The organism is Ignatzschineria sp. 22MB058224 (assembly GCF_058188435.1).
In genome coordinates, this window is sequence record NZ_CP187366.1 from 1,360,001 (window position 1) to 1,417,671 (window position 57,671).

Annotated in this window: 53 protein-coding genes, 1 pseudogene and 1 riboswitch (1 of these 55 cut by a window edge); of the genes and pseudogenes, 22 read left to right on the forward strand and 32 right to left on the reverse strand. The window is 38.1% G+C overall.

Annotation, left to right across the window (positions count from 1 at the left end; translation table 11 throughout):
• Positions 1-213: 213 nt before the first annotated feature.
• From thiD to hemW, 3 genes are all read right to left on the reverse strand, one after another.
• On the reverse strand, positions 214-1,026 hold the full coding sequence (thiD, locus tag ACPF7B_RS05920) for a bifunctional hydroxymethylpyrimidine kinase/phosphomethylpyrimidine kinase (RefSeq protein ID WP_490504908.1): 813 nt from the start codon (positions 1,024-1,026) through the stop codon (positions 214-216).
• A gap of 164 nt (positions 1,027-1,190) precedes the next feature.
• Positions 1,191-2,597, reverse strand: coding sequence for a Do family serine endopeptidase (locus ACPF7B_RS05925; RefSeq protein ID WP_490504909.1), 1,407 nt, complete (start codon positions 2,595-2,597; stop codon positions 1,191-1,193).
• Positions 2,598-2,698: 101 nt separating this feature from the next.
• Positions 2,699-3,826, reverse strand: a complete 1,128-nt coding sequence (gene hemW / locus ACPF7B_RS05930) for a radical SAM family heme chaperone HemW (protein WP_490504910.1) — start codon at positions 3,824-3,826, stop codon at positions 2,699-2,701.
• Positions 3,827-4,049: 223 nt separating this feature from the next.
• Here hemW and ACPF7B_RS05935 point away from each other — a divergent pair, with 223 nt between their 5' ends.
• Positions 4,050-5,102, forward strand: coding sequence for a YeiH family protein (locus ACPF7B_RS05935; RefSeq protein ID WP_490504911.1), 1,053 nt, complete (start codon positions 4,050-4,052; stop codon positions 5,100-5,102).
• Here the strand turns inward: ACPF7B_RS05935 and ACPF7B_RS05940 are convergent.
• From ACPF7B_RS05940 to ACPF7B_RS05955, 4 genes are read right to left on the reverse strand one after another with little or no spacing between them, the layout of a single operon-like run.
• The gene (locus tag ACPF7B_RS05940; RefSeq protein ID WP_490504912.1) at positions 5,094-5,675 is read right to left on the reverse strand and encodes a methylated-DNA--[protein]-cysteine S-methyltransferase; all 582 of its coding nucleotides are present in this window, start codon (positions 5,673-5,675) and stop codon (positions 5,094-5,096) included. The genes ACPF7B_RS05935 and ACPF7B_RS05940 overlap by 9 nt on opposite strands.
• Before the next feature lie 40 nt (positions 5,676-5,715).
• Positions 5,716-6,693 carry an alpha-L-glutamate ligase-like protein gene (locus ACPF7B_RS05945; protein ID WP_490504913.1) on the reverse strand — a complete coding sequence of 326 codons (978 nt, stop codon included), beginning with the start codon at positions 6,691-6,693 and terminating at the stop codon, positions 5,716-5,718.
• Positions 6,694-8,271 carry a UUP1 family membrane protein gene (locus ACPF7B_RS05950; protein ID WP_490504914.1) on the reverse strand — a complete coding sequence of 526 codons (1,578 nt, stop codon included), beginning with the start codon at positions 8,269-8,271 and terminating at the stop codon, positions 6,694-6,696. It abuts the gene before it with no gap.
• Positions 8,272-8,309: 38 nt separating this feature from the next.
• The gene (locus tag ACPF7B_RS05955; protein ID WP_490506505.1) at positions 8,310-8,768 is read right to left on the reverse strand and encodes an ATP-dependent zinc protease family protein; all 459 of its coding nucleotides are present in this window, start codon (positions 8,766-8,768) and stop codon (positions 8,310-8,312) included.
• A 377-nt stretch (positions 8,769-9,145) separates the two neighbouring features.
• Here ACPF7B_RS05955 and ACPF7B_RS05960 point away from each other — a divergent pair, with 377 nt between their 5' ends.
• Together ACPF7B_RS05960 and ACPF7B_RS05965 are read left to right on the forward strand one after the other, a co-directional pair.
• Positions 9,146-11,446 (forward strand): Tex family protein, encoded by a 2,301-nt coding sequence (locus ACPF7B_RS05960; RefSeq protein WP_490504915.1) that lies wholly within the window; start codon positions 9,146-9,148, stop codon positions 11,444-11,446.
• A 136-nt stretch (positions 11,447-11,582) separates the two neighbouring features.
• Positions 11,583-11,987, forward strand: coding sequence for a hypothetical protein (locus tag ACPF7B_RS05965; RefSeq protein WP_490504916.1), 405 nt, complete (start codon positions 11,583-11,585; stop codon positions 11,985-11,987).
• A gap of 87 nt (positions 11,988-12,074) precedes the next feature.
• Here the strand turns inward: ACPF7B_RS05965 and der are convergent, their stop codons facing one another.
• From der to ACPF7B_RS06045, 16 genes are all read right to left on the reverse strand, one after another.
• Positions 12,075-13,481 carry a ribosome biogenesis GTPase Der gene (gene der, locus ACPF7B_RS05970; RefSeq protein ID WP_490504917.1) on the reverse strand — a complete coding sequence of 469 codons (1,407 nt, stop codon included), beginning with the start codon at positions 13,479-13,481 and terminating at the stop codon, positions 12,075-12,077.
• Positions 13,482-13,489: 8 nt separating this feature from the next.
• Positions 13,490-14,632, reverse strand: a complete 1,143-nt coding sequence (locus ACPF7B_RS05975; RefSeq protein ID WP_490504918.1) for an outer membrane protein assembly factor BamB family protein — start codon at positions 14,630-14,632, stop codon at positions 13,490-13,492.
• 24 nt (positions 14,633-14,656) lie between these two features.
• Positions 14,657-15,274 carry a YfgM family protein gene (locus tag ACPF7B_RS05980; protein ID WP_490504919.1) on the reverse strand — a complete coding sequence of 206 codons (618 nt, stop codon included), beginning with the start codon at positions 15,272-15,274 and terminating at the stop codon, positions 14,657-14,659.
• Positions 15,275-15,293: 19 nt separating this feature from the next.
• A complete protein-coding gene (gene hisS / locus ACPF7B_RS05985) occupies positions 15,294-16,577 on the reverse strand; it encodes a histidine--tRNA ligase (RefSeq protein ID WP_490504920.1) in 1,284 nt (427 codons plus the stop codon).
• Between the two features lie 12 nt (positions 16,578-16,589).
• The gene (locus ACPF7B_RS05990) at positions 16,590-18,095 is read right to left on the reverse strand and encodes a helix-turn-helix domain-containing protein (protein ID WP_490504921.1); all 1,506 of its coding nucleotides are present in this window, start codon (positions 18,093-18,095) and stop codon (positions 16,590-16,592) included.
• Positions 18,085-18,843 (reverse strand): tetratricopeptide repeat protein, encoded by a 759-nt coding sequence (locus ACPF7B_RS05995; RefSeq protein ID WP_490504922.1) that lies wholly within the window; start codon positions 18,841-18,843, stop codon positions 18,085-18,087. The genes ACPF7B_RS05990 and ACPF7B_RS05995 overlap by 11 nt, the downstream gene beginning before the upstream one ends.
• Before the next feature lie 159 nt (positions 18,844-19,002).
• Entirely contained in the window at positions 19,003-20,115 is a 1,113-nt protein-coding gene (rlmN, locus tag ACPF7B_RS06000; protein WP_490504923.1) for a dual-specificity RNA methyltransferase RlmN, read from the reverse strand.
• A gap of 39 nt (positions 20,116-20,154) precedes the next feature.
• On the reverse strand, positions 20,155-20,592 hold the full coding sequence (ndk, locus tag ACPF7B_RS06005; protein WP_490504924.1) for a nucleoside-diphosphate kinase: 438 nt from the start codon (positions 20,590-20,592) through the stop codon (positions 20,155-20,157).
• A gap of 100 nt (positions 20,593-20,692) precedes the next feature.
• The gene (locus ACPF7B_RS06010) at positions 20,693-21,610 is read right to left on the reverse strand and encodes an ABC transporter substrate-binding protein (RefSeq protein WP_490504925.1); all 918 of its coding nucleotides are present in this window, start codon (positions 21,608-21,610) and stop codon (positions 20,693-20,695) included.
• Between the two features lie 136 nt (positions 21,611-21,746).
• Positions 21,747-23,669: a TonB-dependent receptor plug domain-containing protein gene (locus tag ACPF7B_RS06015; protein ID WP_490504926.1), complete on the reverse strand. Its 1,923-nt coding sequence runs from the start codon at positions 23,667-23,669 to the stop codon at positions 21,747-21,749.
• Positions 23,670-23,684: 15 nt separating this feature from the next.
• A riboswitch (cobalamin riboswitch) is annotated at positions 23,685-23,822 on the reverse strand.
• A 79-nt stretch (positions 23,823-23,901) separates the two neighbouring features.
• A complete protein-coding gene (locus tag ACPF7B_RS06020; RefSeq protein ID WP_490504927.1) occupies positions 23,902-24,903 on the reverse strand; it encodes a FecCD family ABC transporter permease in 1,002 nt (333 codons plus the stop codon).
• A gap of 81 nt (positions 24,904-24,984) precedes the next feature.
• Entirely contained in the window at positions 24,985-25,716 is a 732-nt protein-coding gene (locus ACPF7B_RS06025) for an ABC transporter ATP-binding protein (RefSeq protein WP_490504928.1), read from the reverse strand.
• 12 nt (positions 25,717-25,728) lie between these two features.
• Entirely contained in the window at positions 25,729-26,571 is an 843-nt protein-coding gene (locus tag ACPF7B_RS06030) for an energy transducer TonB (protein ID WP_490504929.1), read from the reverse strand.
• 3 nt (positions 26,572-26,574) lie between these two features.
• On the reverse strand, positions 26,575-27,303 hold the full coding sequence (locus tag ACPF7B_RS06035) for a hypothetical protein (RefSeq protein WP_490504930.1): 729 nt from the start codon (positions 27,301-27,303) through the stop codon (positions 26,575-26,577).
• A 34-nt stretch (positions 27,304-27,337) separates the two neighbouring features.
• Positions 27,338-29,314, reverse strand: coding sequence for a UvrD-helicase domain-containing protein (locus ACPF7B_RS06040; protein ID WP_490504931.1), 1,977 nt, complete (start codon positions 29,312-29,314; stop codon positions 27,338-27,340).
• 10 nt (positions 29,315-29,324) lie between these two features.
• A complete protein-coding gene (locus ACPF7B_RS06045; RefSeq protein WP_490504932.1) occupies positions 29,325-30,299 on the reverse strand; it encodes a KpsF/GutQ family sugar-phosphate isomerase in 975 nt (324 codons plus the stop codon).
• 212 nt (positions 30,300-30,511) lie between these two features.
• Between ACPF7B_RS06045 and ACPF7B_RS06050 the strand changes: the two genes are divergently transcribed.
• The 3 genes from ACPF7B_RS06050 (at position 30,512) to recN (ending at position 33,503) form a co-directional block, all read left to right on the forward strand.
• Entirely contained in the window at positions 30,512-31,456 is a 945-nt protein-coding gene (locus ACPF7B_RS06050; protein WP_490504933.1) for an arsenic resistance protein, read from the forward strand.
• A gap of 94 nt (positions 31,457-31,550) precedes the next feature.
• Complete coding sequence (locus ACPF7B_RS06055) at positions 31,551-31,790, forward strand: glutaredoxin family protein (RefSeq protein WP_490504934.1); 240 nt, start codon at positions 31,551-31,553, stop codon at positions 31,788-31,790.
• Between the two features lie 42 nt (positions 31,791-31,832).
• The gene (gene recN, locus ACPF7B_RS06060) at positions 31,833-33,503 is read left to right on the forward strand and encodes a DNA repair protein RecN (protein ID WP_490504935.1); all 1,671 of its coding nucleotides are present in this window, start codon (positions 31,833-31,835) and stop codon (positions 33,501-33,503) included.
• A gap of 6 nt (positions 33,504-33,509) precedes the next feature.
• On the opposite strand, the gene ACPF7B_RS06065 is transcribed toward recN, so the two are convergent.
• Positions 33,510-33,947: a DNA polymerase III subunit chi gene (locus ACPF7B_RS06065; protein WP_490504936.1), complete on the reverse strand. Its 438-nt coding sequence runs from the start codon at positions 33,945-33,947 to the stop codon at positions 33,510-33,512.
• A gap of 138 nt (positions 33,948-34,085) precedes the next feature.
• Between ACPF7B_RS06065 and tgt the strand changes: the two genes are divergently transcribed.
• Genes tgt through lptG form a run of 3 tightly spaced genes read left to right on the forward strand, consistent with a single transcriptional unit; the run spans position 34,086 to position 37,343 of the window.
• On the forward strand, positions 34,086-35,207 hold the full coding sequence (gene tgt / locus ACPF7B_RS06070; protein ID WP_490504937.1) for a tRNA guanosine(34) transglycosylase Tgt: 1,122 nt from the start codon (positions 34,086-34,088) through the stop codon (positions 35,205-35,207).
• Between the two features lie 17 nt (positions 35,208-35,224).
• Positions 35,225-36,283: an LPS export ABC transporter permease LptF gene (lptF, locus tag ACPF7B_RS06075; RefSeq protein ID WP_490504938.1), complete on the forward strand. Its 1,059-nt coding sequence runs from the start codon at positions 35,225-35,227 to the stop codon at positions 36,281-36,283.
• A 22-nt stretch (positions 36,284-36,305) separates the two neighbouring features.
• The gene (gene lptG, locus ACPF7B_RS06080) at positions 36,306-37,343 is read left to right on the forward strand and encodes an LPS export ABC transporter permease LptG (protein ID WP_490504939.1); all 1,038 of its coding nucleotides are present in this window, start codon (positions 36,306-36,308) and stop codon (positions 37,341-37,343) included.
• A gap of 80 nt (positions 37,344-37,423) precedes the next feature.
• Here lptG and ACPF7B_RS06085 read toward each other — a convergent pair whose 3' ends face one another.
• The 6 genes from ACPF7B_RS06085 to hfq all read right to left on the reverse strand — a co-directional run bounded on the left by ACPF7B_RS06085 (position 37,424) and on the right by hfq (position 44,197).
• The gene (locus ACPF7B_RS06085; RefSeq protein WP_490504940.1) at positions 37,424-38,815 is read right to left on the reverse strand and encodes a phosphomannomutase/phosphoglucomutase; all 1,392 of its coding nucleotides are present in this window, start codon (positions 38,813-38,815) and stop codon (positions 37,424-37,426) included.
• A 9-nt stretch (positions 38,816-38,824) separates the two neighbouring features.
• Positions 38,825-40,120 (reverse strand): adenylosuccinate synthase, encoded by a 1,296-nt coding sequence (locus tag ACPF7B_RS06090; RefSeq protein WP_490504941.1) that lies wholly within the window; start codon positions 40,118-40,120, stop codon positions 38,825-38,827.
• A 66-nt stretch (positions 40,121-40,186) separates the two neighbouring features.
• On the reverse strand, positions 40,187-41,245 hold the full coding sequence (gene hflC, locus ACPF7B_RS06095) for a protease modulator HflC (protein ID WP_490504942.1): 1,059 nt from the start codon (positions 41,243-41,245) through the stop codon (positions 40,187-40,189).
• A gap of 21 nt (positions 41,246-41,266) precedes the next feature.
• Positions 41,267-42,496, reverse strand: a complete 1,230-nt coding sequence (gene hflK, locus ACPF7B_RS06100; protein WP_490504943.1) for an FtsH protease activity modulator HflK — start codon at positions 42,494-42,496, stop codon at positions 41,267-41,269.
• Positions 42,497-42,576: 80 nt separating this feature from the next.
• Positions 42,577-43,878 carry a ribosome rescue GTPase HflX gene (gene hflX, locus ACPF7B_RS06105; RefSeq protein WP_490504944.1) on the reverse strand — a complete coding sequence of 434 codons (1,302 nt, stop codon included), beginning with the start codon at positions 43,876-43,878 and terminating at the stop codon, positions 42,577-42,579.
• 67 nt (positions 43,879-43,945) lie between these two features.
• The gene (gene hfq / locus ACPF7B_RS06110) at positions 43,946-44,197 is read right to left on the reverse strand and encodes an RNA chaperone Hfq (RefSeq protein ID WP_490504945.1); all 252 of its coding nucleotides are present in this window, start codon (positions 44,195-44,197) and stop codon (positions 43,946-43,948) included.
• Between the two features lie 316 nt (positions 44,198-44,513).
• On the opposite strand from hfq, the gene ACPF7B_RS06115 reads away from it, so the two are divergent.
• The 4 genes and pseudogenes from ACPF7B_RS06115 to ACPF7B_RS06130 all read left to right on the forward strand — a co-directional run bounded on the left by ACPF7B_RS06115 (position 44,514) and on the right by ACPF7B_RS06130 (position 48,170).
• Positions 44,514-45,314 (forward strand): Cof-type HAD-IIB family hydrolase, encoded by an 801-nt coding sequence (locus tag ACPF7B_RS06115; RefSeq protein WP_490504946.1) that lies wholly within the window; start codon positions 44,514-44,516, stop codon positions 45,312-45,314.
• A 128-nt stretch (positions 45,315-45,442) separates the two neighbouring features.
• Positions 45,443-46,225: a phosphatase PAP2 family protein gene (locus ACPF7B_RS06120; protein WP_490504947.1), complete on the forward strand. Its 783-nt coding sequence runs from the start codon at positions 45,443-45,445 to the stop codon at positions 46,223-46,225.
• A gap of 157 nt (positions 46,226-46,382) precedes the next feature.
• Positions 46,383-47,147: a peroxide stress protein YaaA gene (gene yaaA / locus ACPF7B_RS06125; RefSeq protein WP_490504948.1), complete on the forward strand. Its 765-nt coding sequence runs from the start codon at positions 46,383-46,385 to the stop codon at positions 47,145-47,147.
• A gap of 303 nt (positions 47,148-47,450) precedes the next feature.
• A pseudogene (locus ACPF7B_RS06130) lies at positions 47,451-48,170 on the forward strand (MetQ/NlpA family ABC transporter substrate-binding protein).
• 100 nt (positions 48,171-48,270) lie between these two features.
• Here the strand turns inward: ACPF7B_RS06130 and ACPF7B_RS06135 are convergent.
• Entirely contained in the window at positions 48,271-49,197 is a 927-nt protein-coding gene (locus ACPF7B_RS06135) for a hypothetical protein (protein ID WP_490504949.1), read from the reverse strand.
• Positions 49,198-49,385: 188 nt separating this feature from the next.
• Between ACPF7B_RS06135 and orn the strand changes: the two genes are divergently transcribed.
• The 8 genes from orn (at position 49,386) to ACPF7B_RS06175 (ending at position 55,532) form a co-directional block, all read left to right on the forward strand.
• Positions 49,386-49,925 (forward strand): oligoribonuclease, encoded by a 540-nt coding sequence (gene orn / locus ACPF7B_RS06140; protein WP_490504950.1) that lies wholly within the window; start codon positions 49,386-49,388, stop codon positions 49,923-49,925.
• A gap of 45 nt (positions 49,926-49,970) precedes the next feature.
• Entirely contained in the window at positions 49,971-50,459 is a 489-nt protein-coding gene (locus ACPF7B_RS06145) for a phosphatidylglycerophosphatase A family protein (protein WP_490504951.1), read from the forward strand.
• Positions 50,460-50,468: 9 nt separating this feature from the next.
• Positions 50,469-51,098 carry a thermonuclease family protein gene (locus tag ACPF7B_RS06150; protein WP_490504952.1) on the forward strand — a complete coding sequence of 210 codons (630 nt, stop codon included), beginning with the start codon at positions 50,469-50,471 and terminating at the stop codon, positions 51,096-51,098.
• Between the two features lie 76 nt (positions 51,099-51,174).
• A complete protein-coding gene (locus ACPF7B_RS06155; protein WP_490504953.1) occupies positions 51,175-52,254 on the forward strand; it encodes an MlaE family ABC transporter permease in 1,080 nt (359 codons plus the stop codon).
• Between the two features lie 13 nt (positions 52,255-52,267).
• Positions 52,268-53,089 (forward strand): ABC transporter ATP-binding protein, encoded by an 822-nt coding sequence (locus tag ACPF7B_RS06160; protein ID WP_490504954.1) that lies wholly within the window; start codon positions 52,268-52,270, stop codon positions 53,087-53,089.
• A complete protein-coding gene (locus ACPF7B_RS06165) occupies positions 53,073-53,996 on the forward strand; it encodes an MlaD family protein (protein ID WP_490504955.1) in 924 nt (307 codons plus the stop codon). Before ACPF7B_RS06160 ends, ACPF7B_RS06165 begins: the two co-directional genes overlap by 17 nt.
• A gap of 52 nt (positions 53,997-54,048) precedes the next feature.
• Positions 54,049-54,654, forward strand: a complete 606-nt coding sequence (locus ACPF7B_RS06170; protein WP_490504956.1) for an ABC-type transport auxiliary lipoprotein family protein — start codon at positions 54,049-54,051, stop codon at positions 54,652-54,654.
• A gap of 5 nt (positions 54,655-54,659) precedes the next feature.
• Positions 54,660-55,532: an NUDIX hydrolase gene (locus ACPF7B_RS06175; RefSeq protein ID WP_490504957.1), complete on the forward strand. Its 873-nt coding sequence runs from the start codon at positions 54,660-54,662 to the stop codon at positions 55,530-55,532.
• A 99-nt stretch (positions 55,533-55,631) separates the two neighbouring features.
• Here ACPF7B_RS06175 and cls read toward each other — a convergent pair whose 3' ends face one another.
• Positions 55,632-57,116 carry a cardiolipin synthase gene (gene cls, locus ACPF7B_RS06180; RefSeq protein ID WP_490504958.1) on the reverse strand — a complete coding sequence of 495 codons (1,485 nt, stop codon included), beginning with the start codon at positions 57,114-57,116 and terminating at the stop codon, positions 55,632-55,634.
• A gap of 123 nt (positions 57,117-57,239) precedes the next feature.
• Here cls and ACPF7B_RS06185 point away from each other — a divergent pair, with 123 nt between their 5' ends.
• Positions 57,240-57,671, forward strand: partial view of an adenylyltransferase/cytidyltransferase family protein gene (locus tag ACPF7B_RS06185; RefSeq protein ID WP_490504959.1) — the 5' portion only. It continues 420 nt past the right edge of the window; 432 of the gene's 852 nt are visible here — the first part of the coding sequence; it begins with the start codon at positions 57,240-57,242; the stop codon falls past the right edge of the window.

The following is a 57,671-nucleotide window of genomic DNA, read 5'->3' on the forward strand; positions in this document are numbered from 1 at the left end:
ATCTTAAAACGATTAAAAACAACTCTCAAATTTTGGCTTAATGAAAGGTAATATAAGTACCCTTCTTAATCTGTTTGACTCAGTATTTCGACTTGCTGTCTGAACAGGTGAGCTATCTTACCTATTTTTTTAAAGATTGCAACCCCCTAAAAATACAAAAAGGTGCTTTTTGTCCAATGCACCCTTTATACTAATTTGAATTAATTATGAAATTTATTTCTCAATTACTTTAAAACTTTCTGAAAAGTTAAGCGTTCCAACATATTGGTTTAGTTGAAAGTGATGCTTCATACCCATTTTGATAGCTTCTTTTGCTAAAACAACAGATTCACGTTTTGAGAAACCTTTGCAAAGATTCGCAGCTACATGTGCAGCAAATGTGCATCCTAAGCCATGAGTATGATTTGTTTCAATGTGAGCACCTTCAATCAGTAGCAGTTCTTCACCGTCATAATAAAGATCCGCCGATGTTTTAGGAGACATTACGCTTCCAACATTCGTAATTGCAACAGCACCACACCCTAACTTCATAATTTTCTGAGCTGCCTCTTGCGCATCTTCATAACTCTCAATTTTATCCATTCCAGCTAATTGGGCTGCTTCAAATAAATTCGGTGTTGTTACTGTTGCATATTTGACTAAGTTGGTACGAATCGCTTCAGCGTGTTCTGGAAATAATGGCTTATCACCCTTACAAACCATAACAGGGTCAACTACAACAGGCTTCTCTCTTTCCAACTTTTCTAAACGCTCCGCAACATGCGCAATAATTTCCGGCGTTGGGAGCATCCCAAGTTTTACCGCATCAACACCTACGCCATCAAGGGCAGTATTCATCTGTGCGTCAATAGTTGTGATATCAATCGGATATACACCATGAGCCCAATTATTATTAGGGTCCATTGTCACAATCACCGTTAAAGCGCTAAAACCATATAAATTATGTTTTGCAAAAGTGCGAAGATCCGCTTGTATTCCTGCACCACCACTTGAATCTGACCCTGCAATAGTTAGAATTTTTTTCATATTTTATACCTTTTATTAATCTTCTTTTTATTGAGTAATTAAGCTCATTCGTTAATCTTGCACCTAAGTTTACTAGATGACAACTTATTTTTTATGACCCCCAAATAAAAAGGTTAAGTCAATTCTCTGACTTAACCTCTGATTTTATCAATCGTATTTTGATCTTATTTCTTTTTATTCGCTTCTTTACGCACTGCAATAAAATAAGGATTACCATTGCGATGCAACAAGATTCGAAGAACATTACTATCTTTGGTATCTTTCAACGCTTTATTAAAGGAAGAAAGATCTGTCACATCAACACCATCAATCTGGGTAATGACATCACCGACAAGCACACCTGCTTTTTTAGCGATTCCATCCTCAACAGCCGTCACCAAAACACCTTTAATTGCCGCAGAAGATTTTGTCTCTTCTACCGCAATCCCTAATGTATTTTTTGCCGCAGCACCTTTACCAGCGGCCTTGACACCATCGTCATCAAGTGCTTCAATCGTCACCTTTACGCTTTCAATATTGCCATTACGAAGCACTTCAAGATCAACAACTTCCCCGCCTTTTACACGACTAACTAACACAGGAAGTTGGCTCGATGACATAACTTCTTGGCCATTAAATTTAAGAATAATATCTCCAACCTTCAGATCAGATTTGCCTGCAGGACTCTCTTCTACAATACTTGCAATCAAGGCTCCTTTTGGCTTATCTAGATCAAATGTTTCCGCCAATGTTGATGTCACTTCTTGAATTTGTACACCTAGCCAGCCACGAGATACTTTACCTTCTGTACGGAGTTGCTCAACGATATGCATTGCCAAATCAATAGGAATTGCAAAACTAACTCCCGCATAGCTTCCCGTACTAGTATAGATCTGCGAGTTAATACCAATCACTTCTCCATCTGTGTTGAAAAGTGGCCCACCTGAGTTGCCAGGGTTTACCGCGGCATCAGTTTGGATAAATGGTGTTAGCGTATCATTCGGTAAATTTCGACCCAATGAACTGATAATTCCTTGCGTTGCCGTGTAATCTAATCCAAATGGAGAGCCAACAGCCATTACCCATTGCCCTACTTTTAACTTAGAGACATCTGCAATTTTTACCACAGGTAATTTTTCTGCATCAATTTTCAGAACCGCTACATCTGTTTTCTTATCAAGTCCTACAAGCTCTGCTGAAAGTTCACGACGATCTGCAAGATGAACTGTAATTTTGTCCGCTTCATTCACAACATGCGCATTAGTAATTACATATCCTTCATCATCAATAATAAAACCCGAACCAGCTCCACGAACGATTCTTTCCTGCTCCTCTGGCGCTCCACCATTACCAAAGAAAAAACTAAAAGGATCATTGCCACCAAAAGGAGATTCACCAAAAGGAAAGCCCTGAAAAGGTGAAAAAGCTTGAATCGTTTCAGTCGCCTCGGTAGTAATACTTACGACCGCGGATTTATTTTTCTCAAAGAGCTCACTCCAATCAGGTAACTGTGCGAAAACTTGCTGCATCAGCAAAATCGCGGCAGAAATCATAAGCCCAATTTGAGCAAAATAACGTTTTTTGAGTTGCATCAGAGTTTCTCCTTATATATTTGACTCATGTATTCAATATAAGGATTCAAATTTTGATATTCAAGAAAGAAAATAGAATAAATACAGATAAATTTTCAATTTTAAAGTAATTTTTCTAACATACTATTAACAAATAATAGTCCTGCATCAGTCGGCTTTATCTGTTCTGTCGACAATTCTAACAACCCTTGTTCTCGCCACTCACATAATAATTTTTCTATCTGCCTATTTTCTAAAAAAGTACGCTCTCCCCAATATATGGCAGGAACACCTTCCTTTAAACGTAAAACGTTCAAGAAAAACTCAAAGGGTAAATCTTTTTTCTCGATTTTATTAATCGTTAAACGCTCTTTTGCTAACGATTCAACATATGTTCTGGGATGCTTTTCGATTTGCGTTCGAAAAATTTTTCGATCATTCATCATCGTAATTTTCCCATGAGCCCCAGCACCGATACCAATATAATCGCCAAATTCCCAATAATTTCGATTATGCCGGCTTTTGTATCCCAATTTTGCAAAAGCAGATACTTCATAATGCTCATAGCCGCTTTCTTCGAGCAGTCGATAACTTTCCAACTGCATGGATTCGATTACCTCATCTTTGGGCAATTCTGGCTCATAGCGATGAAAATAAGTATTCGGCTCTATTGTTAATTGATAATGGGATATATGCTCAGGACTCAAATTTATAATTCCCTTTAAATCAGTGAGCGCCGCATCTAGGGTCTGTCCCGGCAAACCAAACATCAAATCACAATTGATATTATCAAATCCCGCCTCGCGTGCAATTTTAAAGGCTGTACGTGCTTCATCACTTGAATGAATACGACCTATTTTTTGTAGTTGTTCATTATTCAAACTCTGAACGCCGATCGAAAGTCGGTTAATACCTATTTTACGATATTCCTTAAAGTAGGATGCATCTACTGTTCCAGGATTTGCTTCCATGGTAATCTCAATCGTGGGAGAAAAATTAAGCAGTTTGCGTAATTCTGAAAATAATTCATCAAGTAAATTAGGTGGTATAAGACTTGGCGTGCCACCGCCAATAAAAATTGACTCTATCTTCCGGCCCCAAATATAAGGTAATATTTCGACCAGGTCCTCTATCAATGTTTTCATGTAAGGCTCATAGAGTTCTTCATTATTTTTATGTGAATTAAAGTCACAATAAGGACATTTTTGGATACACCATGGAAAATGAATATAGAGAGAGAGTGGAATCATGTATTTAAGCTCGTTTCCTAATTTAATTGGATAAAAGTATAAAGAATTTCTGAATACATGTCAGAGAAATCGGATTAAAAGTCGTTTGTTTACAAATTATAGTAACTTTTCTTTCGCGATTAATAGAAAAGGAGTACGATAAAATCATTTTCGATAGTAATAATATTATCTATTTTTAAACAATGATTTAGTGATTATGAATTTTCTGAGATATCCCAAATTTATGCCTACACTGTCCGAAGTACCGACTCTTTTACCCGGCATAATATTGTCCATTGCAACGGCGTTGATTGCCTTTTTAAGCATTCGTCTAATTCCTGCAATTACCGTCATAGGTGCGTCACCGATTGCTATTTTTTTAGGAATTATTTTAGGAAATCTCTATTTCAAACAACCAATATTTCAAAAAGGCACAAAATTTTCGGAAAGCAGATTACTCGAATACGCGATTGTTCTACTTGGCTTTTCAGTAACATTTGAAACTCTTTCGTATCTTGGCCTCACGTCTACTCTATTTATCGCTCTACAAATCACTGGCACAATTACTATCGCCATCTTAATAGGTAAATTGTTAAAATTCTCTCAAAGCTATTATCTATTAATGGCGGCAGGTAATGCTGTCTGCGGCTCCTCAGCAATCGCTGCTGTTGCACCCGTTATCAATGCAAAAGAGGATGAACGTGGATTAATTATTACCATCGTCAATTTAATGGGCACCATTATGATGTTCCTTTTACCATTAATTGCAATTTTCCTCTACAACTCTAAATTACATCAAGGTGCCTTCATCGGAGGGATACTTCAGTCTGTCGGACAAGTTATCGCGAGTGCAAGTATGTTAGGAACCGATGTTATCCGAAATGCAACCGTCTTTAAAATCATGCGAATCGCTTCTTTGGTAATTATTGTTTTACTATTTAACCACCTAGCACAAAAAAAACAGTATGCCGAACAATCTAAAAATCAAAAAACAAACGATAACCAAGATTTGATAAAATCAAAAAAAACAAAATTATTTACGCTCATACCTTGGTATCTTTTTGGATTTATAATTGCATGTACGCTCAATTCCCTGTCTGTATTCTCAGAAAATCTCACTCTTTATTTATTATCCATCAGCCATGCGTTTGAAACGATTGCACTTGCAGCGATTGGACTGCGTTTAAATTTCGCACTACTCAAACAACAAGGTGGAAAACTCGCCCTATATGCTTTATACGTAGGGACAGGCCAGCTGATGTTAGCGCTCCTATTGATCGCACTTTTTCTAAATTAAAACTTTTTCTGCAGAACAAGTAACACCCTCAAGATCTAAAAGCGCTCGTTTAACATGCAAGCCACCACTATATCCTCCAAGCATACCATTTGCTTGAATCACTCGATGACAGGGAATAATAATCGGTAATGGATTCTTGCCATTTGCACTACCAACAGCGCGAACCGCTCGAGGATTACCGATCTTCTCGGCAAGTATTTTGTAACTAATCACTTCGCCATAAGGAATTGTTTGCAATGATTGCCAAACCACCCTTTGAAATGTTGTACCACCCTCAAAATCTATTGGAAGCATGAAAGTTCTTAACTTCCCCGCAAAATATGCTGTCAACTCAGCAATTGTATTAACAATAAGATTTTTCAAAGAGAGATCCTCGACCTGTTCGCAATCTAAGATTTCATTAGCAATGGCTTTCCAACGCTTTTTAAAAGGCTCCTCATTACTTTTTTGCGTCGATAAATCTTGGAATATTTGTGAAATATCAAATTCAATTAATCCTCGTTTAGAAAATCGGATTCCAATATCTCCAACATCAAAAGGATGATAATAAAAATAGTTTCTAATAAATCCCATTTATGACCATCCTTTTCCAATATCGTTCGATTAGACGAATCTAATGTCGCCCAAAATGTTCTTGAGAAAAAGCCATTCGTTCCTGAATACTCTCTACCGGCTTACCTGATTTTTTCAACTCCACTAGATGAGACTCTACTTGTCTTGCCCTAGCAGCTAAACCAGCATTATTAGCAATTTGAATATTCAAGCCAGGACGAGCATTGATTTCAAGCACCAAAGGCCCCTTCACCTCATCGAGCACCATATCCACACCGATATACCCTAACTGGCTAAGCTCATAACAACTGGTTGCAAGTTCTAAAAAGCCATTCCAATCAGGCAAAGTCACATTACTCACGTGATTATTAGTATCAGGATGCCGCTGAATAATTTCATTAAACCATGTACCTTCAAGTGTCTGCCCGGTCGCAAGATCAACACCAACACCAATTGCACCTTGATGAAGATTTGCTTTACCATTTGATTGACGGGTTGGAAGACGAAGCATCGCCATTACGGGATAACCCATTAAGACGATCACACGAATATCCGGCACCCCTTCATAGCTGATACTACTGAAAATTGGGTCAGAATTGACTTTATACTCAATCAAGGCTCGATCTCTAGATCCACCTAAAGAGTATAGACCGGTAAGTGTACTCGAAATTTGATATTCAATTTCATCAAGTGTGATCAGACGGCCCGAAACAGTTTTATAGCGAGTATCGTCGAACTTATCACCGATGACCATTATTCCATCACCACCTGCACCTTGTGCTGGCTTAATAACAAACTCCGTTTTATCTTTTAGGATCTTACGCAAATTTTTGATATCACGCTCTGTTTCAATCACTCCATACATCTCTGGAACATTGATTCCTGCAGCAATAGCACGCTCTTTCGTAATAATTTTATCATCTACATAAGGATAGAATTTGCGATTATTGTACTTTAGAACAAAATCACCATTTCGTTCGTTAATACCCATAACGCCTCGCTTACGAAGTGCGCGCCAACGCTTAATCATCGTAAACATTTACTTCTCCTCTTTGAGCATTGCTCTAAAACGTTTAAGTTCTGTTAAACGATAACCACGATAACGCCCCATCATTAACATAAAGCCAGCAAGTACTAAGAGGATACCTGGGAATGTAAAGACGAAATAAACAAATTCTGGAATATCCATTAAAAGATATGCAAGCGATGATGCAATTAATGTTCCAATACTAATCTTAAGTACATTCCCTGCACCACGCTCTTCCCAAGTTATCGATAAGCGTTCAATGGTCATTGTTAAAATAACCATTGGGAATAAGCCTATCGCTAAGCCGCGCGCAAAACCCATCTTATAACTAATAATACTAAGTATTGCGATCATCAAAATAACAAATGTAAGAACAACTGATAATCGTGAGAGCATCTGTAACTTCAAATGTTCTAAGTAAGAACGAACTAATAATCCTATCGCGATAATAACCGAGAAAAAGGCAACCCCGAACCCTAGCCCTGTTTCTCTAAATGCAAGGGCAATCAAAACCGGCGTAAAAGTTCCTAAGGTTTGAATACCAACCACATTTCGAACCAGAAGAATAACTAAAACACCAAATGGGATCATCAACATCAATTCATACCCAAACTGCACCGAAATTGGCAATGAGTAAAGCGAATAAGAGAGGAATTCTGCACTGTCTGTATTAGTCGCCTGCGCTAAACTAATCGCTGTTAACTGTTTGTCTGTAACACTAAATGAAACTCGCGGTTTTTGCGCATTAACAGTTAATAGCGGCTCATCCCCTACTGACCAAACAATCGTATTTTTCGGCAACCCTACAACACCATTATTAATGTTAAAATAATACCATTTCCCCGTAGTAACATTTTTATTAGTCTCTTTATCTTTACTCGATGTTTCAATATAACTTCTTAACCATACTTCTGGCTGTTGATCCGTGCTAGGCTTTAACTCCAAAGTATTCACGCGTTGTACGGGAATATGGGCTTGTGACAGAATCATTTCTGCAACTGCATATCGATTTTTTGCAGAAGTATCACCTTTTAGTAGAAGTGCAACATTAGAATTACTAAAGTCATTAACTCGAGTGATTGTTTCACTGATAAAACTCATGGTATTTGACGATGTTGAGCGGATATCGCTCACTAATGCATCTACTGCTAATTGTTCTGCACCATCCAATGGAATCGCTTCACGATAAATCGAGCCCTTTTCCTGAGTTTTATTCACCCCACCAAAATTAGGCGATAAAGCTAAACGGTAATAGATCGTTTCAGCACCTTGAGTCCGACGAATTGAATAATGTGCAATTTTATTACCAAGATCATCTACCTCAAAACTTTGACCATACTGCTTATCTGCAACTAATGTTTCGCTAAATTGCGTATAGTCTTGGTAATCAGTAGGGACATAAAACTTTACAGAAACAGCACTTGATTTAGGCACATCGTAGGTAATTTTGGCATCAATCGTCCAAAGATTTTCCACATCTTGATCGGTAAAAGGAATCTGCAATACATAACGCTCATAAATGATTGACCCTAAGCCAATCGCAACGAGCAAGAAAATTAAAACTTTAAGGTGTAGATTAACGGAACGCACAGGATACTTTCCTTATAAATAAGTGGGATTAGGCTGCTCTACTGACATTCAGGAACAGTGGTATATTTACGATTAGCATCAACTAATGCTTTATATTGTCTTAATGCTTTTGCCCCAATTAATAATGGATAGCTAAAATGTCCTCGATTAGTTAAGTTGACTTCAATCGTCTCCTTAAGGCCACCTAAACAGACAGTCATTTCAACCACTGGGCGTTTAGAAGAGGCTATATCATCAGTATCCTCTCCTTCTTCCACTCGTTGCTTAATTCGAGAAATTTTCACTAGTGGCATCTCTTGCTGAGCAAGTGGCTGATCATCAATAACTGGGGTAAAACGAACCCAGTCATCTCCCTTTTTTTTGAAATATTCAATATCGACAGCATTTAAAGATGCCGTATAAGCCCCTGTATCTAACTTGGCTTTAATCTCTGTATCACCTAACTCATCAATTGTAATCAATTCATATCGACCAAAAATCGGTTGTGAGCCTTTCATATCTTGATCCTTTTTTGCAAAACCAACACCTAAAGATAGGAGTAATATTGCTGATAGTGCTACAGTTTTTCTCATATTTTTAAACCTACTTTTAAAATAGTTTTGATTCACCATTTGTCCCGGATTTTTATTATCAAGTTGATTATTTTAACACAGGTTATCGCCTGAAAAAATATTCCATAAAGACAAACAAACATCTACACATATCATCGATTTTACTCTAATTCAGATACTCTTCTGTTGTAGCATCCTAAAATACTCTTTATTATTTCCAGTATCTTAAATTGTAAAGTACAGCTTTTATACGTCTACTACTGCGTAGCAGATAAAAATGTATAATGATCAATTCGTTAAAAGATAAAAAGGAGCCTTTCTAAATGGCTATTGAAGCAGATATAAAAGCGCACTTAGAAGCGTTACCACAGATTATTGCTCAAGATATTAATGCGAAAAAAGAACAAGTCGCGGCAGCAATGCGTTTACTCGACGAAGGTGCGACCGTTCCTTTTATTGCTCGCTACCGAAAAGAAGTTACCGGCGGACTTGATGATACACAATTACGTCTTTTAGAAGAACGCTTAACTTATCTTCGAGAACTTAATGATCGCCGAGCAACAATTCTTCAATCCATTTTAGAACAAGAGAAACTTACTCCTGAATTACGGGCTCAGATTAATAGCACAACCACCAAAACAGAATTGGAAGATTTATACCTTCCTTTCCGTCCTAAGCGCCGTACTCGTGCTCAAATTGCAATCGAAGCTGGTATCGAACCTCTCGCTGACCTGCTCTTCACCAATCAACTTGAAGAAGAGATCGAAACGTTAGCTACCAGATATCTCAACCCCGAACATCAATTTAACGAAGTGAAAGACGTGCTTGATGGCGCTCGCTTTATTATCATTGAACGCATCGCCGAAAATGCAGAACTCCTCGGGAAATTACGTCAATATCTTTGGAGCTTTGGCGTTATTTATTCTACCGTCCAAACAGATAAAGAAGAGATAGGAAATAATTATAGTGATTACTTCGACTTTCAAGAAAAAATCAAGGATATTCCTTCCCATAGGGCTCTAGCATTGCTACGTGGTCGCAATGAAGATATTCTCTCACTAGAACTTAAGTTACCTGAAGAGCTTGTGGAAGCACCCCAAACATTTATTATGGATCGTTTTTCTCTCACCAATCCCCACCCTTGGCTGAAAGATACCATTCGATTAAGTTGGAAAGCAAAGTTGCATCTATCGCTCTCCTTAGAACTCATCAACCAACTTCGAGAAAATGCAGAGACAGAAGCGATTAAAGTTTTTGCACGAAATCTTAAAGATCTTCTTTTAGCATCCCCCGCCGGAGAAAAAGGTATTTTAGGAATTGATCCAGGCTTGCGAACAGGCTGTAAAGTTGCGGTCGTCGATCGTACTGGAAAACTACTCGATACAGCAACAATTTATCCACACGCTCCGGCAAATCGTTGGGATGAAGCATTACATCTGCTTGGACAGTTTGTTGAAAAATATCAACCTGAATTAATTTCTATCGGAAATGGTACTGCATCACGAGAAACTGACAAACTTGCCAGTGAACTCTGTAAAAAATACTCATACCTCAACAAAGTTGTCACAAGTGAAGCCGGTGCTTCTGTCTACTCTGCATCTGCCTTAGCCGCAAAAGAATTTCCAAATTTGGACGTCTCACTCCGAGGGGCAGTTTCAATAGCAAGGCGCTTACAAGATCCTCTCGCTGAACTTGTGAAGATTGAACCCAAAGCCATCGGAGTTGGTCAGTATCAACATGATGTCAACCAAACTCAACTCTCAAAAATGTTAGAAGCAGTTGTGGAAGATTGTGTTAACGCAGTAGGTGTCGATGCCAATACTGCCTCAAGCGCTTTATTAGCACAAGTCTCTGGTTTAAATAGTACAACTGCACAAAATATTGTCGACTTTCGTGATAAAAATGGACCTTTCCCAAATCGTGATGCGCTTCGCAAAGTACCGCGACTAGGTCCAAAAACATTTGAACTTGCGGCTGGATTCTTACGGATCCGTGGCGACAATCCACTTGATATATCCGCGGTTCACCCAGAAGCATATCCCGCAGTAGAAAGAATTTTAATCAAAACAGGAAAGCCACTCACAGAGATATTAGGGAACAGTAACTTTATCCGTCAATTAGATCCGAAAGATTTTATTTGTGAACAATTCGGCATACCTACCATTAAAGATATTTTTGAAGAACTAGAAAAGCCGGGTCGTGATCCCCGCCCTAAATTTGTTACCGCGACTTTCCGTGATGATATTACCGACCTGAAAGACCTTAAACCAGGTATGAAACTCGAAGGCGTTGTGACAAACGTAGCCAACTTTGGAGCCTTTGTTGATATCGGCGTTCATCAAGATGGTCTTGTTCATATCAGTGCACTTGCTGATAAATTCGTGAAAGATCCGCATGAAATCGTAAAAGTGGGGGATGTCATTAAAGTTAAAGTAATAGATGTTGATATTCCTCGCAAACGTATTGGCTTAACTATGCGGATGAATGATCCCATTGAAACAACTAATACTACCGAAAATAAAGCGACACCAACGAATAGTAAAAAAATCAAACAATCGGATCAACGTTCAACATCGACAATTAACAATCCATTTGTTGAAGCCCTAGGTAAATTAAAACGTTAAAATACTGGCTGTTTAAATTTAAACGAAAATTTTATCCATTTAGACAGCCACGCTTATTTGATATAATCCACTCAAAAATCAAATCTATCAATAACATTGCATAGATACTTTTAACTCATATTTTATTGAGAATGTGATGACTTTTAAAATACGCACACTTATCTTAGGTTTTATGCTTCTACTTGCGGGATGTAGCGATCCCCACTCCCCAGAGGAGAGTATTCAACTCTTTTATGAAAAGCTCGGTACACAGAACTATCCTGAACTCATTGCACTCTTCAACTTAGAAGCAAACCTTGCCGAACGTGAATCAGAAGCAGAACTATATGAAATTTTAACAATTATTTTTCAAGATTTAGCCGAAAATATCAATGTTCAAGGTGGCATACAAAAAATTGAATACCACTCAATTGAATTTAATGCTAACAAAGATCAAGCAATTGTACGTTACACAATCTACTTCAATAATGGATCCAATGCTTTTGATACCCTCCACTTACAAAAAGATCATACAGAGTTTTGGTTACTAAATATTGAGTAGATATTGACTTTACAGCGGCATTAAAAGCTTAAAGGCTCTAAAAATATCAGAGCCTTTTATTAATCCCAATATATTAATAAGCGCTAATTACTTCTCTTTTTGACGCTCTATTTTACGTTTACGCTTTGCACTTCCCCGTATTTCTGCCGTTTTTCCAGGACGATTAGCGTAAGGATTTTCGTTGGTGCGGTAATAGATTCTAACAGGTGAACCTTCGATGCCTAATTCTTCACGATAAATATTACTTAAATAGCGTGTATAACTATCTTTCACATATTGTGTACGATTACCATGAATAATTACCTTTAATGGATTTTTTCCACCTTGATGAGCATAGCGTAGCTTTGGTGCATACCCTTTTTCCATTGGCGGTTGATGATTATGGATTGCATATTCCAAAATATTAGAGAGTTCATTTGTCGAAAACTCACGCATCGACTGATCAAAAACATCTATTGCCTGACGAATAACTTGTCTGACACCTTGACCATTCAATGCTGAAATAAACATTGGCTCGGTAAAATCAATAAAAGCAAAACGGCGAGAAAAATCTTGTTGCACCCAACGCTTCTCATCGTCATCGAGGGAATCCCACTTATTAACCGCTAAAATTAAACCTTTACCCGCCTCTAAAACAGCACCTAAAAGCGTTGCATCTTGATCTGACAGTCCCTCTTTAGCATCAAAAACAAATACCACAACATTCGCTTTTTCAAGGGCATCCAAGCTCTTAAGCACACTAAATTTTTCAATCATATCCGTCACACGACTTCTACGACGAACACCAGCAGTGTCTATAAGAATAAATTCCCGATCATATGCAGAAAATGGGATCTCAATACTATCACGCGTCGTCCCAGCGATATCAGAAGCTAAAACACGTTCCTCGCCCACAATTTGGTTAATCAGTGTAGATTTCCCTGCATTAGGGCGACCAAAAACCGCAAGACGAATAATGTTATCGTGTTTTTCTTCTTCTACCGAGTCTTTCTCTGGAAAATCAATTTCGGAGTAGGCTCGTTGAAGCAACTCATAAAGTCCCTGATTATGCGAAGCTGAAATTGCGACAGGTGTACCTAAACCTAGCGTATAAAAATCTCCTACAATGACTTCCGGCGAAATACCCTCGGCCTTGTTCACAACCACAATTACAGGCTTCCCCATACGACGTAGTCGATCGGCGATCTCTTCATCGTAGGCAGTAACCCCTGAGCGTCCATCTACAATGAAAAAGATGAGATCAGCTTCTTCCGCAGCAATCCACGCTTGCTCAGCAATCAGATGATCCATCTTATTATCATCATCTGAAAGTCCACCAGTATCGAGCACTTGATAAGGTCGATCGCCAACTTTTCCTTCACCGTATTGGCGATCTCTTGTTAACCCGGGTTGATCTGCTACTAACGCATCTCGGGTTCTAGTTAGTGAGTTAAAAATTGTTGATTTCCCGACATTAGGACGCCCAACAAGCGCTATAAGTGGTGCTACTGACATTCTTTCCCTTAAATTGAAACTCGATAGAGCGTACCGGAATAGTCTAAGAGATAGACTCGTCCATTTATCTCTTTAATATCTAATAAAAACCCTGTAGAAGCAATTTTAGTGGAGCCCTGTAAAATACCTGTTGTTGCATCAATTACATGAACATACCCTTCAAAATCACCCACAACAATACGGTTACCTACCAAAACTGGACGTGTTAAATTACGTCCCTTTAAATCTTGATTACTCCATTGTGTCATACCATTTTGCGCATCAAGTGCCTCAATAGTACTATCACGCTCAACGGTAATAACGGCATCACCAGCATATACTAGACCAGCATAAACACCTTTACCAGCTTGCCATACTTTCCGTCCTTGGTGCGTAAGGGCTGTCACTCCAGCATGGTATTGGCCAACATAAATTCGATCAGGAGTCACAACAATCGCAGCATCAACATCTCTTAACCCGCCCATATAGCTAGCATTAAGGCGCTTACTTAATACAGTACGCCACATTTCTTCACCAGTCTCTGAGTTAATTAAGGATAATGATCCTTCATCGCTTGCAAGAAGGACATTTCCATTTAAGAATGTTGGAGGCGCCGCACCTCTTACTGCGAACTCTGCGTTATTGAAGATATACGCCCAATCCTCTTGCCCTGACTGCAAGTTAAAGCTTTCAACGGCTCCAAAGAGCGTACGAATTACCGCGATATCACCATTTGCTACCGGCGATACTGCAGGGACGCCCAACAATCTTTTCACCCAAATTGATGAACCATTCGATGCGGATAATGCCTCAATATTTGCATCTTGACGGCCAACGAGTAAAACTCCTTGGCTGTAACTAATACCCGTATTCAAAGGGGCAGTTTTATTCTCCCAAATTTTCTGCCCACTATTCATATCTACCGCATTAATATTCCCTTTTTCTCCGGCAACGTATAAGGTATTCACGCCATCATCCGCAATTAAAAAGCGTAACGCACTCTCTTTTGAGGTTGAACTATTAGTTTTTACCACCCAATCTTTCGAAACAAGATTACTCGGAACAGATTTATCTAAATCTGTTGGTGGCGCTAAATTACTCTTCCCTCTTAAGCCACCGGCACAGCCAGCAACCAACAGAGTTGCGATGATCATCGTAGTGATTTTCTTCATTTTGATAAGCCCTATCTGCAATATTTATTGTGCATTTAGACGATTAAATTTATTTAATGTATTTTCAGGTACAACATCACTTTTCAGTGCTTCTTCATAAGAGATTTTTGCATCCTGCTCTTTCCCTAATGAAAGATAAATATCACCTTCTAACGCTTTACGTAACCCTAAAAATTCTGGCGCCTGAATTTCTTTTAATGATGCTAAGGCATCTTCATTTTTATTTTGATCATACTGAACAATAGCTAAACGATATTGAAGAAGTGACTTCACACCTTCTTCATCAGCATCTGCAAGAGCCTGTTTTAGGTAACTTTCAGCCACATCGTATTCTTTTGCTCCATGTGCTTCTTTTGCTAGCAGCATTGCGGAAAATACTTTATAAATACCTTCATTTTCAGCGATAACTTTCTCACCTTGAGCTGTATCTAAAGGCGACTTTGCAATCTCTGCTAAAGAGGATTCATACACATCATAAAGCTGATTTAATTTTGATGATGAGTGATTTCGATAATACTCAACCCCCACAATTGAACCAACAACTACTACAATTAGTAAAAGAATAAATCCCACATTACGTTTTAACCAATCGACGAGTACTTCCGCGCGCTGTTCATCTGTTTCGTATTGATTTAAAGCCATATACATCAACCTTATCTATCTATTGATCTGTTAAATTATTAAATAAAAATTCTTTGAGCCCACTGCGATCGATTTCTATTTGATTCCCATCAGTACGGAGATCCTTAAGAATCACTTTATTATCCGCTAACTCATTGTCCCCCATAATTAAAGCATATTTAGCGCCGGAACGATCAGCTTTTTTCATTTGAGACTTCATACTTCCTCCACCTAAATTAGCAATAACACTCACTTTAGGTAAAGAATCACGGATTTCCTCAATTAATCCTAGTCCTTCTAAAGTTGCTTTTTCTCCTAAAAAAATAGTTGTAAGGAGGGCTGTTTTTTCGTTAGCAGCAACATTACAAGCCTGACAAAGTAAAATCAAACGCTCCATACCCATACCAAAACCTATGGCGGGTGTTGAACGTCCACCTAGTTCTTCCACCATCTTGTCGTAGCGGCCACCGCCACAAACTGTACCTTGAGAACCAAGCTTATCAGTCGTCCACTCAAATACTGTGCGGGTATAATAATCCATTCCTCGAACGATACGTGAATTTACTTTATAAGTGACCCCTAAAATATCGAGCTGTTTGCATAATGTTTCAAAATGATCTTTCGATTCTTGATCCAAATGATCAAGAAGTTTCGGTGCCTTTGCAATAATCTCATTTAAATCCGGATTCTTAGAATCTAAAATACGCAATGGATTTGTATATAAACGGCGCTTACAATCTTCATCAAGTTGAGTTTGATATCCCTCAAAATACTGAATCAACTTCTCGCGATAAATCTTACGACTTTCGGCAGTCCCCATTGAATTAATTTCCAGCGTTACCTCATTCTCAATACCTAAACGTTTCCAAAAACGTGCAAGCATTGCGAGCATCTCTGCATCAGCATCCGGTGTCTCAACTCCAAAAACCTCTACATCTGCTTGATGAAACTGACGATAACGCCCTTTTTGAGGTCTTTCATAACGGAATGCAGGGCCAATTTGCCAAAGTTTCTGTACTTGATTATAAAATAAGCCATGCTGAATTCCCGCACGTACAATACTTGCTGTCATCTCTGGACGTAACGAAAGACTTAAATTGTCATTTTGATCAGGAAATGTATACATCTCTTTTTCAACAATATCAGTCACTTCACCAATAGAACGAGTAAAAAGACGGGTCTCTTCCATAATCGGTGTACGAATCTCTGAATACCCATATTCTGAAAAGAGCGAGCGCAAATGACCTTCAATCATCTGCCAATATCCAATTTCATCAGGAAGGCAATCATGCATTCCTCTTATAGCGTTTATTTTTTGACTCATTATTTTTATTTCCTACCGATACAGCTCAGAATTTAGTGAAAAGCGTATAGATACGGCCTCTTCTGTTAAAGGCTTATAATAATACTCCGGAATTGCTTTTCCGTTAACTGTTATTTTCTCGATGACTGCGGGGTTACCAAGATAGATATCATATCCTCCCTTCGCATCAAGCTGATACTCATCGCCATTTCTCATCACGCGACTAGTTAATGTTCGGCCTTGAGCATCCTCAATATCTAATGTTGTGATATCAGCAGTTCGAATCTTGACGACATCTTTTTGTGCCAACTCACTTTGTAAAGAGGAAATAAGGCTTTGCAATGCTTGATAATTCTCCTCAAGTGCCGTTATCTCATCTTGTAACACTGATATTTTACGTTGATCTTGCCAAGCGAGATTTTTATCCTCTTGCAAAGAGAGGACATCTTCATTCTTTTGTGCCAATTTTTTTTGAAGTGCTTCTAATTTTTGCTGTTTACTTTTTAAGATTGCGTTATTCACAATTCCCTCGATAAAAGGATAAAATCCACTTTCACGATCGTAAATTGATACATATTGTTTAAAACGATAATTTTGTTTATCTAAGAGCACCTTAGGAGAACTCACCCCTAATCTCACTTTCCCGGGAACTCCATAAAAATATTGAATGTGAGATTGTGGAGCAATAAACGAACCACTGATTACCTTAGTTCCAAGGTCAATCAAAGGTAATGATGAAGCGGAAAGAAGAGGGCTATAATTCCGTAACGCGGCTCCTAAGACATCAAACCGCCCAGAATACTTTTTTTTTTCATATTCCCCGACAGCAAGATGATCAAAGCCTTCTCCTAAAATCTCGCTCTCTTTATTGAGCATTACAAAATGAGATTCGCCCTCCTCATAATTATTTGGATCGCTTTGCCCGCCAGAAAAGACGTCTCCTTCATGGTACTCATTTACAAGAGCCGCTTGTTGCTCACGAAGAGATTCGCTCAATAGCTCTTCAAAGGTGATATCTTCATTCATTGCTGAACCATCCTGCAGACTATACTCTAGCTCTAGAGGAGGTAACCGTTCATTAGGAAGATTTACGACCTCTTTAGCAGAAATTCCACTATTTTTAAAAGGGGAAGGAATAACTCCTGCCTGATAAAAGTATGCAAAAATCGCAATTAACACCAAAACAAAAATCAAATAATACTTAAAATTATTTGAGCGCTTCTTCTCTTCAGCTTCATGTTTGACTTTAGACGTTTCATAAAACCCCTGACTACGAGGATCCGCTGCTTCTTGTAATTCTTCCAGACTCTGCTCAAAAGATTCTTGAGGAAGATTAAGTAATTTAGCATATTTACGTAAATAATTTTTCGCATAGAGTAAAGCACCAATTTCTCGATAGTTTCCCTGCTCAAGTGCGGTAACAAGTGAAGGTCGAATAGAAAGCACACGAGAAACTTGCTCGACAGACATCTCTTTTGCTATCCGAGCATCACGCAATTGTGCGCCTAATATCTCTGCAGTCATTCTATTATTCTTCACTACTTTCCTCATTAAATTGTGTGCTAAGTATGTAACGATACTTATTAATTTCTACTTTATTATTTACTTTTAAGCTCAACAATAATCCTAACTGAACACTCTCTTTATTATAACCATTGAGATCATTAAATCGATCCAGAGCCGATATAGCCTTATCATACAATTGATTATGATAATGTACTTGTGCTAGATAAAGATAATTTAATGCAAATTCATTATCAAGCATTATTGCTTTTTCAATGCTTTCTTGAGCCAAATTAAAATTATTGCGAGTAATATAACATTTTGAAGCCGCGCTATATAGTCGAGAAATAAGCTTTTTACGATTCTTTAATCTTTCATCATCGATAATTGGAAGATCACTATTTCGATAACAAAAGAGAACAGCATAGTTCTCAAGCGCAACTTTATGATTTAAATTTAATGCAATTGCTTTTAAAAAACTTTCATTGGCCTTCGTGATTCGCCCTTTTCTTTCCCAAAGAACCCCATAGCTATTATAAAGATCCGCAAAAAGTGGGTAACGAGTGATCAACTTATCAAGTTTTTTCTCTGCGGCCTCATAATAGTGAGAATCAATATAATGTTGAATAAGCATATAATGTTTTTGATCCGCATCATCTAAATCATCTAGCGTCAACACATTATTATGATTAAATCGCGTTATAGTCGATGAGCAACCCGTTATTAGAAGAAAAAACATCAAAATAACCAATCTAGCAAGATTATTTTTTACGATACGTCGCATTCTCTGCTCCAATACTTTTATTTACACATCCCTTAAACCTAGTAGGCATAATTGAGTAAGTATTAAGATTCACAGAAAAATGAGTACAAAAAAACGTAGTACATATTAATGGACTACGTCTTTTGTTATGTTTATGCTATTTTGCAAATTCAAACAAGGCTAACGCGCCTCGGTTCTTTTAGTTTTATCTTTAACACGTCCTGCTAATTGACCACATGCAGCATCAACATCATCACCACGTGTTTTTCGAGTCACGGCCACTAAACCATAACCCATTAGAATTGATCTAAAATGATCGATTTGCTTCTTATAAGAGGTCTCATAATCGACTCCGTCAAAAGGATTAAATGGGATAAGATTCACCTTTCCCGGAATATTTCGTATAAGCCGTGCTAGCGCGTGCGCATCTTCATCGCGATCATTCACATTGCGAAGCAAAACATATTCCCAAGTAATCTTTTTATTAGTCCCATCGATGTAATTTCGACAAGCCGCTAACAGTTCTTCAATCGGATATTTTTGATTGATAGGCACTAACTCATCACGAAGCGTATTGTAAGGTGCATGAAGTGAAATAGCTAAAGCAACATCGATATCATCTTTAAGACGATAAAGCGCCGGCACGACACCAGAAGTACTCAACGTCACACGACGCTTTGATAATCCAAAACCATAATCATCAAGCATGATCGAGATTGCAGCGATCACATTTCGGTAATTTAAAAGCGGCTCACCCATCCCCATAAAGACCACATTGGTAACTTTACGTGGTGTGAAGTTATCAATCTCTTCAAAATCATTGAGAAGTAACTTCGCGATCATTAATTGGCCGACTATCTCTTCAACAGAGAGATTTCGGTTGAATCCTTGCTTGCCTGTCGCACAAAATGAGCAATCTAAAGCACAACCAACCTGCGATGAAACACAAAGCGTTCCACGATCATCTTCGGGAATATAGACCATTTCAATGGAGTTTCCTGAATCTAATCGAATCAACCATTTACGCGTTCCATCTTCCGAAAGATTATCTAAAATCACTTCGGGAAGCTCTAAGGTGGTTAGCTCTTTCAGCTTTTCACGAGTCTTCTTTGAGACATCTGTCATCTCATCGATGCTACGCACACCTTTATGATAGAGCCATTTCATGATTTGTGTGGCGCGATAAGGCTTCTCCCCTATCGAGGCACAGAATTCTTTTAAATCATTAAGCGTCAGGCTATATAAATTTACCTGACGCTTACTGTTTTCTACTTTAATTTCAATATCTAACATCGATATTTAAAGTCCTTTTTTTGAATTTACGCTATTAAATTATGCGCAAACTTTTGGTGCTGCAACAGCATTTGGACCGAAGAAGTATTCGATTTCAACTTTAGCTGTTTCTGGCGCATCTGAACCATGAACTGCATTTGCATCAATTGATTCAGCGTAATCATGACGAAGTGTACCTGCTAAAGCATCCTTAGGATTTGTTGCCCCCATTAAATCACGATGCTTAGCAATCACATCATCACCTTCTAACACAGAGATTACAACAGGACCTGAGATCATGAACTCCACTAAATCATTAAAGAAAGGACGCTCTTTATGTACCGCGTAGAAACCTTCAGCTTCTGCACGAGTTAAGTGAGTCATTTTTGCCGCAACAATTTTAAAACCTGCTGCTTCAAAACGTGAATAGATTGCGCCAACGACATTTTTTGCAACTGCATCGGGCTTGATAATTGATAAAGTTTGTTGTTTGCTCATTGTGAACTCCTACTTTCAACGAATATAATCATAAGGCGGCTTAGTCTAGCATATTCTTAATTTTTCTACTTAAAAATATACGCGGCACAACCGACCATTTCTATTGATTTATCTCTTCTGTATACCCGCTGTTATAGACTAATCCTGTGAAAATTCTTGCCAACTGTTTCATCGCCGATATCGAAGGGATTTGCGTGTGATATCCCTTTATCTCATAAACCTGTCCATTTTGAATAGCTTTAACCGATGATAAAAACTCCCACTTAGGCGAGACTTTAGTCACATCTAAATAGTCGCGATCAGCATCATGATCCTCGATAATACTATTGAGAATAAAAATCCATTCAGGATTTAATAAAGAAATAGCCTCTCGACTCAACTCAGGGGCATTCAAGGAACCTAAATAAACATTCTCCATCCCAATGGTTGACAATAATTCTCCATGAAAACTTCTACCAGCAGCAAGTCTTGGCAAGATCGTTTCTACATTATCGCCATAATTATAGAGAATCAACACCTTAGGCTTATTGGTACTACGCGGGAGCGGAATTAAATCTGCTAAATGATCTTTGAGTGTTTTCTCGTCAATCACAATTTCCCCCTCGCAATAATGGCCAATCTCTTGTTGTGCGGCTTCCATTTCATCGAGTGTATCAAGTGAGAAAACACGATTTTTAATCCCTAGAGAATCTAATCGTTTAGAGACGGGATTATCAATCGAACCTTCTAAAAAAACAATGTCAGGTTTAAGTGATACAACTTTTTCAAAATTAAGATCAAAAAAACCTCCAACATCTTGGCGAGTTGTAGATTTAGGTAATCGACAATAACGAGTTGCTCCAACAATATTACTATCAAGCTTCATATCGGCCATCATATCGCTTAAGGCCGGAGATACCGATACGATTCGTTGACAATTTCGACTCTCACCTTTAGGAATCGTTACAGAATCGGCATAGCTTAATGTAATGAACGATAGCAATAATAAAATCAGCAAACTTCCAAATCTTTTTAGCATAATTCCTAAAAACTCCTGTCAAATCATTCATTGAACAAATCGAATTATGTACATAACTCTCTTTATTTTAACCTAAAAACAAAACGTACCCTATTAAGAGTACGTTTGTATGAACATTTTTCCAAAATTACAACTTTTAAAGCGAGATATTTAGACCAACATAAGCTGTTCGTCCTTTCTCACGATAGCCACGCGCAAATTCATAATCTTTATTAAAGAGGTTTTGAATCTTTGCATCAACTTCAAAAGTGCGGTTAATTTTATAGCTACCAGCGAGATCAAAAAGTGCAAAACTAGACAGTTCTATATCCTTCCCACTTTTACTATCTTGTCGTTTTCCGTAATAGATAGCTGAAGCGCTTAAAGCTAATGTCTCAATAGGCTTATAAGTTACATTTGCAGTAATCTGATGCTTTGGACGACGGAGCATTTTTTCATAAATACCGTTAGTATTTTTCTGTTTTGCATCTAAATATGTATAGCTGCCAAATAATGCCCATTGATCATTTAGCTCAATAGATCCTGATAATTCAAATCCTGATATTTTCGCTTTACTAATATTCTCATAAATCCAATTCGTGCTAATATCATTCGTAAACATGTTTTTATATCGAGTATTAAAGTAACTGATTGCAACCAAACTATTCGACGTTGGTTTCAACTCAATACCAATATCTACCCCTTTACTAGTCTCCGGTTTTAAATCCCTATTCCCCGCAAAAGAGTCAAATATTTGATATATATTAGGAGCAGTAAAGCCTGTACCAAAACTTCCTTTAAGCGCAAAAATATCAGAAAAGTTATAACGAGAAGTTAGTCTGTAAGTTGTTTTATTACCAGCCATCGATGTATTATCGTATCGAACACCTACTGTATTAAAAAATTTATCTTCAAAATCAAGCGACTGTTCTAAGTAAATGCTCTTTGTGTTCTGTGAGTGAGTAATCCGATCACTGCCCGAGCCCTGCTCCTTTTGATAAGCAAATCCAAAACGAGTAGAAAAATTCTTATAAAAACTCAATTCATTATCAAAGTTAAGTGTTTGCGTTTTACCTCGAAAACGATAGTAAGCTAATTCAGCGCCAACTGGATTAATCCAATCACCAAACCTAAAAACATCATTGCTAGTATAATTAGCTCTATTGATGTTTGTTAAAGCATAAGAAATTTTAGATGTCCACTGGTCTTCAAAAAAAGATCCATTTAAAGCTAATACACCTGTAAATAACTTGGTCTTATTATAATCGTTATATGGATTCCAATAATAATTTGAAAAATCACTGTCATATTCTGAATAACGATCGTTATATGTCAATGCTAAATCTATATCAAAATTTTCATTTATAAGATAATTGAATCTCCCAGATAACTGTCTATTTTTATTTCGATCTTTGTCATATTGTTGATCTGGCTTATTTGTGCGTTTAGATATATCTATCCCACCCATATTCTCTATCAGCCCACCTAGAGAATAGCGAAATTTACCAACTTTCCCTGTGGTTGTAGCACTGACCTGAATGGTTTCATGTGAACCTGCCATTACTCGTAATTTAGTGCCCTTATCATTCAAATCATTGGTGAAAATTTGAATAACCCCCCCCATTGCAGAACTACCATAAAGAGCACTTTGTGGACCTTTCAATACCTCAATACGATTGACATCTAAAAGTGATCCTAAAAGTGAAAAGTCAACCATTCTACCCGTTCCCATAGGATCACCTAAAGGAACTCCATTTACCAAAACCAAAGTGTTATAGCCATTTGCGCCACGTAGAAAAATTGAACTTGGCCCTGCGGTACTATTTTGGCTCAAAATCACACCTGGTTGATGTGCTAAAGCTTCAACCGCAGTATTATACTGGCGAGTTTGAATTTCATTGTCGGTAATAACAATACTCTGTGCACCAACTTCGCTTTGCAAGGTTGGAGTACGATTAGCAGTGAAAATAATTTCATCACTATTTTCTTCTGTGGAAACAGTTTTCGCAAATGATGATGAAATCGATAAAACCGAAAAAAGCGCAAGCGCAAGAGCGCCTTTTAAATAAGGAGATGTCATAAGCCTCTTAAACCTCGAGAGTATAAGGCATTAGGTGGTGTCTGACTCTGCATACATATGCTTACAGTGGCGGGTCCGTGAGGGATTTTCACCCTGCTTCCCAATTCTAATGCTCTGTTAAAAAAGATTAAGTCAATTGTAATCACAGATTGTCATTACAATAAAGCTTAGTGATTCTACCCTCTTTTACCCCATAGAACTATCTCTTATTTAAAAGCTCTACTTCAATGAGTTAAGAGAATTTTACAAACCGCTGATTTTTCCCCTCTTTTAATAAAATATAGAGAAAAAAGGGTGTCCCCAAAATAGCCGTAATCACTCCCACAGGAATTTCCGCAGGTCGTAATAATAGAGACCCCAATGTATCTGCAATAACTAAAACGGCACCACCGATAAAAATCACTGCCGGGAATAACCGATAATGATTAGTACCAAGTAATTTACGCGCAATATGAGGAATCACCATTCCGATAAAACCAATAGGTCCCGCTATTGCCACAAATAATCCCGTCATCAAGCTTACTAACAAAAATAGAAAGCCTGAGATGTTGTTCACGCGCATTCCACGTGAACGCGCGACTGTTTCTCCTTGTTGAAGCAGATTTAATTGAGGCAATAATAGACCAACACCAAGTAACGCAATACTAAACCCTACTGTCACCTGAACAAGCTCAACATAAGAAACAAAAGAGAGTCGACCAATCATCCAACTCATCATTGCTAATGCTGAGGAAGATTTTCCGAGCGATTGCAATAATAATAAAATACTAGAAATAAAAAAGGTTAAAATCACTCCCATTAATAGTAGCTTTAAAGAAGAGTGCTGCGATCTAAAATTGACGAGATAGATTAAAACAGTAATAAACCCCGCTCCTAAAAAAGCAAAAAGTGAAATACCACTAAAAATTCCTAATGTGAGCGACAATCCAAGGTAAATATAAATAGCAGCACCAAGACTTGCGCCGGCAGCTACGCCAAGCGTAAATGGTTCAGCAAGAGGGTTACGTAATATTGCCTGAAATACTAGTCCAGACAATGATAATCCGGCACCAATAATCCATGCAGCTAAGCTCCTCGGCACACGCATTTGCCAGAATATGGCACTATTTTCGCCCCATGGTGTTATAAATTGCAATCCAAACATTGGCATCACTGCTAATATCAGAACACTTAATATCGCTATCGTGACAATGAGCCGTTTTTGCCGTTTGGATTTATGCGTAACCTCAAGCATTTCACTACTTAGGTTCTCTCGACATCTTGATGAGTGTTGCATAATATTTAACGCATGTTGGTATCTGGATATCTATTCTATTCAGAAAAAGCGTTTCTCCCCCTCATGTACAATCTCGGTAAAATCATATTCAAATAGTTCAGTTAATAAGGATTTATCAATATGGTTACGTGAACCAAAAAAAAGAACCCGACCATGTTTTAGAGCCAAAATATGACTATAACACCCAAGATTGTTAAGATCGTGTGTGATCGATAAAATTGTTTTATCCTCAAGATTTGCAATTGTTGAGTGAATTATATCGCGGTATTTAGGATCAAGTGCAGCATTAATTTCATCCAAGAAAACTATCGGCGTTTCTTGTGCTAATGCACCGGCAAGGTAGACTCTTTGTCGCTCACCACCACTTAAAGAATGTAAATCTCGTCCAGCAAATTGAGTGATTTGCATCTGTTCTAAAGCATCATGGATTACTTTTTCATTATAAAGTACCGACGTATTATGCGGGAAACGGCTAAGCAAGCACCATTCCCATACGGTTGTATCCTCCATAAGTTGATCATTTTGACCAATATAACTAATCAGCCTTGCCCGTTCTTTTAAAGTTAATGCCGAAAAATCCTCTCCGGCGATGTTATATTTTGAATAATTAACCGGAATTAGCCCGGCAAGTGCTTTCAACAATGTGCTTTTTCCCGAGCCATTAGCCCCTATTATGGCAAGCTTATCGCCAATTGATAATGAGAAGCTCACACCTTCTAAGATTTTTTGACCATTCGTTAATTGAGCTGTTAAATTTTGAAGCATCAACATTAATATAATCCTTTAGCGCAACTTAAATCGAATAGGCTTCAAGGGCAAACCTGAAGATGGAAGCTGAGTAATATCACTCTTCATAAATGCCTTTTTGACCGCCATTACAGCACAGCGGTCTAAACGAGCAAATCCTGAGCTTTCAATCACTCGCACATCTAAACCTCCTCCAGCACTTGCAAATAATTGTAACAAAACAACCCCTTCTTCACCGCGCCGCTTAGATGCTTCAGGATAACATCCTTCGATCTGTTGCATTACTTTTACCGAAAGCTCAGTCGCAAATTGATCTCCTAATCGAGCTTGAGCTGAAATAGAGTCATCTGAGTTTTCCGTGCTCTCTTTCACCTTAATTGACTTTGCTATGGCCGACGGAACAGTTATCTTAGGCGGCTGTTTTTCTTGAGAATGTTGAGATCGTTGCTGCGTCGAAAACTCTAATTTTTGATCCTGCACAGACTCTGATCTATCTTTTTCTACGATTCTGACTTCGCCCGAAAAGTCTCCCTCAGACAATTCGTTAAAAGCCTCTGCTATTTCAATTTTTTGATCACTCTGAATAGTTGTAACGACATCAAGCGGTGATGGTTGATTCACCGCTGAAATCTGATGAGAAAATGAAACGCTTTCATCAGTAACCTCTTTTACGCGTGTTTGTGCCTTCTTCGTCCTAGCCAAAGAATGTTCAGTTGTCATCAATTGAATGTGGAGATGATGCTGGTTAACATTCCCACCAGCACTTTGTGAAAAAAGAAATTTTGGCGTGTTTAAAGAAACAAATGCTAACAATAGTAGAGAACCATTCACGAAAAGAGAGACTACAAGAGCAAGCCAAAAACTCCATCGCCTTTTCATTATTTACTGCCCTACAAGCATTCGAAATGAATCATAGCTCTGCAAATATTGAACAGGATCCGTCACTAAAAAAACTTCATACGTGAAAATAATCCATATCACAAATATTAGTAGCGCTATAAATGATGCGAGACTCACAACCAAGTAATAGAGAAAATGTCTCAACGCTGCATGTTCAATCAATTTTGGCGATGAATAGCTCGGCAGACCAAATGCGACCGCTAATAAAAAAAGATGCAACAGCAAGGCAATCTTAAATAACCATTCATTTCGAGTAACCCACACGATCCATTCTATCGGGAAAATCAAGGAGAATGTTTCAGCTGAAGGTTGCTTATTAAATTGCTTAATGGCGAGAATCATCTTCAAAAAATTTGTTTCCGTGATCACTGTCACCAATGACCATGCAAGATAAAAAAAGAGCCCATAAAAAATCACTAGTGGAATAAGCGATAACCAATTAGGGATTTTTCCATTCCTTAAACGCGCCAAAAACAGATAACCAAAAAACAGAAAAAAAAGAATAACGCCGCTTCCGCCCCACCAACGCATCTTTATCAGCGATGTCAATGCTTGCAAAATCTGCTGAGGGGTTCCCAAAAAAAATGGCAAAAAATGGCGTATTACTGCAAAAATCAGCAGAAAGAAAACGAGCGAAATTGTCGTATAACCAATCATAAATTGTGAACGCGTGATTGTTTTAAAACATTTTTCTCTACTACTTAAGCCCATGGGTCAAACTCCTCATAAAATCTCCTAGCGATTATCAACGCTCAAGATTGTCGAGCATTGCCTGTAATCCTGCTAATGTATCCGCTGTTTTTTGCTGAGATTCCTCTTTCGAAGGTTGTCGTCCTTCGGTATACCATACGACATTCTCTTCTGGCAATTCATGAAGAAAACGACTTGTTTTACAGGATTCCCATTCCCCATATCGTTTACGTTGCCGGCAAAATGTGATATCAAGTTTTTGCCGTGCTCGAGTGACCCCGACATAAAATAGCCGGCGCTCCTCATCGACCATATCGCTATCGATACTATTACGGTGCGGTAGAATATCTTCTTCTAAACCCACCATAAAAACATAGGGGAACTCCAGTCCTTTCGCGCTATGCAATGTCATCAACGTAACCGCATCTTCTGCTTCTTCTTCCCGCTGATTCTCTAAAATAGAGATTAGCGTTAAATGCGATAAAATATCACCTAAAGATTGCTGTTCACCAGCAAACCATTCTCTTAATGCACTCACACTATTTTGTTTGCGCTCAAAAGCTTTTGGAGAAGTAGACTGTTCACGAAGATGCTCTTCATAGCCAATATCATTAATGAGCTTATCGAAGAGCTTTTCAACCTGCATCTCATATCTTGCTAACCCCCGAATTGTCTGTGCAAAGAGCGCACATTTTTGTGCTGCCTTACCAATAAAACTCCCGAGATGAGGATGTTCTAACGTAGCAAATAACGATAATTGATGCGTAGAGGCAAATTCCGTAATCTTTTTCAATGTTGCCGCCCCAATTTCCCTTTTAGGAACATTGATAACCCGTAATAGAGAAGGATCATCTTCAGGATTCACAATTAATTTCAGATAGGAGATAAGATCTTTAATCTCCGGTTGCTGAAAAAAGCTCATTCCACCGACAACTTTTACCGGAATACCACGCATTCTTAGAGCCATTTCGAAAATCCGAGATTGATGATTTCCACGATAAAGCACCGCATAATCGGAATATTTCATTTTATTGAGCATTACATCATGCGTAATCGTTGTAGCAACATATTCACTCTCGGCTTCAGCACTTTTAAAATCACGGATAACAATTTTTTCACCATCCCCAAGCGTTGACCACAATACTTTCTCGTAGATATGGGGATTAAGTGAAATTACATGATTGGCAGCCTTTAAAATATGGCCTGTCGAACGATAATTTTGTTCTAACTTAATCAGTGTTAAATCAGGAAAATCTTCATGTAACCGATGAAGGTTTTCAGGACGCGCACCACGCCAAGCATAGATAGATTGATCATCATCCCCAACAACTGTTAAATGATGTTGTTTCCCGATCAAAAGCTTGACTAATTCATATTGACACAGATTAGTATCTTGATACTCATCCACTAAAAGATAACGAATCTCTTTTTGCCAATAATACCTAACATCAGGGAAATCCTGTAACAATTTCAATGGCATTAAAATTAGATCATCAAAATCGATCGCGTTGTAGGAAAGAAGCTGCGCTTGATAACGCTCATATAGATCGATCAATCCTAATTCAAATTCATCTGTCACCACGTGTTGTAATGATTCGATCGAGCGTAAATCATTCTTCCATGATGATATGCGATCAAGCGCAAAACGAATAGCCTCACTATCGCCTTCCGTTAACGATTCCATCAATTGAAATGCATCTTTTTGATCGTATATGGAAAAACCTTTTCGCAATCCAAGTAACTGACCATGCTTTTTAAGAATCGATAACCCCAAAGTATGAAAGGTGGAGACGCGCACCTTTCGTCCCTTCTCTTTGCCAATTGTTTGAATAAGACGATCCGACATCTCGCGGGCGGCTTTATTGGTAAAGGTAACAGCAAAAATGGATCGTGGATCGTAAAATTCTTTCCCCACGAGATGCTTTATTTTTTCCGTGATAACACGTGTCTTTCCTGAACCCGCCCCTGCCAAAACGAGAAGCGGCGTATGAATATGATGGACAGCACTTGCTTGTTCAGGATTAAGTTTCATCACAAAGCCCTTAAATCACTCGTGCTTGTAACAGATGATGCATATTAATCACGCCAATAACTTTACCAGATTCAACTACCGGGAGCGCCGTAATTTTCTTTGTTTCCATGAGATGAACAGCATCTACGGCTAAGGCATCAGGGGCAATAACAAAAGGAGTTCGTGTCATACAGTCACCTAATGTCAGATCATGAATATCACGACCTGTCATCAGCGAGCGCCGAAGATCCCCTTCCGTAAAGACACCAATAAGATTTTGGGCAGAATCAACTGCAACAGAAACGCCCAAAGGCTTTTGGGTCATTGCAAGTAATGTATCCGTTAGAGCGCTATTCTCTGGAAGCGCCGCCAGCTCTTCGAAAGGTGCCATAATATCGGACACACGAAGTAAAAGCCGACGACCCAACTTCCCACCAGGATGAGAAAATGCAAAATCTTCAGAAGTAAATCCGCGCATCTCTAAAAGCGTGACCGCTAACGCATCCCCCATTGCTAATGCTGCGGTAGTACTTGCCGTTGGTGCTAAATTAAGTGGGCACGCTTCCTTTTCCACTTTTACAAGTAGATGAAAGTTTGCCGAACGCGCTAATGTTGATTGATCATTCCCTGTCATCGCAATCAATGGAATATTTCGGCGTGCAATAATGGGTAAAATCGCAATAATTTCATCAGTTTCACCGGAATTCGAAAGCGCAAGCACAATATCTTGCTCGGTCAACATTCCTAAATCCCCATGACTTGCTTCTGCTGGATGAACGAAAAAAGAAGGTGTACCAGTACTTGCCATGGTCGCAGCAATTTTATTACCAACATGTCCAGATTTACCCATCCCGGTCACCACTACCCGACCTTTACATGCTTTGAGTATTTCACATATCTTCAGGAAATTTTCATCAATTTCTGACTGGAGCTTTAAAACTGCATCGGCTTCAATGGCTAATACTTCTTTAGCATGTGCTAGATAATCATTCTTTTGCCCTGACATCACCAATAACTCTCCTCAATGATTGTTTATTGAATGCCCTCAATCTATCTTGAGACATCAATTAAATTTTTGAAATGAATGCTCATAATTATAACGCAACAAGGATTGGAAAGTTGAATGTTCCCATTTATTTTACAACTGCTATCTTTGAGTGATTATCAAGGGATGTTATGCTCTAATTTTCCATAAATCTCAAGAGATAGCTCTAGCAAATGCTCAAATTCATAGAAGAAAAACAAGCCACTATCTATTTTATAACGATTATTTTCGCCATCATGATTGGGCTTATCAACCAACCAACAAAGCCCCTTTTAGAAAGTATTATTACTCCATCATTAGGGATATTAATGTTCGGAATGTTTGCACAAATTCCTTTTTGGGAGATTCAATCGAGCTTTCAACATCGTCGCTTTTTTATTCTTTTGTTAGTACTCAACTATATTGCTATCCCGATTATTATCGCACTACTTCTCTTCATTTTCTCACCCCCGATGATACTCAAAATTGGGATTTTACTTGTGCTTCTAACGCCCTGTATTGATTATGTTGTCGTCTTTACAAAACTCGGAAAAGGTGATGCTCGATTAATGCTAAGTGCAACGCCGCTTCTCTTTATTACACAGATGATTTTATTACCTTTCTACCTATGGGCATTTATTGGTAAAGGGATCATGGAAATTGTCTCTATTAAGCCATTTGTTCATGCTTTCATGACAATGATTTTAATTCCTTTCATCCTCGCGATGTTATTGCAATGGCTTGCCAGTAAAAATCACTTATCTGCCAGAATTCATGATTTAAGTGCTTGGCTTCCAGTTCCTTTTATGGCAATTGTACTTTTCTTAATTGTGACAACACAGATTGAACTGATCGTTGATAATCGAAACTATTTACTAACACTAATTCCTCTCTACGCGAGTTTTATGGCGCTCAGCTTTATTGTCAGCTATTTTATTGGAAGAATAGTAAAACTCCCCATCCCCATGATTCGCACACTAATTTACAGCACAGGTACCCGTAATTCCTTAGCAGTCTTACCGTTTGTTTTTGCTCTTCCAACTGAAATTAGTACATTAGTTGCAGCCGTCATTGTCACCCAAACATTAGTAGAGCTTATTGGAGAGTTATTCTTAACGGCAATAACACCAAAACTATAAAATATTCAACGATTTTTCTCGGAGATTATAAAATTGTCGTTTTTACAGCAATTGAGTAAACTACAGAAATAATTAAATGATGGATGGAACAATCATGCAAAACAATGAATCAAGTCTAATTCTCTACGGCACTCTCGACTGCCAACTATGTGAAACGGTTGAAGATCGACTCAACGCCGAAGCGATTGAGTTCCGTTACATCGATATTAGCGAAGATGACTGTTTAATTGAACAATATGGTTGGTTTATCCCTGTTTTAGAATGGCAAGGGACAGTCTATAAAAGCCCACTTGATCTTGATACTATTATTCCAATGATTAAAGACGATTTATAATATTAATTCTACAATTTATACGACCTAAGAGCCTTTACACCTATGCTGATCGATCTCTATGTAAAAAACTTTGCCATTATTGATGAGATGCAACTTGATTTTGCCCCAAATCTCACTGTGATTAGTGGGGAAACGGGTGCAGGAAAATCACTTACAGTCGATGCTCTTTCGATCGTTCTTGGAGGAAAAGCTGAGGGTTCAATGATCTATCAAGGTGAAGAGCAAGGAGAAGTTATTGCGACCTTTGATATCTCTAAAATTCCTCGGGCCAAAGCATGGTTGACAGAAAATTCCATCGGCTTTGATGATGACCTGTGTATCATGCGCCGAGTAATTTCTAGTAATGGACGCACACGCGGATTTATCAACGGACGTGCAATGCCACTTCATGCCCTGAAAGGCTTAGGAGAGCGTTTAGTAGATATTCATGGGCAACATGCTCATCAATCACTGACTCGCGCTAATGCACAACGCCATTTGGTAGATCAATATGCAGGCTGTTTAGAAGAAGTAAATGAACTTGCAACCTTTACCCGTGAAATGCAAGATCTTGAAGCAACACTCAACGAACTCAAAAATCGTGATGAGAGCACTCAAGATCGTATTAACTTCCTCAAGTTTCAACTTGCAGAATTTACCAATATCAAACCACAAGAAGGTGAGTGGGAGACAATTAACGAGCGATTTGACCATCTTAATAACTTTGAATTACGTATCGCTGCACTTGAAGAAGCTATTCACTATTTAAGTGATGATGAGCATGGCATTACACGCCGGCTAGCGCAGCTTGAACAATCATTACAAACGATTGAGAACTTCGATCCCAGCATTAAAGACATTAAAGAGATGGTCAATAATGCATTGATCTTATGCAGTGAATCTGAAAATGAACTCAATGCGAAGATGGATCATGAAGGCTTTGATCAAGAGGAGCTCCGTCAGATTGAATCACGCATGCAAGAGCTTAATAGCCTTGCTCGCAAACATCGCATTGACCCTCTCAATCTACTCCAAAAACAACAAGAGCTTGAAACAGAATTGCGTTCGCAAGATGTCTCAGAAGAAGAGATCTTTGAACTTGAACAGAAAATTGACCAGATGAAACAATGCTGGCAAAAAATGGCTGATGAAATTACACAAAAACGTCTTGATGCAATTGATGAACTCAATATTAAGATTACAGAATCAATGCAAGGTTTAGCAATGGAAGGTGGGAACTTTGCCGTTAATCTTTCACCCAATGTTCCTTACCATCCTTATGGGAATGAAGCCGTAGAGTTTTGCGTATCTGCAAATCCCGGACAACCTTTACAGCCTCTTGGGAAAGTTGCTTCCGGAGGGGAGCTGGCACGTATCAGTTTAGCGATATCGGTAATCCTCAGCATGCGCTCATCTTTACCAACACTAATCTTTGATGAAGTCGATACCGGAGTTGGTGGTGCTGTGGCAGAGATTATCGGTCGTCATTTACAAGAATTAAGTATCGGCCGTCAAGTCTTCTGTGTTACTCATTTACCGCAAGTTGCAAGCTTTGGACATCATCATTTCGTTGTTGCAAAGACTAAAAATGAAAATAGCACAACCACAACGATTCGCGAACTTGATAGTGATGGACGCATTCAAGAAATCGCCCGTATGCTTGGCGGCGTAAAACTCACCGATGCAACTTTTGAACACGCGAAAGAGATGATTGAGAGTAATAGTCCCCAATAGCTATACTCACAGCTTATGTGTTTTGATCTCAAAACCTAAGGAACGATAGAGCTTATAACGATTACGACTCTCCTCTAAGACTTGCGGATCCTGAGTGATCACCTCAAATACGCGATTAAACATCCCTGTCTTAACCTCTTCCGGCACAATAGGATGAATATTCAAGAGCAAAGAGCGATTTTCAATCGGCCAAATTTTATCAGCAAGATAGATGAAATCGAATTCTGTAATATCCTCTTCATCTTCAATAATGGCGTGAGGTAAAAAATCAACGCCAGGGATTTCCCATAATTTACGATCTAATGTCTCGATCATCATTCGATTGTCAGAATAAAAATAAGCAGGTTCCTTAGCTTGATACGCCTTTTCAAGAAGTTTAAGCAATAATTTCTCGCGAGCCGCTTCATTACTTGTCGGTAAAACATAAAAACGTACTTCAACCATAAACTCTATCTCTCTTTGTTGGATCCCTCAAACGCATTCTCTCATTAGTTAGATCATAGCGGCAGAAAGGAAACTCTGCATTTTTTGTCGTTTAAAGGTAAAATAATACCATTTAAAATTTGGAATAATAAGTAAACAATGAAATTTGAATTGCTCAAGAAAGATGGCACTGCGCGTCGCGGACGAATTACTTTTGATCGGGGAACAATTGAGACCCCCATCTTTATGCCTGTTGGCACGATTGCAACAGTAAAAGGTGTTACGCCGAATAACCTAAAAGAGATGAATGCCCAAATAATCTTGGGGAATACCTTCCACCTTTGGCTCCGCCCAGGACTTGATGTTATTAGCGCACATGGCGATCTTCATGATTTTATGCAATGGGATAAGCCCATTCTTACTGATTCTGGAGGATTTCAGGTTTTTTCACTCGCAGAGCTCCGTAAAATTGAAGAAAAAGGGGTTACTTTCCGCTCCCCATTTAATGGAGAAAAGCTCTTTTTAGATCCTGAAAAATCGATGGCGATTCAGCGCATATTAGGCTCTGATATTGTGATGGCATTTGATGAATGTACACCTTTCCCTGCCACCTATGAGGAAGCTAAAAAATCGATGGAACTTTCAATGCGCTGGGCAAAACGCTCCAAAGAGGCGTTTGTAAATGGAGAAAATCCCAATGCGCTATTTGGTATCGTGCAAGGAAGTATGTTTGAAGATCTCCGCGAACAATCTTTAGATGCACTTCAAGCGATTAATTTCAATGGCTATGCTATTGGTGGATTAGCGGTCGGAGAACCTAAAGAGGAACGTGACCGTATTTTAGAGTTTTTAGATCCTAAAATGCCTGAAGATAAACCTCGCTATCTTATGGGCGTAGGGAAACCGGAAGATCTAATCGAAGGTGTTAAGCGCGGAGTAGATATGTTCGACTGCGTAATTCCAACACGCAATGCACGTAATGGCCATCTTTTTACCCGTTTTGGTGACATCCGCATCAAAAATGCGCGATACAACCTCGATACTCGTCCACTTGATGAAACCTGTACTTGCTATACTTGTCAAAATTTCAGTCGTTCATATTTACGTCATCTAATTCGGACAAAAGAGCTTCTTGGCGCGCATCTTGCAAGTATTCATAATCTTCATTACTTCTTATGGCATATGCAACAGATTCGCGATCACATCGATGCTGGCACTTTTGATCAATATTACAAACAATTCTATGAAGAACGTGCTGTTATTGATGATACAAAAGCTTAGATAAAGCGGGAGATTGAATGAAGCTCATTAATCACTATATTCGAAAAGAGATTCTTGCGACATTTGCCGCCGTACTCTTGGTATTAATATCAATTTTACTTGTACAGAGATTAGCTTTTTATCTCAATCAGGTGATTAATGGTACGCTTTCGCAATCTGCCGTCCTATCACTTTTAGGACTGCAAATAATTCGCTTTATCACGGAATTACTTCCTCTATGTTTTTTATTAGCCTCTATTCTTGCTTTTGGTCGGCTCTACAAAGATAGTGAAATGACCGCATTCTATGCATTAGGGATGCCTGTCAAAAATCTTTATAAAATTTTAGCTCAAATTGGAGTTCCTTTAAGCATTTTAGTCTTTGTTCTAAATTTTTGGATAGTGCCTGAAGTTGCGCAAATTCAAGAGGTTATATTAAAAAAAGCTCGAGAAGAAGCACAATTAACAATATTAAAACCGGGAGTATTTCAAAAATTTTCACAAGGAAAATTAATTGTTTATGTACAATCGATTGATCCAGATACTGGTTATCTAAAAAATATTTTTATTAAAAATAACAATAAAGATAACTCTAACACTGTCGTAACTCTTGCAAGTAATGGGATGCAAGAAATTGATGAAAATAATACTCGATTTGTAATTTTAAAAGATGGATCTAGAACAACTACCAATAACAAGTATTCAGAGATAACACATTTTGAACACCTGAGAATTAAATTAGACAGTGATCAGACTGCATCCTGGCCAAGAGCAATAGCTTGGAGTGCAAAAGATGTTTTTACAAACCCCCTATTTTTCTATAAACAAGAATTGCAAAGACGCCTTTCTGGTCCAATATCAATATTTTTATTGATATTAATAATCCCCGCGCTTTCCCACTCTAGACCAAGACAAAGTCGATATAATAAACTAATAGTAGGTGTTATTTTCTATGTTTTCTATTTTAATTTTATAGGAATGGGATTAGCTTGGATAAAAAATGGCAAAGTTAATCCAGATTTAGGTATCTGGTGGATTCATCTAACAATGTTTATTGTTGCCTTTTTTATATATCGGCGTTACAACAAAAACCTATAATATAGGTACATGAGAATTTATTATGCTTAAAATTGATCGATATACCTTTGTTACATCGTTATTTTTTTCATTGTTCTGCTTATTATTACTAATAATCATTGAATCTTTTTTTACTTTTTTAAATGAATTACAAGATATTGGAGATGAAGGGTATAAATTATCAGAGATGATGTTATATTTACTCTATGATATGCCTGCTCGTATTTATAGGATATTCCCAATGGCCTTGCTTTTAGGCACCCTTTTGGGATTAGGCCAACTTGCAAGTCACAATGAATTAACCGCTATTAGAACGGCAGGATTTAGTAAATCCCGAACACTCAAAGGTGCTGTATTTACAACTATTCTACTAAGTATTTGCGTTTTTTTATTAGGCGAATATGTTGTACCGCCGACACATGATGCGGCCATGATTGTCAGTCACAAAGATAGTTCTGGCAAAGGATTTTGGGCTGTTGATTCCGGCAATATTATTGAAGTTCGCTATCTTGAAAACCGCACGCTCAAAAATATTACGATCTATCAACCTAAAGGACAAGTACTACATAAGTTAATTAGGTCCCCAGAAATGGGATTGAAAAATGATCAATGGGTAATGCCAACATTGACTGAAACTATATTTACACGCGATGGTATTAAAACAAAAAAACTAAAAGATCTAGTACTCTCAACACATATTGATCAATCAGCACTCGTCGCTTTAGTAAGTGATCCTGAATATCTCTCTAGCAGCAGTTTATGGCGTTTTATTGACTACTTAGAAGAAAACAATCTCGATAGCAGTGAGTATCGCTTAGCTTTTTGGAGCAAAATTTTTAATCCTGCCACAAATATCTCAATGATTCTTATCGCTGCACCGCTCGTTTTCGCACAACAACGTCGCCAAGGAATCGGTGAACGTATTCTCATTGGCGTTATTTTAGGATTGATCATTTATCTCACTACGCAAATGCTCGGGCACTTTATCCTATTATCAGGTTTCCCACCGATTATTGGTGCATTGTTCCCCACAGTCTTGGCAATTTTTATTGCATATATCCTTTTCAAACTTCTCCCATAGTTTTTGGATTAACAATAAAAAAGAGAAATGGCTTCACTCAAATACCATTTCTCTCTACAAATAATGCGGCAATTGCTCAATTAGAGCATCAACAAAAAAGGTTCTAATGCGCATTCAATCTCTTTTTGTAAAATTGTGACCAAATCACGATCATCTTCAGTTTCAATATTGATGCGCAAATATCGTTCCGTATTCGATGCGCGTACATTAATTCGTGCCTTCGGTAAACGAATACTTAAACCATCTAAATAATCCTCTGCAATCGCTCGTGATTGAAATAATTTAGAAAGATGCTTCATCACCACATCAGAATTTCTCACAAGATAGTTAAGCTCTCCACTACAAGGATAATGATTTCTAGCATCTTCAACTAATTGACCTAAAGATTTTGTTTCATTTTGCAACAGATCAATCATCAGCAGTAAAGGAATCATTCCAGAGTCACAATAGCTGAACTCTTTAAAGTAATGATGCGCGCTCATTTCACCGCCATAAATAGCATTTTCATTTCGCATTGTTTGCTTCATCAAAGAATGCCCTCCTGCAGAGATTACTAATCGCCCTCCCGCATTTTTAACAACTGATTCACTATTTAACGTCTGCCGAGTATCAATCACAATTGTTGAATGGGGTGAGATATGAAGCATTTCTTTCGCCATTAATCCAATGATATATGAACTATCAATAAATTCGCCCTTTTCATCAAAGAAAAAACAACGATCAAAATCACCATCCCAAGCAACACCAAAATCAGCTTGACTCTGTAAAACCGCCTGTTTTGTATCTTCTCGACGATCAGATAATAACGGGTTAGGTACGCCATTGGGGAATTCACCGTCAGGCTCATGATGAACTTTAATAAGAGTCACCGATTTTTTTAGAATCTGTTCTAATCGATCGACAATAATTCCCGCACACCCATTCCCGCTATTGCATACAATTATCAAAGGTTTCTGAGTTGATAAATCTGATTTCTGCAATAATCGAGGAGCAAAGCTAAGAAGTTTTTGAATATACGCCGCCCGATTATCAACTTGCCGAATACTTCCAGATTGATAAGCATCTAGATTTTCTGGATAAGATAATATTCGACTTTGAAGTACTTCTATACCCATTTCATAGCTAATGGGTTCTGCCCCTTTACCGACCATTTTAAAGCCATTGTGATGCTTGGGATTATGACTCGCAGTAATCATAATCCCACCATCTGCATTATAAGCAACTGTATTAAAGTAGACCTCTTCTGTACCACAGATACCCAAATCAATAACATCTGCCCCAGCTGCAATAATTCCACCGGTTAAAGCAGTAAATAAGGGCAGACTACTTAGACGAATATCACGACCAACAACAACTTTCTCTGCCTTATATTCTTCCACAAAGGCAAAACCTAGCTTGTAAGCTAGGTCTTGATTAATCTCTGTGGGAAATTCACCACGAATATCATAGGCTTTGAATGCATTCACATTCATTTTGCCACCTTAAATTTCAAACGGGTCTCTCAACACTAATGTTTCATTACGATCAGGTCCAGTAGAGATAATATCAACTGGCACTTTTAGTAGTTCCTCAAGACGCTTGATATAGTTTTGAGCCGCAACGGGAAGTGCATCAAACGACATAATCCCAACGGTACTCTCTTTCCAACCAGGCATAGTTTCATAAATAGGCTCACAACGGCCAAAGTTCTCTGCCCCATATGGAGGATAATCAACCACTTCACCATCTAGGTTATAACTTGTACAGATCTTCACCTCATCCATGCCATCAAGCACATCAAGCTTCGTCAAACAGAATCCTGATAAACTGTTAATATCAATTGAGCGTCTTAAAACAGGAGCATCAAACCAGCCACAGCGGCGAGCACGACCTGTCACAGAACCAAATTCATGTCCACGTTTTGCTAAACCTTGTCCTATTTCGCATGTTAGCTCTGTTGGGAATGGGCCTGAGCCAACGCGGGTAACATATGCTTTAACAATACCAAGCACGTAATCAAGTGCTAAAGGGCCCACACCTGTCCCTGTCGCCGCTCCACCTGCAGAGGTATTACTTGATGTCACAAATGGATATGTCCCGTGGTCAATATCAAGGAATGTTCCTTGTGCCCCTTCAAACATCACATTTGCGCCTTTATCACGAAGTACTTTCAATTCGTAAGAGACATCTGCTACGAGTGGAAGAATGCGTTTCGCAAACTCCATCGTGTCGTTATAAACTTTATCAACAGACATCGGCTCTTTGCCAAGATAATTTTGCAATACAAAGTTATGATATTCCATCACACTTTCGAGCTTTTTCCGGAATGTTTCTGGATAGAAGAGATCTGCAACACGTACCGCTCGACGAGCCACTTTATCTTCATAAGTTGGACCAATACCGCGCCCCGTAGTGCCAATCTTATCTTTTCCTAATTTCTCTTCACGCGCTTGATCAATTGCCACATGATATGGCATCACTAATGGGCAAGCTTCAGAAATCTTAAGACGCTGGTCAACATTAATCCCACGATTTAGCAACTCATCCATCTCAGAAAGTAATGCTTCTGGCGAAAGTACCACACCATTACCGATATAACAGGTAACATGTTCACGCAAAATTCCTGATGGAATCAAGCGAAGTACCGTCTTCTCTCCGTTAATGACTAGTGTGTGCCCTGCATTGTGACCACCCTGAAAACGTACAACGGCAACGGCTTTATCGGTTAAAAGGTCAACTATTTTTCCTTTTCCTTCATCACCCCATTGTGTCCCGATAATAACAACATTATTACCCATCAAATTTTATCCTCTTAAAAAAAAAGAATAAGGCGACTAGCGCCTTAATTTACAACTTATTGTTTTTTAATTACTTTTCTGCTGAAAGTGCTTAAAGAAATCACTATCAGGATCAAGAATTAGGAGATCCCCATCATTTTGAAACGCATTTTTGTAGGCTTCAAGACTACGATAAAATGAGTAAAAATCCGGATCTTGGCCAAACGCTTCCCCATAAATAGTAGCTGCTTCAGCATCTCCTTCACCACGAATTTTTTCCGCTTCTTCATACGCTGTTGCTAATAAAATTACACGATTACTATCGGCTTCTGCAACTTTTTCAATATATGCAGCTTCCCCTTTCGATCGTAATTCTGTCGCAACACGCTCACGCTCAGTTCTCATACGATTAAAGACATTATCTGTTACATCATCTGGAAGCTCTACACCATTAATGCGCACATCGATAATCTCCACACCGTACTCTTTTGCTTCCACGGAAAGCGCAACTAAAATTGTTTTTTCAATTTCTTGGCGGACTGTATTATTAAGATCAATTTCTTGTCCCGCAATCACCGGTATCACATTCTCTTTACTACGAATCACTAAATCGACATCTTCTGCGTGAATCTCTTCAAGTGTTTTGGGATCAAGCGATAATGCATCACTTGGTTTATCCACGACGACAACCTTTGAACTATCTCCATATTTTGCACTTTTAGATGCAACATTACCGCCAACAACAGTCTGCACATCACGCTTACCAAAAGCCGCTCTAAAGTTATTTTTGACAATTGGTTCGAATAGACGATTAAAAATCCCAGGATTTCCCGATACTTTTTGATAATAAACTTCAGGATCAACGACACGCCATTTGATAAATGTATCAACGATTAAGTTTTTCTTCTCTGACGTTAAAAATGGTTCAGGCGGTGTATCGAGTGTTTGAATGCGACCATCAAAAATACGTACATTATCAATAAATGGGATTTTAAAATAGACACCGGGCTCATCATAGATAGAGACGATACGTCCAAAACGAAGTTGAAGTCCTTTCTCCCACTCTTTTACCACAACAAGTGAACTCGTTAAGATAACAATCGCGATAATAATTAGCGGTAAAACAATACGCGTTAAAACTCTCATATTCTTCTTTTCCTCTCTCAATTATCGGGTTAGACGCGTACGATTTCTCGTATCGTTACTATTCACAGGTGTTACCTGAATAGTGGGCGTAGTACTTTGTATAGCATCTACTTTTTTCTGAACTACGGGTAATTTTTCAACTACACTTTTACTAGAATCAGTGCTCTTTTGTGATGATTTATTCCCCATAATATTATCGAGTGGTAACATCATCAAATTATTACTTTCTGACCCCATATAGAGCTTATTACTATTTTGAAGAACCGTTTCCATATTCTCAAGATAGAGTCGTTCACGCGTTACTTCAGGCGATACTTTATACGCTTTATAGAGTCGATTAAAACGCTCTGCTTCCCCTCGCGCTTGAGCCATTTTACTTTCACGGTATGCTTCTGCTTCTCTTAAGATACGCTCAGCTTCTCCGCGTGCTTCTTCATGCACTTTACTCTGATAGGCATTTGCTTGGTTAATACGGCTCTGCTCATCTTCACGCGCACGAATTGCATCCGAGAATGCATCTTGAACCGCCGCCGGTGCTTGTGCATCTTCGAGGTTGACATTAGTAATCACTAAGCCAATTTCATAGTTATCCAAAATACTTTGTGCAAGTTCTTTCACTTCTTGCATCAACTGCTCACGCCCATCGGTAAGTATGTCATCTAAAGATGTTTGCCCCACACGTTCACGCGTAGCACTATCAACAACTTCTTTGAGCGTTTTATCAGGATCCACAGAAGTAAACCAATATTGCGATGGGTCATCATTATTAATTTGATATTGAACTTCAACACTTACATCCACAAGATTTTCATCTTTAGTAAGCATGGCTGCACGACGATTACCCTGCGCAATAGAACCAATTTTTTGTGAAAAACGGCGTTGGATATCGATGATACGATGATCCCCGATAGGACTTGGAAAACGCCAGCGAAGACCCGGGTCTTTGGTTGCATGATATTGTCCTAAAAGAAGCTCAACGCCTTTTTGTCCGGCATCAATTGTATAAAACCCTGTTGCTAACCAGCCACACAGAAGAACAGCACCGCCGAGAGCAATATATTTTCCAAAACCACCATGCTGAAGGTGTCCATTTTTACCGCGGAAAGCACCACCTAATTTTTTAAATAATTCATCTAAATCGGGTCCTGCTCCATTATTGGAGCGTGGAGATTTTTTATCATTATTCCCCGATGATTGATCTTGGCGATCTTTCGGCTCTTGCCAAGCCATCTCTAAGCTATCTCTCTTCATTTAATCCCTTTGACTTCAGATCTTACCGAAATTTTGCAGTTTCAACTCGACAAGATACCAATTTTTAATTATTTTTGCACCTATAGATATTCTTCGAAATAAGGTTTCGCCACCGGCATTTCCTTTAATAGACGCATTAAACGATAACGCGCAAGATAGAGCTCTAATACAAAATCCCCTGTCTCACTAAATGTTTCAGATTTTACCGCATCTAATGCATAGAGCTCTGCACGTATCTTGCCCGCATTCGGTGGCAAAACAACGCGCATCTCCAGATGATTTTTTTGAAAGTAACCTGCAACTGCTGATAATAGAAACTCAATACCTTGATTATCAATAACAGATACCCAAACTGCTTCTGCCAATCCTGCTTCATCTTTAATAACATGAGGCTTAATTTCAGGATTTAAATCAATTTTGTTAAAAACTTTTAAACGAGGAACGTTATCTGCGCCGATCTGCTTTAAAACTTCTTCGACTTCTCTGATTTTTAAATCTCGTTCTTTATCCGCTACATCGATTACCTCTAAAAGTAGATCTGCTTCTACTGCTTCTTGGAGCGTCGATTTAAAAGCCTCAACAAGATCATGCGGTAATTTAGAGATAAATCCTACTGTATCTGCTAACACTAATCGCCCCACATGCTCTATCTCAATCCCTCTATGAGTTGGATCAAGCGTGGCAAAAAGCTGGTCTTGAACATATACATTGGCATTCGTTAATCGATTAAATAGTGATGATTTCCCCGCATTGGTATAACCGACTAATGCAATTGTCGGAACTTCATTGCGCTCTCGGGCAATGCGTCCTTGGTGCCGCATTTTCTCAACAGATTCTAAGCGTTTTTTGAGCTGACGAATACGATCGCTAATTACGCGGCGATCCATCTCCAATCGAGTTTCACCAGGACCTCGAAGCCCTACTGCACCGCCTCGTTGCTGCTCCATATTGCCATGTTTTCGCACTAATCGTGTCGAAAGCCGAATCAATTGTGCTAATTCAACCTGTAACTTCCCTTCAAATGTTTGCGCCCGCTGCGCAAAGATATCGAGAATAAGCCCCGTACGATCGACTACTCGTACACCACATAAGCTCTCTAAATTTCGATTTTGACTCGGTGTTAAATCATGATTTACTAACACAACATTCGCTTCAAATTGTTCCACAGCTAACCGGACTTCATCCGCTTTGCCTGTTCCCAAATAATACTTATGATGCGGCGTATGCCTCGTGCCAGTAATACACGTAACAATTTCGACTCCCGCAGAGGTCACAAGTTCTTTAAATTCCGCTAAATCTCCCGGCTCACTCTCCGGCATCTCTAATGAAACAATAACAGCACGATCAATATCGAGCGAAACTTCTTCGACAATAAGACTCATTATGGCGTATAGACACCTTTTATATCAGCACAAATTAAATATGGTTATAACAAATTACATCAATTATTTAAGCTTCTGAGTTTAGCTCATCATCCGCGCTATCTGTTGCTAAATTAATGTTACGTGCTGGCACAATTGTTGAAACTGCATGTTTATAGATCATTTGGCTCACATTGGAGCGCAACAAAATTACAAATTGGTCAAATGATTCAATTTGGCCTTGTAATTTAATACCATTAATCAAGAAAATCGATACAGGGACACGCTCTTTACGTAGCAGATTCAGAAATGGGTCTTGGAGGGATTGCATTTTTGCCATTGTCATTCTCACTTATTAATTATTATCAGATTCATGAATATTTATTGGTTGTTATAGTACTTCACTAAACGAAAACCATCTCTATTTTACCATAGCCCCTGAATCATTCAGGTACATCATTCAGTAATTATAATCTATTTAACATATATTAGAGAAATAACTTTCACTTTTACAGTCTGATAAATATAACTACAAAATAGAGGGGTTACACAATAAAGTTTTACCTTTTTCCAAACTCTCGAACATTGTAGAATGAAAAACATGTTTATTTCATTCACAGACACCATTTAACTCCACCATAATAAAGGTCGGTATTATGTCACTTAAAGCACTTTTTTTAGATCTTGATGGAACTAGTCTTAACTGCCAGAATTCTCTCTCTCCTGCATTAACTGATATATTAACAACGCTTAATCATAAAGGGATTCAAATTATTTTTAGTACTGGGCGGAGTTTTGCTGGCGCACTTCCATTTGTTAAAGCCATTAATGGTACGGATTACATCATCAATTATAATGGTGCCCGTGTCTTTGACTTCCAACAAGACCGTGTTATTTTTGAAGCACTGCTACCTAAAAAAGTATTAAAGCAGGTCTTCCATTTTTCAGAAAAACACCAGTATCCACCAATTTTTTATCATAATAATGTAATTTATACTCATGACGGTTCGGCGCATCACCATACATGCCCTGGCGAACGTTTTACAATTCTAGATCCTCATCACGATTGGGTAAATGAGGCTGTTACAAAAGCGCTTTTTGTTATCCCGGATAACGAACTAACACATTATCTAAATATCGCTTATGACCATTTTGATGAGGCGTCAATTTCTACATCATCAGCAACTTATTTAGAAGTTATGCCCAAAGGTATAAACAAATCAGTTGGCGCCCAAAAAGTGCTTGAAAAACTGAATATTGATCCTAAACATTGTGTTGCATTTGGTGATCAACTCAATGATATAGAGTTACTTGCCCTTGTTGGAAATCCTTTTGTAATGGGCAATGCTATTGATCCACTCAAAGAAAAATTCCCAGATCGTATTATCGCAACCAATATTGAAGATGGCGTTGCCAAGACATTAGATCAACTTTTTGAACTGCGTTACTTTAAATAAAATTATTATCTGATAATTAGCGTGTGAAACATAGCCAGTACCATACCTGAATATATCCCCTATTTTGGTATAATTAAGAGATCCACAGTTCTCTATCACTCTATAACTATAAGAATTACTTAAATAATATGAGCAAAATTGCCCCTTTCCAAACAGTCTTTAAAACTTTAACAATCATATTCCTACTTTTACTCGCGATTCCCATTGCTACATGGGGCTTGCATTGGCAATGGCAGTCAACGCAAGACTACACATTTATCGATTTTATTCTTTATCTAATAACACAAACAGGCACCGCACCTTTTTATGCACTGATCACCACAATTGTTTTAGCAATTTGGTTAAGCATGCGCTGTAAGCTATTACAACACCATTGGGTATTAATTTTTTTAAGCGTATTGCTATTACAAGGCGCAACACAAATTATCAAAAGTGGAATTAAATATACGTGGGAAGAGCCTCGCCCATATATGAGTTATATCGCTGAGAAAGATCCAAATCTTGAAAATTTCTACGATTATAATCGTAAAGTAAGAGGCAACATTATCGAAGAGGCAGTTTCTGAAGAATCTATCACACCACCCTGGCTTAAACAACATTGGCAAAAAGAGACCGGATATTCCTTCCCATCAGGACATACTATTTTTGCAGCTATCTGGGCATTTATTATTGCCGGTTTTTTAACCCGCGAACAAGATCCAAAGCGCAAGCTCTATATCAGCATTATTACAATATGGGCGGGACTAATGATGATTAGTCGATTAAGACTCGGCATGCATTTCCCGATAGATCTTTTTGTCAGTACTATTATTGCTTATATTGTCGCCACCCTTTTCTTCCTATTTTTAGCAAAAAGAGAAACTCAAATTGATCAATACCAAAAGAAAATAGCAAAGATTCGCCAGCAATAATCTATATTCAATCGAATAACATGAAGAATCTTTCATGAACAATCTTGTGCTTCTATCATTTTTTTTATAAAACTATATAGGTATTAACGTTTTTTCAATGTTATCGCATAATATCGTTTTGAAAACTCAGCGAAACAATTATTAAGGGGACTACTTTATGCTTTATCTACTTTCACCTGCAAAGATGCTCGATGAGCATACACCGCCACCAATTCCTAGTTTAGAAGAACCAGCACTTTTAGCGGAATCAAAAAAGCTCATTGAAGTTCTTCGCACCTATAATGCCGAAGACTTACAAAATTTAATGAAAGTTTCTGAGCGAATTGCAGAACTGAATGTAGAGCGATTCAGAGAGTATGAAACACCATTCACCTCACAAAATGCAAAGCCTGCAATCTATCTTTTTAATGGCGATGTTTACCAAGGACTTTCTGCCTACAATCTTCCTGAAAAAGAGATTAAATTCCTCAATAAGCATCTTGCAATTCTATCAGGGCTTTATGGTGCTGTGAGACCACTTGAGCTTATTGCTCCATATCGTTTAGAGATGGGAACTGCATTGCCGACAGAACGCGGAAAAAATCTCTATGATTTTTGGGGGAATATTATTACCGACTATCTCAATACGCGCATTGATGAACTTGACGCAAAGGTGGTAATCAACCTAGCATCTAATGAATACTTTAAAGCAGTTAAAACCGAAAACCTTAAAGCGCGAGTAGTCACACCTATCTTTAAAGACTTCAGTAATGGAGAATATAAAGTCATTGGTGTTTATGCTAAAAAAGCTCGTGGTCTCATGGCCCGTTTTGCAAGTGAGAATGGCATCACAGACCTTCAAGATCTTAAAAAGTTTAACCTTGAAGGTTATGCTTATAAACCAAACGATATAACAGGTGAAATCGTCTTTATTCGTGGTTAAACCTTCATAAAACATATTTAAATCTCCCTTTCCAAAATATCCCTCTAAGCTAAACATCACTTTGAGGGATTTTTATATGCCTAAAATCTTTCAAATAATTCGTAAGGAAAATCAGAAAAAATTGCTGTTTTTCATTAGCTCTGTATACTAACTTAATTACATGAAAACTAAACATATATGTTTTAAAATAATTAAATAGAGAGATATCCAATGAAGCGTTTTTTATTATTAATTGTTGCCACACTTATGAGCGCCTCTTTGATTGTTGGTTGCTCACAAAAAATAGATGATAAAACCATCACTATGGGAGTTTCCCCAGGGCCTTATGATGAGCTTTTTGATATGGCAATTGTTCCTATTCTCGAAAAACAGGGCTATACCATAAAACACGTAAACTTCACTGCACTTCTTGAAGCAAATATTGCAATGACAGAAAATGCTGTTGATGCGGTTGTCTCTCAGCATAACGGCTATATGAAAGTCTTTAACAAACAGCGCGGAAGTAATTTAATCGCCATTCAAAAAATTCCAACTGTGCCTGCGGCCATTTTTTCCAATCATCATAGTGCGCTAAAAGATATTCAAAATGGAATGACCATTCTCATTCCTCAAGATGCATCTAACGCCGCTCGAGCTTATGGACTTTTACAAAAAGTTGGTTGAATTACATTAAAGCCCAATACGAACCTCATGAAAGCGACTAAAAACGATATTGTTGCCAATCCTTATCAACTCAAGATCAAAGAGATGGACTCAAGTCTTATTCCACGAGTATTAGATGATGCTGATTTTGCCGTAATCCCAGGAAGTATTGTGTGGCTGGGAAAGCTTGATCCAAGCAGAGTATTAGCGCAAGAGACCCTATTAGATGATCTCTATTTGCAAGTAGTGATTCGATCAGAAAATCGTGATAAAAAGTGGGCAAAAGCAATCGTAGATGCCTATAATTCGCGTGAATTCAAAGAATTTATGCGACATAATAACCCAAATAACTATTGGATTATTCCTGAATCTCTGAAATAAATATTATTAAAAACAATAAAAACCACGATTACTAAAAATCGTGGCTCTTATACATTCAAAAATATAGATCATTAATCAGTAATGCATATTTCAAGAACCTCTACAAATAATGACTTTTGCTTGATGGCATCTCAATCATTTTTTGAAAAACAGATGCTAATGATAGTGCCATAAAAGGCATTAACCAAATAGCGATCATAATCATCACAGGGATCAATAGCAAAAAAGAAAAAAACATTAATGCAAGATTAATCGATGCAAAATAGATAAGAATAAGCACCATCGGAGTAACTATTACTAAGCTAATACCTAATAGTAATAACAGTAGACCTAAGATCTTAAAAAAATGTTGGTTAACTAATTTTATCGATAATTTTAGCGATTGCCATGCGGTTAACTCCGGATAAACAAGTGCTAGCCAAGTTGAAAAAAGTGTCGCAACTATGAAGTAAATTCCCGGAATTATAAAAAACATTAAACCAATCAACGTCCCTACAATTAACATAAATTGCAGTAAGACTAAGGTTCCAAAGCGTTTAAAGGGGCTAAAGATATCCCCAACAACATCATTATTCAGGTTATTACGCCATTTAATACTCAGCACACCTAATCCTGATGCCAAAATATTTAAAGGGATCATCACGATCAATTGAAAAATAAACTGTGTGACATAGATAATGACAAAAAAAACTAATCCTGAATCAGGATCATTAAAACCTTGATCAAAATTTCCACCGGCAGCGATCAATACAAATACGAAACTTAGAAAAGTCATCATAATCGACATTCCCATATAAGTCGCCGTTGATACCGCCCAATAGATTAATTGACCCAAAAAGTAATTAAGCTTAAAACCATTAACATAGCGCCAAGCTATCGCCAAAATTTCTTTAATAGAAATATCATATTGAGCTTCGGACAATTCAGTACTTGCCCAATAAGGCACCCTACTCCCTAATAGAATGCTTTGCGTCTTCTTATAATTCGAACTGGGATGAGCTACCTCAGATAGAGCATTGTTTTGCATAATAAGTCCAAAAATATCAAATAAAAAATAAATCCATTATAACGATAAGTCATTGCATTGCTAACTGATCAGTTTCAATTTTAGTAAATGAAGTTTTATCATATCCCATTCATTTGTCATAACACATGAAATTTCCCACCATTTATGCGAAAATGAAAGGCTTATGAATCTTTAAATGAGTAAAAATAATGATGCAAAATGATTGTAATCTTCTTTGGATTGATCTTGAAATGACAGGCCTTGATGAAGAGATTCATCACATTATTGAAATTGCTTCTATTGTGACCGACAAAGATCTTAACATCTTAGCGGAAGGACCGACCATTGCTATTTCTCAACCTGCAAGCATTCTTGACTTGATGGATGATTGGTGCCAAAAAACACATAGTGAATCAGGATTAGTAATCCGAGTTCAAGAGAGCACAGTATCCTTGAATGATGCAATGGAACAGACAGTTGAATTTGCACAAAAATGGATTCCTTTTGGTAAATCTCCCTTATGCGGAAATAGTATCGGCACTGATCGTCGATTTCTCAAAAAATATATGCCAAAACTCGACCAGTTTTGTCATTACCGCAACATTGATGTCAGCTCCTTCAAAGAAGTAGTTAAACGCTGGTATCACAACCCTCAAAGCTATGAGAAAAAGAATACCCATAAAGCACTTGATGATATTCGAGAATCGATTGCTGAACTCCAATTTATCCGTCAACACTACTTCAAATAAGTAACCTTTCCCCTATTCATCCCAATACTCAAGGATATAATTAGAATGGATCCAAAGATTACAATTAAAACGCCTTGGCAATTTTTAGCATCTGGTTTTGGTTCAGGCATGTCCCCCGTCGCTCCGGGCACAGCGGGAACAATAGCAGGCCTTGTTATTTGGTATCTATTACTCGGCCATTTATCAGCACTATCCTATCTCGTCGTTATTACCATTGCTTTTGCTATCGGCATCATTATCTGTCAAAAAGCTAGCGATGAGTTAGGGATACATGACCATGGTGGTATTGTGTGGGATGAGTTTGTGGGATTTTGGATTACCATGATCGCAGCTCCCGTTGGAATCTTACCCGCCTTAATCGGTTTTTGCCTCTTTCGCTTCTTTGATGTATTAAAACCTTGGCCGATCAAGCCCGTCGATGAGAAAGTTGGCGGCGGCTTTGGCATCATGATTGATGATGTCATTGCTGGATTATTTGCATTTATCTGCATGCAAATAATTTTTCTTCTCTTCCCTTCACTTTTAACCGTTTGATGATTACATATGGCGTATAACTCACGAAAAACATTTAGCCCCTATATCAAAAATCTCATTTCTCAATTCACCAAAACCCGTAAAGGGCGAATTGTTGTGGGAATTATTTTTATAGTTATTTTAGGAGTTTCCTATTTTATTCCTAAAGAACACATCACGCGTAACACTACTCCTGTACAACAAAATATCTCAATCACTCAAGGAAATGAGTATATTTGTCAACTCCTACATATCGCCGATGGTGATACAATAAATGCCGACTGCTCAAACTATGGAGCAAAAGATATACGTATTCGGATTTGGGGTATTGATGCACCAGAATTAAGTCAAAAACCATGGGGTTATCGGTCAAAAGATGCGCTAATTAAACTTTTACCAACAATAAAAAATGATACCATTACTCTTCGAATTAAAGATATTGATCAATATGGTCGATATGTATCGCAAATTCTTGTGAATGATAAAGATGTAGGATTAGAGATGGTTAAACAAGGAGAAGCAACGGTCTATAAACGCTTCAATAAAGAGCCTCAATATCAAGAAGCAGAGAAGATTGCTAAAGAAAAAAGGCTAGGGATTTGGCAACAAGAGGGTGCCCAACAAGATCCTGGACATTGGCGAAAATTAAATCCTCGATAATCGTATTTTTAATTGATTTTCGACCTTATATAAGCGAATTCAAACAGTTATGATAAAACTTGATAAGAATACCATAGTGATAGATGGAGCATGGACACTAGCCAATCTCCATTCTATCCAGCGAGCAGCTGATCAATTTAAGTCTCAATCAATTACGGCAGATAGTGTGACAGTTGATGGTTCGCAATTAACAGATCTCGATACTATTGGCTGTCAGGAGCTTTATATTGCTCTCAAAGCAATTCCCGAACAAAAAAAGATCAATTATAAAGGCTTCGAGAAAAAACAGATCGATCTTTTCCTGTTTATAAAAGAACGTATTGATGAAGCTGGCGTTCAGAAAGAGGCACCTCAAAAACGAGAATTTTTAACGACTCGTATCGGTAAACGTGTTTTTCAGACTTTTGATGGACTACAAGAATTCCTCAATTTTTTGGGTGAAGTCTCTATTATTGCTATTCAAAAAATCTTCACCCCATGGACAATCCGCTGGAATGCATTTTGGTCAAATATTCAATCTGCTGGTGTCAAAGCATTAGGGATTGTCGGCTTGCTGAACTTTCTTATCGGTGCAGTAATCGCTTATCAAGCAGGAGATCTCTTACAGATGTTTGGTGCAAGCATTTATATCGTTGATTTTACTGCTGTTGCTGTTTTACGAGTTTTAGGACCGCTCCTTACAGCGATCATCATCGCCGGTCGAACAGGTGCGGCCTACGCAGCACAAATAGGCACAATGGTGGTCAACGAAGAGGTTGATGCGCTTGAAACGATTGGGTTGAACCGCTTTAATCAATTAGTGCTACCAAAGATGTTTGCTCTCGCGGTTTCTCTGCCGGTACTTACCCTCTTTGCAGATATTATGGCTGTATTTGGTAGTATGGTTTTAGCAAATTTTTACCTTGATATCTCATTTGGTGAATTTATCCAAGCATTTCCTAATTCAGTTACCTGGCGTTCTTTGATGGTTGGATTAGTACAAGCACCTGTATTTGCCGTAGTCATTACACTTATTGGCTGCTACCAAGGCTTTCAAGTCTCTGGCGGTGCTGATAGCGTTGGTCAACAGACGACAAAAGCTGTCGTACAATCAATTTTCTTCGTCATTATCATTGTGGCACTTTTCTCAATTTTAATGCGAAATGTCGGACTATAATAGGGAGGAGAAAATGAGCCAGTTAGCACCTTCTAATATACCTGAGCAAACAATGCCCAAAGATAATGCGATTATTCGTGTCGAGCATGTATACAACAGTTTCGGGACTCATGTAGTACATGAAGACCTTAATATGACTGTTGAAAAAGGAGAAATGGTAGCACTTGTCGGTGGTTCGGGATCAGGTAAGACGACTCTTCTTCGAACAATTGTTATGTTACAACCACCCACCAAAGGGCAAATCTATCTGTTAGATAAACCCATCTGGGGGGCATCTCATAAAGAGAAACAAAAGCTCCGCCAAACCTTTGGAATGCTCTTCCAAAGCGGTGCACTCTTTAGTTCGCTCACCGTTCTCGAAAATATCATGGTTCCACTTCAAGAACATACAAAGTTGAGTAAAAAAGATATGGAAGAAGTCGCAATGTTAAAATTAACTTTGTCGGGTTTAAAGCCACAAGCAGCGAATCTCTTACCAAAAGATCTTTCCGGTGGAATGATCAAGCGCGCAAGTTTAGCTCGAGCTTTAGCACTTGATCCTGAACTTTTAGTCCTTGATGAACCTACTGCCGGACTTGACCCTGTATCTGCAAGTGAGTTTGATCAACTCATGTGTCAATTAAAAGAGTCACTAAACTTAACTATTTTAATGGTCACTCATGATCTAGATTCAATTTGGGCAACTAGCGATAAGGTTGCATTCTTAGGTAATAAAACATTAATTGCTTACGAGCCTATCGCAGAGCTTGTTAAAAATAACAATCCTTTAATTCAACATTATTTCCAAGGCCCTCGTGGCCGAGCAGTTGGAGAGGCATATGGAACACAAATTTAATTATACTGTCGTTGGGGCATTTGTCTTAGGTTCAATCGCCTGCCTTATCGCCCTTGTTCTCTGGTTAACTAATGGCTTTGAAAAGGTTAACACCAATGAATACAAAGTCGTTACAACCGAGAGTGTTGCTGGGCTATCCCCTAATTCACCCATTGATTATCAAGGGGTAACCGTCGGAAAAGTCGGTTCTATTGAACTCAATGAACATGATCCCCGTTATGTGACAATCTATCTCAATATCGATGTTGGAACACCCATTAAAAAAGATACTACTGCGGTACTGGTTAGCCGTGGTATTACCGGCATTGTTAATGTCGGCTTAACAGGCGGAACACCAAATGCCGAAGATCTATTACCATCAGAGATAGACCCCATTCCAACCATTAAAAATGGACCATCGCTCTCAAGACGTCTTGATGAAGCACTTGATAATATTACCCATTCATTGACAGAGCTTTCTACAAAGATGGGGTCAATTTTAACCACTCAAAATATTGATAACTTCAGTAATATTTTAAGCAATACCAATATTTTTACTGAGGATCTTGCAAAAGCAGGTACTAAAATTGATGTCTTGACAGAAAAAGCCACAACAACAATCGATTCAATTCAACCTCAAATAAAAGAAGCAGCTAAAGCGTTCTATGAATTTGCCGGTCATCTGAAGAATTCATCAGCCCAGCTAGAAGGGTTAACCGTCAATGTTAATCAAACTTTAGACACTGCAAAATCAACGCTAAATACTTGGGGAAGCTTTGGAGAAGAAGCAAATGGTAGCGTTCAAAATATCTTTCCTATTTTAGAAAATGCACTCTATAACTTCTCTCTCTTAATGCAAGAGCTTGAAGCGAAACCGAATGCTATTATTCTTGGGAAACCAAAACAAAAACCTGGTCCTGGCGAATAGAAAAACCACCGGATATAATTCTATTTAAGCTATTAATTTTTAAGGATTTCCAATGAAAAATTTAAAAAAATTTGTCTTACTTTTGATGCTTCCAATAATCATCGCGGGCTGTTCATCAGCACCTGCTAAAAAAAGCTATATCTTAACAACAGATGCTAATCCTATAATTTCAAATACAGGATATAAGATGCCTTCATTGATGATTTCTCAAGTGCGTACGGTAGGCCAACTCTCAACCGATATGTTTTATAGCCGATCACCAAATGAGATTGAAAGCTTCACCTTAAGTGATTGGGCAGCACCACCAGCAAATCTTATACAAGCAGCTATTACACAAGACTTAGATGCACGGAATATCTTCCAATTTGTCATTATGGCACCTAATAATATTGCAACTGCTTATCGCTTGGATATGTCTATTTTGCAAATGCGTCAATATTTTGATGACAATAACCAAAGTCATATTGTTTTAAATATCCAGGCTCGTTTAGTCAATAACAATACCAATAAGATTATAAAAACATTTAGCTTTAGAGAGTCTGAACCTTCATTGACCTATAATGCAGAAGGCGGTGTTAATGCATATAATATTGCGCTTAAGCGTATTACTAGCCAACTAGCGGTCGACCTAACTAATACACTGCGCTCTGGTCATTAATATTAATGTTTGAATTATTATTTCGGCATTTACCGCCACCAGATTATCCATCCTATTTACCTCTCTACTTCAGAGAATTCCCAATAGGATGGGTTCATTTTGAGCACCTCGATTATCTTGAACGTTTCCCAAAGATCTTTATCATCACAAAAAAAGGGATCCATTTTTCTGAACGTTTCACAATCGATTCTTTTGAAGAACGAAATAAACAAATTGCAGAGCTCTCTTACTATCTGCTTCATTCTGGCTTCATTCATAATTGGCGAGATGAGGCTTATGGCGTATACGAGCCAAATGCCGATCTTAATAAAGAAAAGGTACTTTTTACTATTGAGCGTGGAGTTGCCCCGATCTTAGGTTTGCGGGTCTATGGTATCCACATTAATGGCTATCAAATTGAGAATAACCAAATTCAAGCGCTTTGGATAGCACGTCGATCAAAACTCAAAGCCATTGAACCACATAAGCTAGATAACTTAGCTGCCGGCGGACTAAGCTTTGGCGAAGAACCTTTCATGACGGCAAAACGAGAAGCTGCTGAAGAGGCCAATATCTCTTTAGATTTAACAAAGAATCTTCAATTTATGGGAAGATTTAATTATCTAACAGACTTTAATAAAACCTTCCGTAATGAATGCATCTATATGTTCAATCTCCCATTGTCCACAGATTTTCAGCCTAAAATTAATGATGGTGAGGTAGAAGCTTTTTACAAAATGAGTCCAATAGCTGTTGAAAATGCACTCAAAAATGGTGAATTTAAACCGAATAGCGGGATTGTAACGCTTTTATTTTTATTGAACAATTCTCTCATTTCATTTGATCAAGATAAGCAACAACAACTGTTTTCAACTATCAATTCGCTAGCTCACCAATAATCACAGCTTACTAAAAAAACCGATCTAGCCTAGATCGGTTTTTAGCAAAACAAGATCGATCACCTAACAAAATCTAGTTCAATTTGCTCACATATTTTCTTACAATAATGAAGATGCGAGATAGACAAATTTATCTGCAAAAATTTTATACTTCGGTCTTTTTCGCCATGCATCTAAAGTGACTGGTACAGCATTTTTTAAATCTTCATAAAACTGATCGGTCATCTTTGCTGCAAAATCTTGATCATACATAATAGCATTAACTTCAAAGTTTAAATCAAAGCTGCGAATATCCATATTCGCGGTACCAATCATTGCAAGACTTCGATCATATACACTCGTTTTCGCATGAATAAAACCTTTTTGATAGTGGTAAATTTCTACGCCCGCTTCTAGAAGATCTAAATAAAGTGCTCGGCTCGCCATTCGCACTAACCAAGAGTTGGTTTTCTCCGGTACTAATAGCTTCACTTTGACCTGACTACGCGCCGCGATTTTAAGCATTGTTAAAATCTGCTCAGTCGGAATAAAGTACGGTGTCGTAATTAAGACCTCTTTTTCTGCCAGCGCAATTGCTTGCATAATGGAATTCATAATAAAAGGTTCTTTTGAATCAGGACCACTTGCAACAATTTGCACAGCTGTTTTGCCTGTCGACTCCCGTAAGTCCAAAGGGAAAAGCTCCGCATTAGGCTCAACTTTTTGCTTCGCACAGAAATTCCAGTCAGAAAGAAACAGATGTTGTAATGCATAACAGCTATACCCTTCTAAACGAACATGCATATCCCGAAGAATCGGCTTTCCACTATTAGGTTCATTAATATAATCATCACCAATATTAATCCCTCCAACAAAACCGATGCGACCATCAATCACAATAATCTTTCGGTGATTTCGATAATTAACACGGTTAGCCCAAAAAATAAAAAGTAATTTTCGGAAAGCAAAGACCTCAATTCCAGCATCTCGCATCTCTTGCGCAAACTCTTTCCGAATATGCTTACTACCGAAATCATCGTAGATAAAACGAACTTTAACGCCCTCTTTTGCTTTCTGAATTAAGAGATCCTTAATTTTATTTCCTATCACATCATTACGAACAATATAGTATTCAAGATGAATCGTCTCTTTTGCTTCTGCAATTGCTTTTAAAACTTCGGGGAATTTTCCTTCGCCATTTTTTAGCAATTTAACATCATTGTTCAAACTCATCCAATGCACATCTTCTGTGGACACCGAATGGGCTAAGCGGGTAAATTGATCAAGCACAGGATTATCAAGCATTGCCGCATTTTGTTCAATATGCTTGGTATATTCATAAATGGCATCTTTTAAATCACCATTATATTCAAGCTTTTTATCATACATTGCTTTATTACGATAATTTACACCCAAAGAGAGATAAAGAATTACTCCAAAAAGCGGTAAAAATACAATCAATACTAAATAGCCTAGCGTCTTACTAACACTTGTTGTATCCATAATAATTTTAACGCATACTGCTAAAATAAAGAGCGCGTAAATCAGAAGCGCAACAACGCTCCCCGTCCATAAAAAGCTTCCCGTCAGTATCGATGTAATCATTGTATGTCGTTCTTATTCCAGTTAACATTGTCAGTAATATATTATAGCATGAGCTAGATTTTAAAATATTTTTGTCAAAATAAGTAAACTATTTATTTAATAACAAATAAAAAATTGGAAAAAATGAAAAGCACAGGATTAATTGTTGGAAAGTTTTATCCTCTTCATCAAGGTCATATTAATATGATCTTAAATGCTAAAGAACACGTGGATGAATTACATCTCTTTGTCTGTAGCGATACTAAACGTGATCAAAGAATCTATGAGGAGAGCGCCTTCACAACGGAACCATCGGCAGAAATACGTGTAAAATGGGCAGAATCGATTTTTACAGGGCTACCGGGAATTATCGTTCATGGCTTTAATGAAGATGGAATCCCTTCATATCCAAATGGATGGGAAGCATGGAGTGATCGTCTACTTGCAACCCTTGCAGATAAAAAAATTCATCCAACTATAATATTCAGTAGTGAACCGCAAGATAAAGACTTTTATGAAACGCTTTTCAACGTTAAGGTGAAATTAGTGGATCCTCCTAGAAAGCTATTTTCTATA

Excerpts from the sequence above, each read along its gene's own strand:
- ACPF7B_RS06160 (WP_490504954.1), top strand. The coding sequence starts at position 52,268 with ATGAGCCAGTTAGCACCTTCTAATATACCTGAGCAAACAATGCCCAAA.
- orn (WP_490504950.1), top strand. The coding sequence starts at position 49,386 with ATGATGCAAAATGATTGTAATCTTCTTTGGATTGATCTTGAAATGACA.
- ACPF7B_RS05960 (WP_490504915.1), top strand. The coding sequence starts at position 9,146 with ATGGCTATTGAAGCAGATATAAAAGCGCACTTAGAAGCGTTACCACAG.
- ACPF7B_RS06150 (WP_490504952.1), top strand. The coding sequence starts at position 50,469 with ATGGCGTATAACTCACGAAAAACATTTAGCCCCTATATCAAAAATCTC.
- hflC (WP_490504942.1), bottom strand. The coding sequence starts at position 41,245 with ATGAGAGTTTTAACGCGTATTGTTTTACCGCTAATTATTATCGCGATT.
- ACPF7B_RS06170 (WP_490504956.1), top strand. The coding sequence starts at position 54,049 with ATGAAAAATTTAAAAAAATTTGTCTTACTTTTGATGCTTCCAATAATC.
- ACPF7B_RS06055 (WP_490504934.1), top strand. The coding sequence starts at position 31,551 with ATGCAAAACAATGAATCAAGTCTAATTCTCTACGGCACTCTCGACTGC.
- ACPF7B_RS06120 (WP_490504947.1), top strand. The coding sequence starts at position 45,443 with ATGAGCAAAATTGCCCCTTTCCAAACAGTCTTTAAAACTTTAACAATC.
- ACPF7B_RS06085 (WP_490504940.1), bottom strand. The coding sequence starts at position 38,815 with ATGAATGTGAATGCATTCAAAGCCTATGATATTCGTGGTGAATTTCCC.
- thiD (WP_490504908.1), bottom strand. The coding sequence starts at position 1,026 with ATGAAAAAAATTCTAACTATTGCAGGGTCAGATTCAAGTGGTGGTGCA.
- ACPF7B_RS05980 (WP_490504919.1), bottom strand. The coding sequence starts at position 15,274 with ATGGCTTTAAATCAATACGAAACAGATGAACAGCGCGCGGAAGTACTC.
- ACPF7B_RS06115 (WP_490504946.1), top strand. The coding sequence starts at position 44,514 with ATGTCACTTAAAGCACTTTTTTTAGATCTTGATGGAACTAGTCTTAAC.
- ACPF7B_RS06145 (WP_490504951.1), top strand. The coding sequence starts at position 49,971 with ATGGATCCAAAGATTACAATTAAAACGCCTTGGCAATTTTTAGCATCT.
- ACPF7B_RS05955 (WP_490506505.1), bottom strand. The coding sequence starts at position 8,768 with ATGAAAGGCTCACAACCGATTTTTGGTCGATATGAATTGATTACAATT.
- recN (WP_490504935.1), top strand. The coding sequence starts at position 31,833 with ATGCTGATCGATCTCTATGTAAAAAACTTTGCCATTATTGATGAGATG.
- ACPF7B_RS06025 (WP_490504928.1), bottom strand. The coding sequence starts at position 25,716 with ATGTTGATGCTTCAAAATTTAACAGCTCAATTAACGAATGGTCAAAAA.
- hisS (WP_490504920.1), bottom strand. The coding sequence starts at position 16,577 with ATGAGTCAAAAAATAAACGCTATAAGAGGAATGCATGATTGCCTTCCT.
- ACPF7B_RS06015 (WP_490504926.1), bottom strand. The coding sequence starts at position 23,669 with ATGACATCTCCTTATTTAAAAGGCGCTCTTGCGCTTGCGCTTTTTTCG.
- ndk (WP_490504924.1), bottom strand. The coding sequence starts at position 20,592 with ATGAGCAAACAACAAACTTTATCAATTATCAAGCCCGATGCAGTTGCA.
- ACPF7B_RS06090 (WP_490504941.1), bottom strand. The coding sequence starts at position 40,120 with ATGGGTAATAATGTTGTTATTATCGGGACACAATGGGGTGATGAAGGA.
- rlmN (WP_490504923.1), bottom strand. The coding sequence starts at position 20,115 with ATGTTAGATATTGAAATTAAAGTAGAAAACAGTAAGCGTCAGGTAAAT.
- ACPF7B_RS06165 (WP_490504955.1), top strand. The coding sequence starts at position 53,073 with ATGGAACACAAATTTAATTATACTGTCGTTGGGGCATTTGTCTTAGGT.
- ACPF7B_RS06030 (WP_490504929.1), bottom strand. The coding sequence starts at position 26,571 with ATGAAAAGGCGATGGAGTTTTTGGCTTGCTCTTGTAGTCTCTCTTTTC.
- cls (WP_490504958.1), bottom strand. The coding sequence starts at position 57,116 with ATGATTACATCGATACTGACGGGAAGCTTTTTATGGACGGGGAGCGTT.
- hflX (WP_490504944.1), bottom strand. The coding sequence starts at position 43,878 with ATGAGTCTTATTGTCGAAGAAGTTTCGCTCGATATTGATCGTGCTGTT.
- hfq (WP_490504945.1), bottom strand. The coding sequence starts at position 44,197 with ATGGCAAAAATGCAATCCCTCCAAGACCCATTTCTGAATCTGCTACGT.
- hflK (WP_490504943.1), bottom strand. The coding sequence starts at position 42,496 with ATGAAGAGAGATAGCTTAGAGATGGCTTGGCAAGAGCCGAAAGATCGC.
- hemW (WP_490504910.1), bottom strand. The coding sequence starts at position 3,826 with ATGATTCCACTCTCTCTCTATATTCATTTTCCATGGTGTATCCAAAAA.
- ACPF7B_RS05965 (WP_490504916.1), top strand. The coding sequence starts at position 11,583 with ATGACTTTTAAAATACGCACACTTATCTTAGGTTTTATGCTTCTACTT.
- lptG (WP_490504939.1), top strand. The coding sequence starts at position 36,306 with ATGCTTAAAATTGATCGATATACCTTTGTTACATCGTTATTTTTTTCA.
- ACPF7B_RS05940 (WP_490504912.1), bottom strand. The coding sequence starts at position 5,675 with ATGGGATTTATTAGAAACTATTTTTATTATCATCCTTTTGATGTTGGA.
- ACPF7B_RS05975 (WP_490504918.1), bottom strand. The coding sequence starts at position 14,632 with ATGAAGAAAATCACTACGATGATCATCGCAACTCTGTTGGTTGCTGGC.
- tgt (WP_490504937.1), top strand. The coding sequence starts at position 34,086 with ATGAAATTTGAATTGCTCAAGAAAGATGGCACTGCGCGTCGCGGACGA.
- ACPF7B_RS06045 (WP_490504932.1), bottom strand. The coding sequence starts at position 30,299 with ATGTCAGGGCAAAAGAATGATTATCTAGCACATGCTAAAGAAGTATTA.
- ACPF7B_RS06050 (WP_490504933.1), top strand. The coding sequence starts at position 30,512 with ATGCTCAAATTCATAGAAGAAAAACAAGCCACTATCTATTTTATAACG.
- ACPF7B_RS06010 (WP_490504925.1), bottom strand. The coding sequence starts at position 21,610 with ATGCTAAAAAGATTTGGAAGTTTGCTGATTTTATTATTGCTATCGTTC.
- ACPF7B_RS05925 (WP_490504909.1), bottom strand. The coding sequence starts at position 2,597 with ATGCAACTCAAAAAACGTTATTTTGCTCAAATTGGGCTTATGATTTCT.
- yaaA (WP_490504948.1), top strand. The coding sequence starts at position 46,383 with ATGCTTTATCTACTTTCACCTGCAAAGATGCTCGATGAGCATACACCG.
- ACPF7B_RS06020 (WP_490504927.1), bottom strand. The coding sequence starts at position 24,903 with ATGCTTGAGGTTACGCATAAATCCAAACGGCAAAAACGGCTCATTGTC.
- ACPF7B_RS06040 (WP_490504931.1), bottom strand. The coding sequence starts at position 29,314 with ATGAAACTTAATCCTGAACAAGCAAGTGCTGTCCATCATATTCATACG.
- lptF (WP_490504938.1), top strand. The coding sequence starts at position 35,225 with ATGAAGCTCATTAATCACTATATTCGAAAAGAGATTCTTGCGACATTT.
- ACPF7B_RS05945 (WP_490504913.1), bottom strand. The coding sequence starts at position 6,693 with ATGTTTACGATGATTAAGCGTTGGCGCGCACTTCGTAAGCGAGGCGTT.
- ACPF7B_RS06065 (WP_490504936.1), bottom strand. The coding sequence starts at position 33,947 with ATGGTTGAAGTACGTTTTTATGTTTTACCGACAAGTAATGAAGCGGCT.
- ACPF7B_RS05935 (WP_490504911.1), top strand. The coding sequence starts at position 4,050 with ATGCCTACACTGTCCGAAGTACCGACTCTTTTACCCGGCATAATATTG.
- ACPF7B_RS06035 (WP_490504930.1), bottom strand. The coding sequence starts at position 27,303 with ATGGGCTTAAGTAGTAGAGAAAAATGTTTTAAAACAATCACGCGTTCA.
- ACPF7B_RS06135 (WP_490504949.1), bottom strand. The coding sequence starts at position 49,197 with ATGCAAAACAATGCTCTATCTGAGGTAGCTCATCCCAGTTCGAATTAT.
- ACPF7B_RS06175 (WP_490504957.1), top strand. The coding sequence starts at position 54,660 with ATGTTTGAATTATTATTTCGGCATTTACCGCCACCAGATTATCCATCC.
- ACPF7B_RS05995 (WP_490504922.1), bottom strand. The coding sequence starts at position 18,843 with ATGCGACGTATCGTAAAAAATAATCTTGCTAGATTGGTTATTTTGATG.
- der (WP_490504917.1), bottom strand. The coding sequence starts at position 13,481 with ATGTCAGTAGCACCACTTATAGCGCTTGTTGGGCGTCCTAATGTCGGG.